Annotated in this window: 35 protein-coding genes (1 of these 35 only partly in view); 16 read left to right on the top strand and 19 right to left on the bottom strand. The window is 69.8% G+C overall.

Annotated features, from left to right (window positions below; translation table 11 throughout):
* The 8 genes from CIB93_RS15935 to CIB93_RS15900 all read left to right on the top strand — a co-directional run.
* Window positions 1-2,209: ALF repeat-containing protein (locus CIB93_RS15935; protein ID WP_179500128.1), on the top strand; the 2,209-nt coding region annotated here is incomplete at its 5' end.
* Window positions 2,209-2,601, top strand: coding sequence for a hypothetical protein (locus CIB93_RS15930; RefSeq protein WP_218839782.1), 393 nt, complete (start codon window positions 2,209-2,211; stop codon window positions 2,599-2,601). The genes CIB93_RS15935 and CIB93_RS15930, both read left to right, overlap by 1 nt.
* 1,349 nt (window positions 2,602-3,950) lie before the next feature.
* Window positions 3,951-5,216 (top strand): sodium:proton antiporter, encoded by a 1,266-nt coding sequence (locus tag CIB93_RS15925; protein WP_096627488.1) that lies wholly within the window; start codon window positions 3,951-3,953, stop codon window positions 5,214-5,216.
* 699 nt (window positions 5,217-5,915) lie between these two features.
* Entirely contained in the window at window positions 5,916-6,650 is a 735-nt protein-coding gene (locus tag CIB93_RS15920; protein WP_096627497.1) for a MerR family transcriptional regulator, read from the top strand.
* Between the two features lie 5 nt (window positions 6,651-6,655).
* The gene (locus tag CIB93_RS15915) at window positions 6,656-7,429 is read left to right on the top strand and encodes a TIGR03084 family metal-binding protein (protein WP_096627496.1); all 774 of its coding nucleotides are present in this window, start codon (window positions 6,656-6,658) and stop codon (window positions 7,427-7,429) included.
* Window positions 7,430-7,520: 91 nt separating this feature from the next.
* Window positions 7,521-8,831: an AarF/ABC1/UbiB kinase family protein gene (locus CIB93_RS15910; RefSeq protein ID WP_096627487.1), complete on the top strand. Its 1,311-nt coding sequence runs from the start codon at window positions 7,521-7,523 to the stop codon at window positions 8,829-8,831.
* Between the two features lie 202 nt (window positions 8,832-9,033).
* Window positions 9,034-10,068, top strand: a complete 1,035-nt coding sequence (locus CIB93_RS15905; RefSeq protein WP_096627486.1) for an SDR family NAD(P)-dependent oxidoreductase — start codon at window positions 9,034-9,036, stop codon at window positions 10,066-10,068.
* Entirely contained in the window at window positions 10,065-10,766 is a 702-nt protein-coding gene (locus CIB93_RS15900; RefSeq protein ID WP_096627485.1) for a maleylpyruvate isomerase family mycothiol-dependent enzyme, read from the top strand. Before CIB93_RS15905 ends, CIB93_RS15900 begins: the two co-directional genes overlap by 4 nt.
* A gap of 128 nt (window positions 10,767-10,894) precedes the next feature.
* Here the strand turns inward: CIB93_RS15900 and CIB93_RS15895 are convergent, their stop codons facing one another.
* The 5 genes from CIB93_RS15895 to CIB93_RS15875 form a co-directional block, all read right to left on the bottom strand.
* On the bottom strand, window positions 10,895-11,692 hold the full coding sequence (locus CIB93_RS15895) for a helix-turn-helix transcriptional regulator (protein WP_096627484.1): 798 nt from the start codon (window positions 11,690-11,692) through the stop codon (window positions 10,895-10,897).
* 355 nt (window positions 11,693-12,047) lie between these two features.
* Window positions 12,048-13,103 (bottom strand): carboxymuconolactone decarboxylase family protein, encoded by a 1,056-nt coding sequence (locus CIB93_RS15890; RefSeq protein ID WP_096627483.1) that lies wholly within the window; start codon window positions 13,101-13,103, stop codon window positions 12,048-12,050.
* 276 nt (window positions 13,104-13,379) lie between these two features.
* Window positions 13,380-14,258 (bottom strand): SDR family NAD(P)-dependent oxidoreductase, encoded by an 879-nt coding sequence (locus CIB93_RS15885; RefSeq protein WP_096627482.1) that lies wholly within the window; start codon window positions 14,256-14,258, stop codon window positions 13,380-13,382.
* Window positions 14,255-14,890 (bottom strand): carboxymuconolactone decarboxylase family protein, encoded by a 636-nt coding sequence (locus tag CIB93_RS15880; protein ID WP_096627481.1) that lies wholly within the window; start codon window positions 14,888-14,890, stop codon window positions 14,255-14,257. Before CIB93_RS15880 ends, CIB93_RS15885 begins: the two co-directional genes overlap by 4 nt.
* Window positions 14,891-15,147: 257 nt before the next feature.
* Window positions 15,148-16,695 carry a GMC family oxidoreductase gene (locus CIB93_RS15875; protein WP_096627480.1) on the bottom strand — a complete coding sequence of 516 codons (1,548 nt, stop codon included), beginning with the start codon at window positions 16,693-16,695 and terminating at the stop codon, window positions 15,148-15,150.
* Between the two features lie 282 nt (window positions 16,696-16,977).
* On the opposite strand from CIB93_RS15875, the gene CIB93_RS15870 reads away from it, so the two are divergent.
* Genes CIB93_RS15870 through CIB93_RS15850 form a run of 5 tightly spaced genes read left to right on the top strand, consistent with a single transcriptional unit; the run spans window position 16,978 to window position 26,903 of the window.
* Window positions 16,978-18,957, top strand: coding sequence for an ASPIC/UnbV domain-containing protein (locus tag CIB93_RS15870; RefSeq protein WP_096627479.1), 1,980 nt, complete (start codon window positions 16,978-16,980; stop codon window positions 18,955-18,957).
* Entirely contained in the window at window positions 18,954-19,973 is a 1,020-nt protein-coding gene (locus CIB93_RS15865; RefSeq protein WP_096627478.1) for an enediyne biosynthesis protein, read from the top strand. The genes CIB93_RS15870 and CIB93_RS15865 overlap by 4 nt, the downstream gene beginning before the upstream one ends.
* Before the next feature lie 20 nt (window positions 19,974-19,993).
* Window positions 19,994-25,855, top strand: a complete 5,862-nt coding sequence (locus CIB93_RS15860; protein WP_096627477.1) for a type I polyketide synthase — start codon at window positions 19,994-19,996, stop codon at window positions 25,853-25,855.
* Window positions 25,852-26,328, top strand: coding sequence for a thioesterase family protein (locus CIB93_RS15855; RefSeq protein ID WP_096627476.1), 477 nt, complete (start codon window positions 25,852-25,854; stop codon window positions 26,326-26,328). The genes CIB93_RS15860 and CIB93_RS15855 overlap by 4 nt, the downstream gene beginning before the upstream one ends.
* A gap of 5 nt (window positions 26,329-26,333) precedes the next feature.
* The gene (locus tag CIB93_RS15850) at window positions 26,334-26,903 is read left to right on the top strand and encodes a flavin reductase family protein (protein WP_373558760.1); all 570 of its coding nucleotides are present in this window, start codon (window positions 26,334-26,336) and stop codon (window positions 26,901-26,903) included.
* 154 nt (window positions 26,904-27,057) lie between these two features.
* Here the strand turns inward: CIB93_RS15850 and CIB93_RS15845 are convergent, their stop codons facing one another.
* Together CIB93_RS15845 and CIB93_RS15840 are read right to left on the bottom strand one after the other, a co-directional pair.
* A complete protein-coding gene (locus CIB93_RS15845; protein ID WP_096627475.1) occupies window positions 27,058-28,455 on the bottom strand; it encodes a cytochrome P450 in 1,398 nt (465 codons plus the stop codon).
* Window positions 28,452-29,435, bottom strand: coding sequence for a DUF1702 family protein (locus tag CIB93_RS15840; protein WP_096627474.1), 984 nt, complete (start codon window positions 29,433-29,435; stop codon window positions 28,452-28,454). The genes CIB93_RS15845 and CIB93_RS15840 overlap by 4 nt, the downstream gene beginning before the upstream one ends.
* A gap of 267 nt (window positions 29,436-29,702) precedes the next feature.
* Here CIB93_RS15840 and CIB93_RS15835 point away from each other — a divergent pair, with 267 nt between their 5' ends.
* Window positions 29,703-30,671, top strand: a complete 969-nt coding sequence (locus tag CIB93_RS15835) for a hypothetical protein (RefSeq protein WP_096627473.1) — start codon at window positions 29,703-29,705, stop codon at window positions 30,669-30,671.
* Window positions 30,672-30,718: 47 nt separating this feature from the next.
* On the opposite strand, the gene CIB93_RS15830 is transcribed toward CIB93_RS15835, so the two are convergent.
* Window positions 30,719-31,369, bottom strand: a complete 651-nt coding sequence (locus CIB93_RS15830; RefSeq protein WP_096627472.1) for a TetR/AcrR family transcriptional regulator — start codon at window positions 31,367-31,369, stop codon at window positions 30,719-30,721.
* A gap of 80 nt (window positions 31,370-31,449) precedes the next feature.
* Here CIB93_RS15830 and CIB93_RS15825 point away from each other — a divergent pair, with 80 nt between their 5' ends.
* Complete coding sequence (locus CIB93_RS15825) at window positions 31,450-32,835, top strand: carotenoid oxygenase family protein (protein ID WP_096627494.1); 1,386 nt, start codon at window positions 31,450-31,452, stop codon at window positions 32,833-32,835.
* A gap of 139 nt (window positions 32,836-32,974) precedes the next feature.
* Here the strand turns inward: CIB93_RS15825 and CIB93_RS15820 are convergent, their stop codons facing one another.
* The 3 genes from CIB93_RS15820 to CIB93_RS15810 form a co-directional block, all read right to left on the bottom strand.
* Window positions 32,975-34,348 (bottom strand): MFS transporter, encoded by a 1,374-nt coding sequence (locus CIB93_RS15820; protein WP_096627471.1) that lies wholly within the window; start codon window positions 34,346-34,348, stop codon window positions 32,975-32,977.
* Between the two features lie 300 nt (window positions 34,349-34,648).
* Window positions 34,649-35,005 (bottom strand): metalloregulator ArsR/SmtB family transcription factor, encoded by a 357-nt coding sequence (locus CIB93_RS15815; RefSeq protein ID WP_096627470.1) that lies wholly within the window; start codon window positions 35,003-35,005, stop codon window positions 34,649-34,651.
* Window positions 35,002-35,448 carry an SRPBCC domain-containing protein gene (locus tag CIB93_RS15810; RefSeq protein ID WP_096627469.1) on the bottom strand — a complete coding sequence of 149 codons (447 nt, stop codon included), beginning with the start codon at window positions 35,446-35,448 and terminating at the stop codon, window positions 35,002-35,004. Before CIB93_RS15810 ends, CIB93_RS15815 begins: the two co-directional genes overlap by 4 nt.
* A 472-nt stretch (window positions 35,449-35,920) precedes the next feature.
* On the opposite strand from CIB93_RS15810, the gene CIB93_RS15805 reads away from it, so the two are divergent.
* Window positions 35,921-36,262: a VOC family protein gene (locus tag CIB93_RS15805; RefSeq protein ID WP_096627468.1), complete on the top strand. Its 342-nt coding sequence runs from the start codon at window positions 35,921-35,923 to the stop codon at window positions 36,260-36,262.
* Between the two features lie 190 nt (window positions 36,263-36,452).
* On the opposite strand, the gene CIB93_RS15800 is transcribed toward CIB93_RS15805, so the two are convergent.
* From CIB93_RS15800 to CIB93_RS15765, 8 genes are all read right to left on the bottom strand, one after another.
* Window positions 36,453-36,956, bottom strand: a complete 504-nt coding sequence (locus tag CIB93_RS15800; protein WP_096627467.1) for a pyridoxamine 5'-phosphate oxidase family protein — start codon at window positions 36,954-36,956, stop codon at window positions 36,453-36,455.
* Between the two features lie 104 nt (window positions 36,957-37,060).
* Window positions 37,061-37,468, bottom strand: a complete 408-nt coding sequence (locus CIB93_RS15795) for a GFA family protein (RefSeq protein ID WP_096627466.1) — start codon at window positions 37,466-37,468, stop codon at window positions 37,061-37,063.
* A 95-nt stretch (window positions 37,469-37,563) separates the two neighbouring features.
* Window positions 37,564-38,280: an NADPH-dependent F420 reductase gene (locus CIB93_RS15790; RefSeq protein ID WP_096627465.1), complete on the bottom strand. Its 717-nt coding sequence runs from the start codon at window positions 38,278-38,280 to the stop codon at window positions 37,564-37,566.
* A gap of 57 nt (window positions 38,281-38,337) precedes the next feature.
* Entirely contained in the window at window positions 38,338-39,522 is a 1,185-nt protein-coding gene (locus CIB93_RS15785; RefSeq protein WP_096627464.1) for an acyl-CoA dehydrogenase family protein, read from the bottom strand.
* A 33-nt stretch (window positions 39,523-39,555) separates the two neighbouring features.
* A complete protein-coding gene (locus CIB93_RS15780; protein WP_096627463.1) occupies window positions 39,556-40,503 on the bottom strand; it encodes an alpha/beta fold hydrolase in 948 nt (315 codons plus the stop codon).
* A 300-nt stretch (window positions 40,504-40,803) separates the two neighbouring features.
* Window positions 40,804-41,541, bottom strand: coding sequence for an SDR family NAD(P)-dependent oxidoreductase (locus tag CIB93_RS15775; protein ID WP_096627462.1), 738 nt, complete (start codon window positions 41,539-41,541; stop codon window positions 40,804-40,806).
* 139 nt (window positions 41,542-41,680) lie between these two features.
* A complete protein-coding gene (locus CIB93_RS15770) occupies window positions 41,681-42,379 on the bottom strand; it encodes a DUF899 domain-containing protein (RefSeq protein WP_096627461.1) in 699 nt (232 codons plus the stop codon).
* A gap of 35 nt (window positions 42,380-42,414) precedes the next feature.
* Window positions 42,415-43,922: the 3' portion of an AMP-binding protein gene (locus CIB93_RS15765; RefSeq protein ID WP_096627460.1), read on the bottom strand. The gene runs 43 nt beyond the window's last position; only the last 1,508 of its 1,551 coding nucleotides appear in the window; the start codon falls outside the window, past its right edge — the gene reads right to left on this strand; its stop codon occupies window positions 42,415-42,417.

Raw genomic sequence — 43,922 nt, 5'->3', positions numbered from 1 at the left:
CGCCGCCGAGGCGGATGCCGCCGCGGCCAGGGCGACCCAGGCGGCGGGCAGGGCGCGGAACCTGGCCGGGCAGGCGGCCGCCGCTGCCCGCACGGCGCGTGACGCGGCCAACAGCGCCGCCGATCACGCCGAGAAGGCCGCGGCCGCGGCCAAGGAAGCGGCCGCCCACGCCGGTGAGGCGGTCGACTACGCCAACCGGTCCACGCTGGCCGCCAACGCCGCTGTCGAGGCGGCGAATGCCGCCGCCGCCGCGGTCGTCAAGGCGCGGGATGTCGAAGCGGCGGCCCGCCAGGCCGAAGCCGAGAGTCTGGCCGAGGAGACCAGCGAGGCGATCGAGCAGGCACGACTCGCGGCGCAAGCGGAGTCGAACGAGCTCGAACGGTTCAACCGGGAGCGGACCCAGGAAGCACGCCTCTCCGAAGAGCTCCAGGCAGCCATCAGCTCTGCGGAATCAGCACTGCAGAACGGAACCATCGAGCAGGCCGCGGCGGCCGGGCGCAAGGCGGCGGTCCGCCTCTTGGACGGCCCGGGGACCTGGACCCGTCAGGCGGCGGAGTACGCGCTGTCCGGTTCGGACCAGGACGTCGTCAACTGGATCTCGACCGACCGCGTCCTCGCGGTGCAGCAGGACAACGTCGAGAACGTCGCGGCGCTCGCCGCAATGTCGACGCAGGCCGTGGCCACGGCGGCCGCGGAGGTTCTGAAGACCGAAGACCACGCCAAGATCAAGGCATTCCTGGAGACCGGAGCGGTCGAGGCAGCCGCTGAGGACAACCGGGTCGAGGTGGCCAGGATCCTGGCCGACCCCAGCAGCGGCACGAGGGTGCGAAGCGAGGCATCGGCCGCACTGGACGCGGGGACCGCCGAGGCCGTGCACACCTTCCTGTGGGTCGGCCGCGAGGCGGCCGTACGCGAGGACGACCAGGTGGCCGCGTCGACGCTCCTCGCAACCGGAGGCCCTTACACCAAGGCGGCGGCGCAGATCGCGCTCGAGGGCGACACCTTCATGCTCCGCCAGTTCATCGCCACCACTCAGTACGACTTCGCGCGGATCGACCAGGATCGCGCCACGCACATCAGCGCGGTCCGTGCGTCGATCGCACGCGCGGCCAAGATCGCGGCGAATGCGCAGGAGGACGCGGCCCGCGCCTCCGAGGCTGCCGCCATTGCACGCCAGGCCGCTGACAAAGCGACTGAGTGGGCCAACCTCGCCAAGGGGTATGCCAAGGATGCGGCGAAGTCTGCACAGGAAGCACGTGACAACGCCGATGCCGCCGAGCGGTCCGCGGCCGAAGCGGCGAAGTCCGCCCAGACCGCGAGCAACGCAGCCGCCGCGGCACTCAAGGCAAGCCGCGTGGCACGCCAGGCCGCGACTCGAGCCGTGCGGTCCGCCGAGACCGCCGCGCGCTACGCCACGGACGCCGCGATCTCGGCAACGACAGCCCGCAAGCAGGCAATCGAAGCCGGCAAGGACGCAGTCTCCGCCGCGCATGCCGCAACCCAGGCCTACGTTCTTGTGATCCAGGCCGCGGTGCGCCAGGCGATCCAGAACGCCATCGACAATGCGAGCGTTCCCGTCGGCGACGACGACGGCGAACTTCCGCCCGGAGCCGAGAGCTGTCTGACGCCGTTCGGCAAGCCCATCCCGTCCGGAAACGGCGCTACACCGTGGGAGCTGGGGTGGAGCTGGCTCACGGGAGGCGGCGATCGGTCCCAGTGTTTCGGCCCGAACGACGAGTTCACCAGCCTCTACCGCGCGCACCCGCATACGCAGGAGACGCTCGAGTACTTTCTCACGGACTGGGTGCGCACCGGGAAGTACGAGCTGGGCCACACGTACATGTACGACTACAGTCTCGGCGGCGTCCAGGGCCTGAAGTGGCTCAGGGACATGGGGGTCACGCAACCAGGAGACGAATGGCTGACCGGGTACACCGGAAACCACGCGTACGCGTTCATGGGCTCACAGAAGATCCGGATGACCCCCATCCGGGAGAACGCGGACGGCAGCGTGGTGTGGCGTTACACGGCGTACAGCGAGCAGAGCGCGGAGTCCGCAACCCGCCCGCCGATCATCGGGTACCAGGACTGGTACAAAGAGTCCGCCGGCAAGGCCATCAATGGCCTGATCGACTGGGTCAGCGGCGATTCAGGACCAGGGTCGACCATGACCGTGCTGGTCGAGTTCAACGTCACGCTGGGGCCGTAGTGCGCAAGCTGACAGGTGGACGTTGGTTCGCCGCCGCGCTGGCCGCTTCCGCAGTACTCACCGCGGGCTGCACGGCTCGGGTCGACGCCGAAGACCTGCCCGGTCTGTACCGCAACGATGAGACCGGCGGTGAGATCCGGCTTGAATCCGACGGCACGTTCACCGCCACTGATCTGTCGACGGCCCCGCACGGCGACCCCGCCGATTTCCACGGCGATTGGAACTTCGTGGACAGAGGCGACTTCCTCAGCGAGGACTTCGTCTATCTGAACATCGCTGAGCGTGGCATCGGTGAGGTCTCCGGTGTTCAGCTCTACGCACGCGGCGGGGGGAAGGTAGCGTTCCGCGAGCCGGATGGGTCGTGGTCCCTGGTGCTCACCAAAAGCACCTAGCGTCGAGCTTTCGTGACGGTCCGTCGGATTCTCCGGCGGGCCGTTTCGGTCGTCCGGGCTGATCACGGGGAGGTCGGTGGCCCGGCTGTCGCGACGGCGCCGGGTTCCACAGTTCCGGTCGGGGCCAGTGCTGCTCGTGGGGACGGGACCCTGCTGGGCAGCCGGGGTTCGGCAGGGCCGCGAGCCGTTGCAGGGCGCCTGTGATCGCATCGGTCCAGGGTCAGTGCCCGGCGAGGCGGAGGATTCGGGTCCGTTCCCAAAGGATCTGGATCGAGGAGGTGTCTCTGAGCTGGGCCTTGTCAGTTCTGCTGACCGCAGCGGAACGGGAGTGGATCACACAGCTGACCGCGCAGATCGAGAAACTCGGCCGACCCGTCGAGGAAGAGGTGCCTGTCAAGATCTGTGTGCCGCGACGCAACCGGCAGGGGGCGCTACGAGGCCGCTTCGGCGACAACGCTCCGTGGAGGCTGATGGCTGCTCAGGTTTTCCTGACGCGCCGTCAATCATTTGGATCATCTTGCACGTGCGTTGTACAACGTACTGAAAACCAACAGTGATCAGTGAAGAGCCTTGAAGGTGAGTATTCGCAGCTCAGATGGCTTGCTGCGGTGTTGTGCCCCCTGGGCTCAAGGGGCACAACACCCCGCCCGTCAGATGTCCCGGAAGGGACCAGCGAGTTCCGTGACCTGCTGTGGTGGGAGTGCGGAGGCTCCTGACCTGCACGAATGGCCTTTCGGCTCTTTCATGCTCGTGCCGGTTGATGGGCCTGAAAGTCCCAGGGGACTTTCACGGCTGAGGGGCGCCTTTCGGCTCTACACGGCAGTGCGGGCTCGTCAGCCGCCTCGCCCCTGACGAGAGCGCTGCAACCTCGATGTCGAACGCCTGGCGCTCAGCAGATGCCTTGCGGGATCGTGAGGTTCTGATGACCGACGACTCTTCGGCCGCCGACGGCAGTGAGCCGACGGGGCCGGTCAGCCCTCGCACGTCCTGTGGTGAGCGGTCCGTCACGCGAGCCCGGCGGGAGCCCAGTCGCTGTCGGCCTGCCCCAGACACACCCCCGCCACCACCCGGGCCGCCGAAGGACTCCGCGACGGGCTCGGTCCGCTCCCAGCCGGTGCGGGACTCGGCGGGGACGCGGATGGCGTCCGGAAGTGCGCAGGGCCTGACCGTCTCCCCGGCGGCACGGCGTGGTGGCGGACAGGGCCCGAGAGCAGGCACGTCCGTACGGGGCCGCACGGGTGACCGGCCTTTCGACGGGCAGACGTCCGAGGTTGGGTTTTCTCGGACCGGGCACAGTGCCCGACCGGCGCCGACGCCGGTTCGTCGATCGACAGCGGGGAGCGCGTCAGGTGGTCTTGGTCATCGTCTTCGGAGTGGCGCTGCTGGTGGCCGTGCTGCTGTCCGGGCTCGCCGCCCGGTCGGTGCTCTCCACATCGCTGCTGTTCCTGGTGGGCGGCGCGCTCGTCAGCGACGGCTTCCTCGGTCTGATCCACATCACCCCGGACAGCGACATCGTCAGGGTCACCGCCGACCTGGCGCTCTTCGCGGTGCTGTTCACCGACGGCATGCACGTCTCCTTCCCCGCGCTGCGACAGGCGTGGCGCAACCCCGCCCGCGCCCTCGGCCTGCCGCTGGCTTTCGTCGGCGTCGCCCTGCTGGCCCACCTCCTCGTCGGCCTCGACTGGACGACCTCCTTCCTCGTCGGCGCCGTGCTGGCGCCGACCGACCCGGTGTTCGCCTCGGCCATCGTGGGCCGGGAAGAGGTCCCCGCCCGGCTACGGCAACTGCTCAACATCGAAAGCGGCGTCAACGACGGGCTGGCCCTGCCGTTCGTCCTCATCCTCATCGCGGCCGCCGTACCCACCGGCCATGCCGAAGACGTCGGCTTCGCCTCGATCGGCGGTGAACTCCTGCTCGGGCTGGTCTTCGGAGTGACCCTGCCGCTGCTGGTGCACTGGCTCGTCCGGTTCCGTGTGCTGGGCGCGGAACCTCGGCTCCAGCCCCTGTTGCCGCTGGCGGTCGCGGTGATTCTGTACGCGGCCTGCCACCTCACCCATGCCAACCCGTATCTGGCCGCCTTCTCCGCGGGCGCGGTGATCGTCACTGTCGCGCCCGAGGCCAAGAGCGCCTTCGAGCCGCTGGGCGAAGCTCTCGCCGAGCTGGCGAAGTTCGCGGCACTCCTGGTCTTCGGAGCTCTGCTGACCCCTCACCTCTTCGGCGAGCTCCCGATCGGCGGCTACGCGGTGGCGGTCCTGGCCATCTTCCTCATTCGTCCGGCCTCGCTGCTGCTGTCCCTGGTGGGCACCGACTTCGACCGCAAGGAGAAGCTCACGGCGGCCTGGTTCGGCCCCAAAGGCTACGCCTCCGTGGTCTACGGGTTGCTGGTGCTCCAGGCCGGTATCCCCCAGGGCGAGGAGGCGTTCACCCTGATCGCTGTCACCGTCGCCTTCTCCATCGTGGCCCACAGCAGCACGGACGTCCCGATCGCCCGCATCTTCGACGTCGAGAAACTCGTCGGTATCCCCGACGACGACAAAGAAACACCTCGCCGCAGGGCCCCCCGCGGTGCCGACCGCAAGAACAACGACAGCGAGTGGAGCGACGGCCACGGTTGACCTGCCGGTAAGCCTGACGAGGTGTCTTCACCCAGCACGACGAAGTACGAAGGTGATGATCCGGCGAAAGGTGTACGCGGAAGTACGCATGAAGAAGCAGTTCATTGACGGCCTGCGCACGAGCAACTGACGGTGGGTCGACCCTGCGCCGGGTCGCTCCGGAAGCATCCGCACTGCGGCAACCTGTGAGTTCAGCACGCTACTCACCGTCACCACCGACTGCCGACCAGAGCCGCTCGTTTGACAGACCCGTTGCAGGTCGCAGCATAGGAATCCCTCAAAGTCGCTGTCCGAGAAACGCAGGGCGCCTCAGCCGTCCGTGCCCCGGAGAGCGCGCTCCTTCGTGACTGCCGGTCGGTTCCGCACCGATGTGGAGATGATCCGCACCGAGCAACGGACGAGAAGACAGATCGCCGGGTCCGGCGACAGACTCGTTCCGCCGCGTCGACCGGCCTGGTCAGGCACGCGTTCTCCGAGGAGGGACCCCCTTTGACGAAACCACTTCACGCATGCGCGGATCCGGTGGCCGAGGGTGAGGGCACCGGACCGCCGCCCGGTCCGGACGACGAGCGGCGGCAGCCGCCCACGCCATCACGCCCGCACCACCTCGCCGAGGAGCCCGGCGGTAGCCGGGGGAGTCTGTACGTGAGGACGGGACCCGGCGCTCCGGCGGCATCGCGGCAGATCGGCGGGGCCCCCATGACGTTGGCGGAACTCAGCAGCCTCAGCGGGGTGCCGGCCGCGACGATCAAGTACTACCTCCGGGAAGGGCTGCTGTCCCCGGGCAGGCGTGTCACCGCGACCCGCGCCGAGTACGGCGAGGCGCACCTTCACCGACTGCGGTTGATTAGGGCGCTGATAGGTGTGCGCCGACTGTCGGTCGTGGCGGCCAAGAGGGTTCTCGGCACCATGGCGCGGCAGCCGGATGCGCACCGGATCCTCGGAACGCCGATCGACGGCGGGCCAGAGTCGCCGGACGGGGACCACGAGCGGGCGAAGGCTCCGGGCGTCGCCGGCGCGCGGAGGCTGATCACCGAGATGGGCTGGGACGTCGACACCGGTACCGCCGCCGCCCGGAGTCTCGGCGAGATTCTGCACGCCCTGTCGGAGCTGGGTACGGGGATCGACTGGCGGACGCTGCTGCCGTACGCGCGATTGGCGGACCGCGCATCGGAGCTGGACATCGAGCAGCTGAACGGCGACTGGGGGCCCGGGGAGGCCGCCGAACGCGCCGTGCTGGTGATTCTCCTGCTGGAACCGGTGCTGCTCGCGCTGCGGCGCCTCGCCGTGGAGGACAAATCAGTCCGTCACTTCCAGGGCGTCGAAGGCGGCGCGGAGAGCACGTGCGAAGAAGCGGCGGTCCGCCCGCGCCCGGAGGATGGACGCGGTTCGCCCGCTGCGTTCTTCGGCGCGTCGAAAGGAATGGCCACGTGACCGCGATGCAGGACGTGTACGCCGATCTGGCTGTGGAGGGCACCGAACTCGGTGATCTCGTGTCAGGACTGAGTCCCGAGGAATGGGCGGCGGAGACCCCCGCCGCCTCCTGGACGGTCCGTCACCAGGTGGCTCACCTGGCGTACGTCTCCCGTCTGGTACGGCTCGCGGTGAGCGACGAGGAAGCCTTCGCGGCCGAGACCGCGCAGGTCCGGGAGGACTTCCAGTCCGGGATGGACGCCGGGCTCGCCGGGTACGTCGCGGAGCCGGTCCCCCGTCTACTGCGTCGCTGGACCGAGGAACGGGCTGCCGCCGAGAAGGGGCTGTACGCACTGGAGCGCCATGACCCGGTGCCGTGGCCGGCCGGGCCGCTGCCGGCCAGTGTGCTCGCTGCGGTCGCGCTGTCGGAGCTGTTCGCGCACGGCCAGGACATCCGCGACGCCCTCGGGCGTCCGCGCGTGCTCACCGACCGGATCGGTCACATCGTCTTCCTCGGGACCCGCACCCGGGACCTGGCCTACCGAGCCCGGGGTCTGCGGCCTCCGGCCGAACCGTTCCGTTTCGAGCTGACGGCCCCGTCCGGGGAGTTGTGGGCCTTCGGCCCGCCGGAGGCCGGGCAGCGGATCGCCGGCCCGGCCCAGGACTTCTGCCTGCTCGTCACCCGGCGCAGACACCGCGACGACCTCGCGCTGACAGGGGTCGGGACGGAGGCCGGCCACTGGCTGGACATCGCACAGTCCTACGTCGGACCGCCTGGCACGGGCCGGGCACCGCAGTGAGCAACTTGACGTACAGCTCACGGCCCGGGGGCTGCTTTCTTAGCTGGCGGGCCTTCTTCGGTCCGCCCGACACGAGGGATCTGGGGTTGCCGTGCGAGAACAACGGATCAGCTGGTGGCTGCTGCCGAAGCGCGCCTGTGCCACCGCCCTGATCGTCACCGGACATCTGATCGCCGCAGTGCCGCACGCGATGACCCGCGGAAGCCGGGCCAGGCTGGCGCACCGCGCTCCCCGGCTGCTGACCGCGCTGGGGCCGTTCTTCGTCAAGGCCGGGCAACTGCTCAGCACGCGCCGTGACCTGGTCCCCGAACGCTGGTGCGACGCGTTGGGCGAACTGGCCGACGAGGTGCGGCAGCCGAGACGGGCGGCGGTGGCACGCACCCTCGCCGAGGCCGGATTCTCCGATGCCTTCGCCGAGTTCGACTGGGAGCCGGTGGCCTGCGGCAGTATCGCCAGTGTTCACCGCGCACGGCTCGCCGACGGCACCGAGGTCGCCGTCAAGGTGCAGCGGCACGGCATCCGCCCGGTGCTGGAGGCCGATCTGCGGCTGGCCCTGCTCGGCGCGCGGGCCGGCCAGCTGCTGCCGAGCATGCGGGACCTGCCCGCCGAGGAGATGATCGGACAGCTCGGCGGCGCCGTCCTGCGCCAGCTCGACTTCACCGCCGAACACGATTCCCTGCTCGCGCTGCGCGGGAACCTCTCCGACCACACCGAACTTCGCATCCCCGCGCCCGTCGAGGGACTGTGCGGACCGACGGTGCTCACCATGGAGTTCGTTTCGGACATCGGCCGGTTCAGGCCCCACGGCATGTCGATGGCCCGCCGCCAGGAGGTGGTCCGAGACGTGCTCCGGGCGGTCTACCGGATGCTCTTCGTGGACGGCGTGGTGCACTGCGACCTGCATCCGGGCAACCTATGCCTGGACGGTGAGGGACGGGTCGTGGTGCTGGACGCCGGCTTCGTGGTGCAGCTGCCCGACGCGGTGCGTCGCTCCTTCGCCGGCTTCTTCCTCAACATGGCCCAGGGCAACGGCCCGAAGTGTGCGGACATCGTGCTCGACAGCGCCGCGCGGCTCCCCGCGGACATGGACCGGGAGGGCTTCCGCAGCGCGGTGACGGAGCTGGTGGACGAGGTGGCCGGGGCGCTGTCGAAGGACTTCGACCTCGGGGCGTTCGCACCGCGGCTGTTCAAGCTCCAGAAGGATTACGGCGTCTTCGCCGCGGCCGAGTTCGCCTTTCCGCTGCTGTCGCTGCTGGTGCTGGAAGGAATGATCAAGGAGTTCGACTCCGAGGTCGACTTCCAGGCCGAGGCGGTTCCCGTACTCATGGCCTCCTTCGCCAAGGACGTCCAAGCGGACTCCGAGCGCCGCGAGAACGGCCCCTCCGGCGGGTGGGCCGCCTGAGAACCGTGCCTGCCCCGCCGCACCCCGCACGGTCAGCGGTCGCCCGTACGCGCCCTCGTGTGGCCCGGGCCGGACGGCAAGAACCGCCGCATGACGGACATCACCCGACAGCTCCTGCCGGACCGACTGTGCACGCCTGCGGACCGGCCGCGCCGGCGGGCGAAGCGGCACGTCGAGCAGGGGACGGAAAAGGAGGAACGACATGTTGGTCTGTGTGACAGGAGGCACCGGCTTCCTCGGCTCGCACACGGTCGCCGCCCTCGCGGCCGGTGGAGCACGGATCCGGCTGCTGGTGCGCGACCCGTCACGGCTGGCGCCCGCGCTCGGTCCGCTCGGCATCGACCCGGACACGGTGGAAACCGTCACCGGCGACGTCGCCGACGAGGCGGCGGCGGCCCGCGCGGTACGCGGCGCCGACGCCGTGATCCACCTGGGATCGGTCTATTCCTTCGACCGCCGGCGCCGTGACGACATCACCCGCACCAATGTGGCGGGCACCGAAGCGGTCCTGAAGGCGGCGGTCCGGGCCGGGACCGGCACGGTGCTGTACGTCTCGACCGTTGGCGCGCTGATTCCCACCACCGAATCCGAACTGCGCGCCGAAAGCCCGGTGGGGGAGCCCGACGAGCCCTACCTGGCGAGCAAGGCGGCCTGCGAGACGCTCGCCCGGCGGCACCAGGACGACGGGGCGCCGGTCCACATCGTCTACCCCCCGGCGCTGCTGGGCCCGGACGACCCGAGGCTCGGTGACCAGACCGGTCGGCTGCGCGACGCGCTGCGCGGCCTGATGCCGCTGTGGCCCACCGGCGGCTTCCCGCTGGGCGACGTGCGTGACACCGCCGCGGTACTCGGGGAACTGACCCTCGGCCCGCCGCCGGACAAGCCGGTACGGGTCTTCGGGCCCAACCGGTACGTGACGACGGCCGACTACCTGACGGAGCTCCGCGCGGCGACCGGCCGCAGGCTCACGACTCTGCGGTTGCCGGGGCGGGCCATGCTTCCCGCCGCCCGGGTCGCCGATGAGGTCCAGCGGTGGTGGCCGTGGCACATACCCGCCGAGTTCGGCGCCGCCTACACCTGCGTGCACGCGGTGCCGGTGGCCCGGGCCGCTACGGCCGACGTCCTCACGGCGCGGCCCGTCGCGACGACGATGGCCGACACCGCTCACTGGCTCCGCCGGGCCGGCCTGCTGACGCGGCGCCAGGCCGGTACCGCGGGCGAGCGGAGCGGGTCATGACGGCGGCGGGGACCGGACACGATCCGGCCGAGCAGTACCACGCCTACCGGCGGACCAGGAGAAACATCACCGGTCTGGTCACCCGGACGCCGGACACGGCCTCCGCCGGTGTGCCCGCGTGCCCCGACTGGACCGTGCGCGACCTGATCGGGCACCTGGTCCACATATGCGAGTCGTTCGTCGCCCTGGAGGACAACCAGATAGATCTGCGCCCGTCGGAGGGCGTTGACCTGCCCGGCCTGCTGGACCGGTGGGACGCCCTGGACAGCGAGTTGCGCGAGGCACTGGACCGCACCCCCGAACTGCGGCGGCGCATCCTGTTGCTCGACGTGTTCTCGCACGAGATGGACCTGCGCGTCGGTCTGGGCGAGACGGTCGAGCCGTCCGGCCATCCGGCGTTCCCCGGCGCGCTGGATCTGGCCACCATGGGCTTCGGCCTGGCGTTGCACGGCGAGAACCTGCCGGCGCTGCGGATCGACACCCCGGAGCGGAACTGGGTGGTGGGAGAGGGGGAGCCCGTCGCCACGGTCCACGGCCCGGCCTTCGACGTGTTCCGGTCGCTGACCGGCCGCCGCACGCGGCACCAGATCGAGGACCTGCGCTGGTCCGGGGACCCGTCGGTGACCTGGATGCCGGCCTTCGTCTGGGGGCCGTTCGCGCCGCCCGCGAACGAAGTGGAGCCGGTCCACGGGTTCTGATCCAGCGGGTCCCGCGAGGGCCACGGCAGGACCGCACCGGCCGGGGCCGGCGTACGGACGGGCCGCACCGCTGGAGAGTGGTGCGGCCCGTCCGTACGCCGGCCTGTGCGTCTCCTTCGCACCTACGGTCAGGTGCCGGTGATGGCGGGCAGTTCGAAGGGAGCGCCGCCCGTCTTCGGCAGACCCGAGAAGTCCAGCTCCGGCAGCGCCAGCAGGATCGGCAGGTCCAGGGGGGTCATCGGACGCCCGATCAGGTTGACCCGGGTGTCCTGGCCCCTCCGCACGTTCAGTACCTGGCTCGAAGCCACCAGCAGCGGGCGCCGCTGACCGAGCGGCGAGGGGGGGGCGTCCACGGCGAGTATGGCCGCCCGGACGTACCAGGCGCCCTCCGGCAGGCGTAGCGAGAACGAGCCGGGCCCGTCCAGGATCGCGCAGGCGGTCGGACGGCCCTGCACGATGGACTCGCGGAACGCACCGACGTAGATCCGTACCGGCTGTGCGATGCCGGGGAGACGAATGGTGCCTTCGAGGTCACCGGTAAGCCGGGCACCGTCGAGGAGCTGCTGCGGCCCCGTGGCGGACCCGCCACTCGGCGCGAGCAGCCCGGCACGGGCCAGTGCCCGGTAGCGGGCCGGGGAGTGGCTCACACTGCGGGTGAAACGACTGGTGAAGGTGCCGAGACTGTTGTAACCGACCCGGTAGGAGATCTCGGTGACGCTGAGATTGGTCTCCAGCAACAGGCTCTTCGCCTGGTGCAAGCGGACCACGGAAAGGAATCGGCCCGGAGAAGTCCCGGTGAGATTGCGGAACACCCGGGAGAAGTAGAACTTGCTGAGAATCGCGGTGTTGGCGATCTCGTCGAGCGAGAGTGGTTCCTCGTATCGGTTCCACATCGTCGCTATCGCGCGCTCAACGGCGACCTGCATGGCAGTGCTCCAAGCTTGTCGATGAATCGAATGCGTCCTGACGGAAATGGCCGAGCAACATCTCAGAACTGACGCTCTGTTGGTGCGATAATGTGTACCGCAGAAATTTGCACGGTATTTCTCCGAGCGTGCCGATAAAGCGAGTGTGTCCGGACCGGACGCGCAGGGCAGCGCCTGCCGACCGCAGGTCGGCGGGGAAAAGGGACCCGCTTTCGGGCGATGAAAGTGTTGGATCCCGCTGCGGTGCATCGGGTATCAACACCTGGAGAATTCAGGGCGCACGGACCTTATATCGGAACACCACCGCGAGGCGGTGGGTGGAACAACTGCTTCCGACCCGAGGGGAGCTGGGTATTCAGTTGTCGCGGAGCAGCTGGCCGCTGCGCCGCTGGGCCGCCCGCTGGGCGGCCCACGACGTGACCGCGAGGATCTCCCGGTCCTCCCCGCCGTTCTGCCGGAAGGCCGCGATGACCTTGCCGTCCACCCGGTAGGAAGCCAGGGCGGTGAGCAGCGCGAGGGTGCCGGCCGGTCGGTTGGCCGGCGGCAGTTCCCGCAGCGGTGCGTCCAGCCAGGCCCGGCCGAGGCCGGGGTCGCCGCCGTCCCAGCGGGCCAGTTCGGCGGCTACCAGGTCCCGGACCGGCTCGGGCACCAGTTCGGTCGCTGTCAGCTCGACGGCCGCCGAACTGCGGGCCAGCGCCGCGGCGATCCGCGGATCGGGCGCCGCCCAGCCCAGGTCCGCCGGCAGCGGTGCGTCGGGCAGTAGGGACAGCGACGCACCCGCTCGGGGCCTGGCCCGGACGGAGCTGCGCATCAGGCCGGTCAGCACCCGCAGCACGGGGCCCACCGCCCGCTCCGGGGCGTGCGGCGGCAGCGGTTGCGCGCCCAGGAAGACGTTGACCATCCGGTTGAGGTACTGGAGGCAGAGCGCCGTACCGGCCAGCTCCGGCATCAGTTCGGGTGCGAACGGAGGCCTGCCCGCCGAGCTGATCCACGCCGTCAACTGGTCCGGCGCCGTCCCCGCGCCGCCGTTCGGTCCTGCCTTCACGCCCCGCCCGGACGAAGTGGGCCGGGCGGCCAGGGAGTTGTGCATCGTGGAGTGCATGGTGGTGCAGAAGGGGCACTGGTTGCCCCGGGACACGGCGGCGGCCACCGCTTCCTTCGCGGCCCGCGGCACCAGCCCGTCGACCAGCATGGTCTCGCGCAGCGTCATCCAGGAAGCAGCGAGCAGTTCCGGCACCGGGGCGTGCAGGGCGATGGGCGGAGCCAGCACCCCAAAGTCCTGTTCGAGCTCCCGGTAGACCTGGGCGGTGTCGCCGGTCGCCTCACCGAACTGCACGGTCGCGATGTGCCGGACCTGGAGCAGGGACAGCCTCCTGAGCGGCGACTGGACGAGTAGTCTCGGGTCTTTCATGCGTCCGCTCCGGGACCCCGACCGGTGACGCCGCGCCGCGGTGGCTCCGCGTGGCCTTCAAACATCGGTGGCACTTCCCTCAGCTCCTCGGCGGATGTCCTTCGGTGCGCCAGTCAATCGTCACACCGATGCGGGGTTCCTCCTTCTTCATTCTTGCGGTCTGACGGCCGGCGCCAAACGAGTTGAAGGCGTGGCCTGCCATCAGGTTCCGCCTTCGTGCGGCCGCACCACCGGGCCCCGCCGACGTTCCGGGCGGAGCCACGGTGACGGCACGCCCTAAGGAATGGGGAAGAACGCCCGGACGAAGCGTTCGAACATCCTGTCCCCGATGGTCCACCGCATCCGCGGCAACAACCGGGACGGCATCCCAATCCGGTACCTGATCTTCGGGTTGTCGCTGGTCACCGCCTTCTCGATGACCTTCGCCACGGTCTCCGCGCGCACCGCCATCCGACCGCGGCCGCTCGGCTTCTCCGTCTCCCGGTAGGCGCCGTGCCAGTCGACGAAGTACCGCCAGAAGTCGTCGTACAGACCGCCACGTTCCTGCCCGGACATCCCGAGGTCGGCGACCGACATCGGTACGAACCCGCCGAGCACCGGCGACGGCTCCACCAGCACCACCTTGATGCCGAACGCGTCCACTTCCAGGCGCAGCGAGTCGCTGATGGCCTCCAACGCGTGCTTGGTGGCCTGGTAGTAGCCGCGGCCCGGGGTGGCGAACTGACCGAATATGGACGACATCATGATCACCCGGCCGTTGCCCCCCGCCCGCATGCCGGGCAGCACGAGCTGGGTGAGCCGGCACAGTCCGAAGAGGTTCGTTTCGAACTGGCTGCGCACCTCGTCCATCGGCGTCTCGCCGATGGTGCCGTTGAGGCTGTAGGCGGCGTTGTTGATCAGAGTGCCGACCGAGCCGTGCTCGGCGGTGATCTTGTCGACGACGGCCGTCATCGAATCCTCGTCGTTGACATCCAGTTGGAGGACCCGGATGCCCTCGGCCTCCAGCTCGGCCAGTGCCTCGGGCCGCCGCGCGGTCGCGTAGACCGGCCAGCCGGCCCGGTGCAGCCGCAGTGCCACGGCCTTTCCGGTGCCGGAGGACATGCCGGTGCTCGACGACGCCCCGGTCAGCAGGATCGCTCGCGAGGGGCTGCTCACCGGGGTTCTGCCAGCCGCTGCTCGGACACCGTGGCGTCCTCCGGCTGCGAGGCGACCCGGCTGCGGGCCACCGAATCGCCCAGGCCCAGGCCATCCACCAGGCGGTTGATGAAGGCGAACAGTGAAGCGGTGAACACCGCTTCCAGCATCTCCGCGTTGGTCCAGCCGGCTGCCTCGGTCCTAGCCCAGTCCTCGTCGGTGACCCGGAACGCACCCGTGCAGATCTGGGTGACCAGGCGCATGAGTTCCTTGGTGCGCTCGTCGATCGGCAGGTCCTCCACCGAGGCGGATTCGGCGATCGCGTCGGTGAGTTCTTGGTCGCCGCCGAACTGAGCCAGGAACCAGTTGTGAGTGCCCACGCAGTACGGGCAGCCGTTGACCTTGGAACTCCAGGCGGAGATCATCTCGCGGGTCGCACGCGGCAGCACGCCGTCGTTGAACACGCCGCCGTAGCCGGCGATCACGACCTCCAGCAGGTCGGGCCGGCTGGACACCAGGCGGAACATGTCCGGCACGAAGGGAATGCCCATCCGGGACTTGATCGCCTCGTACAGCTCGGCGGTCCTGCCCTGGGCTTCGTCCTCCCCCACCAGGGGTACGCGGACCGTGCTCAGCACATTCGGATCGGTCATGGATGATCGCCTCTTCTTCTGATTGCGGGAGCCGCCCCGCGAACCAATTCAGAAGAACGGGAATATATCCGGGTCTGTTGTCCGGCGGGTAATTGCGGCGTTGCTTTCTCTCATGGTGGCAGTAATGGTGACAGCGTTTCGTCTTTCAAATTGCCCTACGTGCGCCCGCCGGCGGGTCCTGGATCTGGACATACGGGCGGCCGTTCCGGCGCGGCAGGTGCCGGAACGGCCGTCGGGGGAGGCCGGGCGGGTTCAGTTCACTCGGCGCGCAGCCAGTCCGCCAGCCGCTCACCGATCATGATTGAGGTGAGGTTGGTGTTGCAGTTGACGATGCTCGGCATCACCGAGGCGTCGGCCACGTACAGGTCCTCCAGCCCGTGCACCCGCAGCTGTTCGTCCACCACGGCGCCCGCGTCGTCAGCGGTGCCCATACGGGCCGTGCCCACCGGGTGGTAGCCGCTGTCCAGGCTCACCTTCACGTACTGCTCGACCATCGCGTCCTTCTCGATGAGCTTGTCGTTCAGCACGATGAAGCCGTCGCCCCGCGACGCGATCCCCGGGTGGTTGGCCAGCTCCCAGCAGGTCCGGACGCCCTGGACCATCTTCTCCAGATCCCGTTCGGTGGAGAGGAAGTCGAGCTGGATGTCCGGCCCCGCCGCCGGGTCGGCCGAGGCCAGCCGCAGCCGGCCGACCGACTCCGGCTGCTGGTCCACCACCATCACGCCGAAGATCATCGAAGCGCCGGCCAGCATCTGAAGCTCGGGGAAGAGCTCCAGGTCGAAGTGGTTGACCATGTAGTACTGCATGTCGTTGAAGTCGGTTGATCCCTTGGCCGTGGTCCGCACCATGGACTGCAGGAACGGCACGTTCTCGTCCAGAGCTCCCTCCTTGGGCCGCATGAACACGCCGGTCCGCGGGTGGTCCATCAGGTGGGCGCCGACCCCGGGCCGGTCCAGCCGGACGTCGATCCCGAGCCTGGTCAGGTCGTCGGCCGGACCGATTCCCGAACGCATCAGCAGCGTCGGGGTGTTGACCGCGCCAGCCGACAGGACAATCTTGTGCGCCCGCAGTTCCTCCGGCTTGCCGGCGCCGGCCGAGACCAGAACGCCGACCGCGCGGTCGCCCTCGAAGAGCACCTCGTGCACCAGCGTCCCGCTCCGGACGGTCAGGTTCTCCCGTGCCCTTACCTCGCCCGTCAGGTACGCCATCGCCGTCGAGACTCGGTAGCGAGGGTCGCGCCGGTTGGACGGGATCGGGCCGATACCGGTCGCATCGGGGTGGTTGTGGTCGGAGACCTCGGGGAATCCGGCCGCCAGGCTCGCTTCGGTGAAGGCGCGCTGCATGGTGGTCATCTCGTCCGGGTGGAACCGGCGGATCGGCACCGGGCCGCCCTTGCCGTGGTATCGGCCCTGGAAGTCCAGGTCGTCCTCCAGGCGTCGGAAGTACGGCAGCACCTGCTCGTACGCCCACGCCGGATTACCCGCCGCCGCCCACTTGTCGTAGTTCTCGGGCACACCGCGCAGCGCGATGGTAGCGCCGACCGCGGACGAGCCACCGGTGATCTTTCCACGGGGGAAGAGGATGCGTCGGCCGTCTATGATCTCCGCGCGGTAGTGCCAGTCGTGCTTGCTCATCGACATGGCATTGCCGTTGGTGATGTCGTGCGGGATGTCGGCGGGATCGGGAAAGTCCGGGCCCGCTTCGATGAGGAGTACCGAACGGGCCGGGTCCTCGCTCAGCCGGGCTGCGAGCGCCGCACCCGCGGAGCCCGACCCGACGATGATCGCGTCATACGTGTGCGTCATGGATTTAAACCTCGCCAGACTGTGATTCGACAGGGTCCGATCTCACCCGAGTTTTTCAGGCCGCCGGCATCCGGTCTTCTCCGAGACTGCTCAATGGTCAGGGCCGTGGATATCCCCCGAACTGAAGGAGGGTACTCACTTCGAACCGTAGCAACGTCAGAGAAGCAACCCTTGCCCGGGTGATAGATCCTCAAGTGCCAGGTGCTGTGACAGTAACTCCAGAATTGCATTCGCAATGGCCTTGGTCAGTCGTTCATTTCTCGTTCACGGGAGGGAATTGGGATGTCGTACCGACAGCGATTCCGCAGGCTCATACCAGGGGTGGTCACGATATTGGTGGCGACCTCACTGTTCTTCGTCGTCCGCACATCGGTATCTGTCGCGGGCGGTGACCAGGCTGCTGCGGCGTACAAGTTCAAGGAGATGCCGATCGCGATGCCGCCCGGCTACGACTCGCAGCCGATGAAGACGATCCGTAAGGTGAACCCGGCCTACGAAAAGATCCGCGCCTGGATCTCCTCGGTCGGCGCCAGCATCGCGATCAACGATGTCACCGGCCACGGAATCGCCAACGGTATGTGCATTGTCGACACCCGTACCGACTCGGTCGTGGTCACCTACACCCCGACCGCTCCTACCGCCGACCGGTTCACCCCGTTCGTGCTGGACGGCAAGCCGCTGCCGATGGACGACGCCATGGCACCCACCGGCTGCACCCCCGGCGACTTCAACGGCGACGGCCGCAACGACTTCCTGGTCACCTACTGGGGACGCACTCCGGTGCTGTTCCTGGCGAAGTCCGACGCCAAGTCCCCGTCCGCGTCCGCGTACGTCCCGCGCGAGGTCGTCGCCTCGCAGAGTCTCGACGGCAAGTACCACGGGCCGCGGTGGAACACCGACGCCGTCTACGTCGCCGACCTCGACGGCAGCGGCCACCCGTCGATGATCGTCGGGAACTACTTCCCGGACTCCGACGTGCTCGACCCGAACGGCCTCAACAACGTCGAGATGAACGACTCGCTGTCCAGCGCGAAGAACGCAGGCGGTGACCGCGTGCTGCGCTGGCACAAGGGCTCGGCCGGCCCCAACCCGGACGTCTCCTTCGTCGAGGAGAAGGACGCCATCCCGTACGCCAACTCCACCGGCTGGACGCTGGCCATCTCCGGCGCCGACCTGACCGGCTCCGGGCTGCCCGATGTCTACATCGCCAACGACTTCGGCCACGGGCACCTGCTGTACAACCGCTCCACTCCCGGCAACATCCGCTTCACGGAGGCCAAGGGCGAGCGCACCGCGACGACCCCGAAGTCGTTCGTGCTCGGCGACGGCTCCTTCAAGGGCATGGGGGTCGACTTCGGTGATGTCGACGGCAACGGCAGCTTCGACATGATGGTCAGCAACATCACTGTCGCCTGGGGCCTGGAGGAGAGCAACTTCCTCTGGGTCAACCAGGCCGACAGCCCGGCCGCCGCGAAGGCCAAGCTGCAGGACGGCATCGCCCCGTTCAAGCAGGAGGCACGGAAGAACGGCGTCGCTTGGAGCGGCTGGGGGTGGGACGCCAAGATGGGCGACTTCCTCAACAACGGCCAGCAGAACATCCTGCAGGCCACCGGCTTCGTCAAGGGCGACATCGACCGCTGGCCGTGGCTCCAGGAATTGGCCATGACCAACGACAACCTGCTCTCCGACCCTAAGATGTGGCCGCACGTCGGCCCCGGTGACGACCTGGCCGGCGACGAGGTGATGGCGTTCTACGCCCGTACCAGCAGCGGCAAGTACGCGAACGTGAGCAAGCAGCTCGGCCTCGACGTCCCGATCCCGACCCGTGCGATCGCCACCGCCGACACGACCGGCAGCGGCGCGCTGGACTTCGCGATAGCCCGCCAGTGGGGCCCTCCGGCCTTCTACGCCAACCAGGCCCCGAAGCTGGGTAACGACCTGACACTGCGGCTGTACCGGCCCGCGCCGGACTCCACCGCCGGAGAGGGGCTGGCCGCGACCGGCTCGCCCGCGTACGGCACCACGGTGAGCATCACCACGCCGCAGGGGAAGCAGATCGCCCAGCTCGACGGCGGCGGCGGGCACGGAGGCTTCCGCAGCTTCGACGTGCGCTTCGGCCTCGACACCTACGCCGGCCCGGTGAAGGCGCACTTCACGTGGCGCGACAGCGGGGGCGGCCTGCACACCAAGACCCAGCAGCTCTCCGCGGGCAGCCACACCCTCATGCTGACCGACGACATCCAGGAGGTGACGAGCCGATGACCGACAACCGTTCCCAGACTGTCGATGCGGCTCCGCACGCCGCTCACCCCCACGCCGAGAAGAAGAAGCCCAACCGGGACCCCCGCTACCTGGCGCTGCGCAACTTCGCCATCTCCATGACCGTGTTCAACATCCTGGGCTACACCCTGCTCGGCTTCGAGCAGCCCTGGCTGTGGCCGATCATCTGCGCGCCGTTCGCCTACGCGGTCGAGATGGTGCTGGAGGTGATCAGCGCCTGGGCCCAGAAGCGCCGGGCCCGCTTCCTGGGTGGCGGGTTCCGCAGGGTGTACGAGTTCCTGCTGCCCGCCCACATCACCGCGCTCGCGGTGAACATGCTGCTCTACGCCAACGACCTGCTGCTGCCCATCCTGCTCGGTGTCTTCATCGGCGTGGCCGGCAAACACGTCCTCCAGGCGCCGATCAACGGCCGCATGCGGCACTACATGAACCCGTCCAACTTCGGAATCACCGTCTCGCTGCTCATGTTCGGCTCCTGGATCAGCATCGCCCCGCCGTACGAGTTCACCGAGAACGCGAACACGTTCTTCCGGGTCGGCATTCCGCTGGTCATCGCCACCGCCGGCACGGTCATCAACGCCATGCTGACCAAGCGGATCCCGCTGATCGTCGGCTGGCTCGGCGCCTTCGTCATCCAAGCGGTGCTGCGCCACTTCATATGGGACGTGGCGATCTGGTCCGCGCTCGGGCCGATGAGCGGTGTCGCCTTCGTGCTCTTCACCAACTACATGATCACCGACCCCGGAACCACCCCCTCGAAGGGTCGCAACCAGTTCATCTTCGGATCCTCGGTCGCCATGGTCTACGGGCTGCTGATGGTCTTCAACGTCGTGTACACCCTCTTCTTCGCCACCACGATCGTGTGTGCCGTCCGCGGTATCGGTTGGTGGGTTGCCCACGGCCTGCAACGGCGCCGGGGCAACGATGCGACCAGCGGCACGGTGGCGCAACCCGCCGAGCCACAGCGCTTGGCCGACAACGAGGCGGTGGCGGCATGACCGTAAGGGAACCGAGGCCCGTGACCACGGCCGAGAACGACGAGCGGGCACCCTCAGGCCGCATCGCGGTGGTCGGCATCGCCTGCCGCTACCCTGACGCCGAGAACCCCGAACAGCTCTGGCAGAACGTGCTGGCGGGCCGCCGTGCCTTCCGGAAACTGCCCGACCAGCGGATGCGCGCCGAGGACTACTACTCACCCGATCCCGCCGCGCCCGACCGCTTCTACAGCGCCAAGGCGGCGGTGATCGAGGGATTCGAGTTCGACCGGGTCCGCTACCGGGTGGCGGGCAGCACCTTCCGCTCCACCGACATGACCCACTGGCTCGCCCTGGACACCGCGGCCCGCGCCCTGGAGGACGCCGGCTTCCCCTTCGGCGAGGGGCTGGCGGACGTCAACACCGGCGTCATCATCGGCAACACCCTCACCGGGGAGTTCAGCCGGGCCAATCTGATGCGGCTGCGCTGGCCGTACGTCCGTCGCACCGTCGGCGCCGCGCTGCGCGAGCAGGGCTGGGACGACGAGGCGCTCACCGCCTTCCTCGACAGCCTCGAACAGCGCTACAAGAGCGCCTTCCCGCCGATCGGCGAGGACACCCTGGCCGGCGGCCTCGCCAACACCATCGCCGGCCGCATCTGCAACCACTTCGACTTCAAGGGCGGCGGTTTCACCGTCGACGGCGCGTGCTCGTCCTCCCTGCTGTCGGTCTCCACCGCGTGCGACGCGCTGGCCCGCGGCACGATGGACGTGGCGGTGGCCGGCGGTGTGGACCTGAGCATCGACCCCTTCGAGGTGATCGGCTTCGCCAAGACCGGCGCGCTGGCCACCGGCGAGATGCGGGTCTACGACAAGGGCGCCAACGGCTTCTGGCCCGGCGAGGGCTGCGGCATGCTGGTCCTGATGCGGGACGAGGACGCCCGCGCGCAGGGCCGTTTCCGCTACGCCACCATCGCCGGCTGGGGCTACTCCTCCGACGGGAAGGGCGGCATCACCCGGCCCGAGGCCAGCGGCCACCGACTCGCCATACGACGCGCTTACCGCACGGCCGGCTTCGGCATGGAGACCATCGGCCTCCTGGAGGGCCACGGCACCGGAACGGCCGTCGGTGACGCCACCGAACTGCGCGCCTTCTCCGAGGCCCGCCGTGCCTCCGGGGCTCTCGCCCCGGCCGCCCTGAGTACCGTCAAGGGCAACTTCGGCCACACCAAGGCGGCGGCCGGGGTCGCCGGGCTCCTCAAGGCGATCCTCGCGGTCCGCCACCAGGTGATCCCGCCCGCCACCAGCCACGTCGACCCGCATCCCGAACTCCTCGGCCCCGAGCCCGCGCTGCGGGTTCCGGACCGTGCCGAGCTGTGGCCCGAGGACATGCCCATCCGGGCCGGGGTCTCCTCCATGGGCTTCGGCGGCATCAACGCCCACGTCGTGGTCGAGCACGCCGACGGCTTGCGGCGCAACGCCGTGCCGAGCGTCACCCGCAAACTGGTCGCCTCCCGGCAGGACGCCGAGCTGTTCCTGCTGGACGGCGCCGACCCGGAGGAACTGCGGGAGAAGGCGACCCGCCTCGCGAAGTTCTGCGCCCAGCTGTCGTACGCCGAACTCGGTGACCTGGCAGCCACGTTGCAGGGCGAGCTGGACGGCCGGCCGTTGCGCGCCGCAGTGCTCGTCGCCTCGCCTGAACAGGCCACCGAGCGGCTCACCGAGCTGGCCGGGCAACTGGCCGCCGGGGCCCGCTCGCTGCTGGACACCCAGGGGGGCGTCTTCCTGGGCAGCGCCGGATCGGCCCCCCGGATCGCCTTCCTCTTCCCCGGCCAGGGCGCCGGAAAGCGCGGCGACGGAGGCGCGCTACGCCGCCGGTTCGCCGCCGTGGACGAGTTGTACGACCGGCTCTCGCTGCCCACCGACGGCGACCTGGTCGCCACCGACGTCGCCCAGCCCCGGATCGTGGCCGCCTCGGTCGCGGGCCTGCGGATCCTGGACATCCTCGGCATCGAGGCGGTCCGGGGCACCGGACACAGCCTCGGGGAACTTACGGCCCTGCACTGGGCGGGCGCGATGGACGAGCCGACTGTGCTGAGCGCGGCCGGCGCCCGTGGCCGGATCATGGCCGCGGCCAGCGACGGCGACGGCACGATGGCCGCGCTCGCGACCACCCCCGAACTCGCCGAGACCCTGACCGCCGGCGAGCCGGTGGTGATCGCCGGATACAACAGCCCGCGGCAGACCGTGGTGTCCGGCCCGGTCGCGGCGGTCGAACGAGTCTGCGCACTGGCGGCCGGACAGGGCGTCGGCACGGCGAGGATCAATGTCTCTCATGCCTTCCACTCACCGGCCGTCGCCCCGGCCGCGGCCGGACTCGCCGAGCACCTGGCAACCGAGCGGTTCGGCCCGGTCGGCGAGGGACTGGTCTCCACCGTCACCGGCGGGCTGCTGCCCGCCGACACCGACGTGGTGGACCTGCTCACCCGCCAGGTACTTCAACCGGTCCGGTTCACCGAGGCGCTCCAGGAGATGGACGGCGAGGTGGACCTGCTGATCGAGGTCGGACCGGGCCACGTACTGAAGTCACTGGCCGCCGAGATCCTGCCGGATGTGCCCGCGGTCGCCACTGAGGCGGACGCCCTGTCACTGACCGGGCTGCTCGGCACGGTCGCCGCCGCCTGGACGATGGGCGCGCCGGTCCGGCACAGCCGGCTCTTCGCCGGGCGCTTCACCCGGCCGCTCCCGCTGGACAAGGAGTTCCTGTTCTTCGCCAGCCCCTGCGAGTCCAACGGCGAGGACTTCGTGCTGGAGCAGTCGATGCCGACCGCGCTGCCCGAGCTCACCGCTCTCGCGGCCACCGCCGGCACCACGGCAGCCGACGGGGAGGACACCTCCAGCCTGGAAGTGCTGCTCCGGCTTGCCGCCGAGCGGGCCGAACTCCCGGTCGAAACGGTCGATCCGGCGGCCAACCCGCTCGACGAACTGCACCTCAGCTCCATCACCGTCGGCCAGATCATGAACCAGGCCGCCCAGGAGCTGGGCATCTCCGCCCCCATGGTCACCACCGCGTTCGCCACCTCCACGCTGGGGCAACTCGCCGAACTCCTCGACGAGCTGTCAGAGCAGTCGCCCGACGACCACCAGCCGTCCGCCGCCCCAGGCGTCGCGAGCTGGGTACGCCCGTTCGTGGTCGATCTGACACCGGTCGAGCTGCCCGGCGGCCCCGCCGCCGGGCCCGGCGGCGACTGGGAGGTCTTCGCCTCCGACCGGCACCCGCTGGCCGGCCCGCTGGCCGGGAAGCTGCGCGCGACCGGGCCCGACGCGGGCGTCCTGCTCGCCCTGCCCCGCGACTGCGGTCAGGAGCACATCGGCCTGATGCTCGACGCCGCCCGAGCCGCACTCGACCCTGAACGGCGGGCCGCCGGAACCCGGCTGGTCGCCGTCGGCGACCGCAGGGGAGCGGCGGGCCTGGCCAAGACGCTGCACCTGGAGGCACCGGACATCCCGGTCACCGTCGTCACCCTGCCGTTGCCCGGGGACATGACGGCCGACGCCGCCGAACGGATCAGCGTCCGGATCACCGCGGACGTCCTGGCCACCACCGGGTTCAGTGAGGTGCACTACGACTCCGAGGGGGTGCGGCGGGAGCCGGTCCTGCGGGCCGTGGAGCTCGCGACGGACTCCACCCACCAGACGCTGGACGACGGCGACGTCCTGCTGATTACCGGCGGCGGCAAGGGCATCACCGCCGAGTGCGCCATCTCGCTGGCCGGGCAGAACGGCGCGGCGATCGGCCTGATGGGCCGCTCCGACCCCGCCGAGGACGCCGAACTCGCCGCCAACCTGGCCCGGATGGAGGCGGCGGGTGTCCGGGTGTACTACGCGCGGGCCGACGTCACCGACGTCGACCAGGTCAAGGCCGCGGTCGGCGAGATCACCAAGGCGCTCGGCCCGGTCACCGGGCTGCTGCACGGTGCGGGCCGCAACCAGCCGCAGGCACTCGCCAACCTGGACGAGGACTCGTTCCGCCGCACACTGGCCACCAAGATCGACGGCGTGGAGGCCGTGCTGGCCGCGATCGACCCGGCGGCGCTGCGGCTCTTCGTGACCTTCGGCAGCATCATCGGCCGGGCGGGACTGCGCGGCGAGGCGGATTACGCCACCGCCAACGACTGGCTCACCGAGTTGACCGTCCAGTTCCAGCGGGACTACCCCGACTGCCGCTGCCTGGCACTGGAGTGGTCGGTCTGGTCCGGTGCTGGCATGGGGGAGCGGCTGGGCGTCCTGGAGGGGCTGGTCCGCGAAGGCATCGAGCCGATCCCCGCCGACCAGGGCGTGGAACTGCTCGGTCGGCTGCTGGCCGACACCGGTGCCCCGCCGGCCCTGGTGGCAATGGGCCGGGCCGGCAGCCTGCCGACGCTCACCCTGGAGCAGCGCGAACCGCCGCTGCTGCGGTTCCTGGAACGCGTCCAGGTCCACTACCCCGGCATCGAACTGGTCGCGGACGCCGAACTCGGCGCCGGCGGCGACCTTTACCTGGCCGACCACCTGCTGGACGGCGACCTGCTCTTCCCCGCCGTCCTCGGCATGGAGGCCATGGCCCAGGTGGCCACCGCGTTGACCGGCCACCGAGACACGCCGGTGCTGGAGGACATGCGGTTCCTGCGGCCCATCGTGGTCCCGGTGGACAGCACGACGACCCTGCGGGTGGCCGCCCTGGTCACCGGAGCCGGCACCGTCGAGGCGGTCGTGCGCAGCAGTGAGACCGGCTTCCAGGCCGACCACTTCCGGGCCACCCTGCGCTTCGGCGTGCCGGAGCCGGTCGGTCACCCGGCGCCGGTCACCGACCAGCTACCGCGGGTGCCGGTGTCCCCCGGTGAGCTGTACGGGCCGGTGCTCTTCCAGGGCGACCGCTTCCAGCGGCTGCTCGGCTACCGGGACCTGGCCGCCAAGCACTGCCTGGCCGAGATCGACGACACTCCCCGGACCGACTGGTTCGCCGCCTACCACCCGGACGAACTGGTACTGGCCGACCCCGGTACCCGCGACGCGCTCATGCACTCCATCCAGGCCTGCGTGCCCGACGCCACGCTGCTGCCGGTGAGCGTGGCACGGCTGCGTCTCGCGGCCCGGTCGGCGCAACACACCGGCCGACTGCTGTTCCTCGACGCTCGCGAGCGGTCCCGGGAGGGCGACAGCTACCTCTACGATCTGGACGTCCGCGACGAGGAGGGCCGGCTGGTCGAGCGCTGGGAGGGCCTGCTGCTGCGGGCGGTGCGCAAGCAGGACGGAGCCGGACCCTGGCTGCCGGCCCTGCTCGGCCCCTTCCTGGAACGGCGTGCCGAGGCGGTACTCGGCCACCCGCTGCGGTGTGTCGTGCTGCCCGGAGGCCCGATGGGCGGGTCCTCGGTTGACGAGCGTCGGCAGCGCACCGCCCAGGCGGTGAGCTGGGCGCTGGGCCGTACCACCGAGGTGTACCACCGGCCCGACGGACGGCCCGAACTGGCCGACATGCGACGGGTGTCCTCCTCGCACGCGGCGGGCGTCACCTTCGCCGTGGTCGCCGCCCAGGCCATCACCTGCGACGTCGAGGTGGCCGCCGAGCGGCCGGCCGAAGCGTGGGCGGCGCTGCTCGGCGCCGACGGCCTGGCGCTGGCACGGCTGCTCGCCGAGGGGCGGGGCGAGGCGCTGAGCCTGGCCGCCACCCGGGTGTGGGGCGCGGTGGAGACACTGCGCAAGGCGGGCCACGCGGTGGCCACGCTGAGCCTGGACGGCGACGCGGGACTGCCGGCCGGCTGGGTGGCCTTCCGCGGCGGCGCACACCGCATCACGTCCTTCGCGACCGCCCTGGAGGGCGTCGCCGATCCGGTGTCGTTCACCGTGCTGACCGAGGGGACCCGATGACGCAACCGGACTACTACGAGTACCGCCACCTGGTCGGCTTCGAGGAGACCAACCTCGTCGGCAATGTCTACTACGTCAACTACCTCCGCTGGCAGGGCCGCTGCCGGGAGATGTTCCTGCGCGACCGGGCTCCCGACGTGCTCGCCGACATCCGGGCCGACCTCAAGCTGTTCACCCTGAAGGTGGACTGCGAGTTCTTCGCCGAGATCACCGCCTTCGACGAACTGTCCATCCGGATGCGGCTGCTGGACCTCACACAGACCCAGGTCGCCTTCACCTTCGACTACGTGCGGCTCGGGCCTGACGGAAGCGAAACCCTGGTCGCGCGCGGGCAGCAGAGGGTCGCCTGCATGCGCGGCCCCAACACCGACACCCGCCCGACCAGGGTCCCCGAGCCGCTGCGGCTCGCCTTGGTTCCTTACAGCGTCTCCGGCACGGCGTCCTCCCGGACGCTCACCACTACTGCGGGGTGATCCACATGTCCATCGTCCCATCCGCCTCTGTTCCGCTGCCCGGTCCGCTCGACCTGCCGCCACTTCCCGCGGAGGCGCCCGAGGCGGACATCCGTGACCGTCGCGCACTGCGCGGGGTGCTGGGGCGTTTCGCCACCGGGGTGACCGTACTGACCGCGGGACGCGACGCGCCGCGCGGCATGACCGCCAACTCCTTCACCTCCGTCTCCCTCGAACCGGCCCAGGTGCTGGTGTGCGTCGTGAAGTCGGCGGCCATCCATCAACTCGTCCTGGCCGAAAAGGCTTTCGCGGTCTCGGTGCTCAGCCGGGACCAGGAATGGGTGGCCCGCCACTTCGCCGACCACTCACGCCCGCGCGGTGCGGCGGAGTTCGCCGGCATCGACCACGAACCCGGCCGGCACACCGGAGCCCCCGTGCTGGGCCACGTCCAGGCATGGCTGGAGTGCCGGCTCAGCGCCATCCACGACGGGGGTGACCACACCATCTTCGTGGGCTCGGTACTGGGCGCTGGCAATGCGTCGGGCGAGGACCCGCTGCTCTTCCTCGGCGGGGCCTTCCGCCGCGTCGCCGCCTGACCCCGGTTCGAACAGAAAGCCCGGCCGACTGCCCCGGCCGGGCTTTCCGCGTCGCCCGCCGCACCTCGCGGCGGACTCCGGAACGCGAACGGCCGCCCCGGGCTACTGCTGCCCGGGGCGGCCATCGGCGTGGCCGATCCTTCCTGGCACGCCGTCAGTTCCGCGACTCCACGGTCATCGGCAGGCCGCCCTTGATCCGCAGGGTCAACATCGGCTCGGCCCGTACCTTGTGGCCCGGGGGGACCGAGAGCCGCAGCCGGCGCAGCAGGACGGCGAGCACCACCGTGGCCTCCATCATTCCCAGGCTGCTGCCGACACAGACCCGCGGTCCCGCACCGAACGGTACGTAGCTGTACCTGTGCCGGCCCGGGGAGCGGCCCTTGGCGAACCGGTCCGGGTCGAACCGGTCCGGATCCTCCCAGAAGTCCGGGTGCCGGTGCAGTGTGTACGGGCACAGCACCACATCGGCGCCGGCCGGCACCCGGTAGCCGCCGATCTCGTCCGCCGCCAGCGCCCTGCGCGGCAGCAGCCACACCGCCGGGTACAGCCGCATCACCTCCTGGAGCACCATTGACGTGTACGTGAGCCGGTGGAAGTCCTCGATGGTCGGCAGCCGGTCGCCCAGCACCTCGTCGACCTCGGCGCGTACCCGGTCGCCCGCTTCGGGGTGCCGGTCCAGTAGATACAGCGTCCAGTTGAGGGTACTGGCGGTGGTGTCGTGCCCGGCGAGCAGCAGGGTGATCAGCTCGTCGCGCATCCGGTTCTGCCGGACCGTCGGATCCCGCTCGTCGGCCGTCGCGTCGATGAGGCGCGAGAGTACGTCGTCGCGGGTGCCGTCGGAAGCCGGATGCTGTTCCCGCTCCTGGGCTAGCGCGGCCACGATGCGGTTCAGTTCGGCCCGCGCCCTGCGGAACCGCAGCTGCAGGGGCAGCGGTACCCAGGTTGGCACCGAACTCAGGCTCATCATCTCGAAGACGGCCTGGTCCTGGACGACTTCGAAGGCCTCGCCGATGGACTCGTACGCGCCCAGGTCCGCGTCCAGCAGCGAGCGGCCGAGCACCCCGAGGGTGAGCCCAGTCATCTCATGCCGGATGTCCACCGTTCCCGCGCCCGCTGACAGCCTCAGCCGGTCGGCCAGCAGCAGCGCCTCCTCGCCAATGGTCCCGATCTGCCGGTTGATCCGGCGCGGCTGGAACACCGGCTGGATCACCTTGCGCTGGGCACGCCACAGCGGGCCCTCACTGGTCAGCAGGCCGTCGCCGAGCGCGCGGCGGGCGTGCACCAGGCCGATGCCCTTGTGGTAGTTGGCGCTGTTGTCGGTCAGCACCCGGCGGATGTGGTCGGGGTGGTTGAAGAAGTACAGGGTCTTGGGGCCGAGCGGCAGCCGTACCGCGTCCCCATAGGTGGCCGCCGCCTCGGTCATCACTGCCAGCCGGTCGGAGGCCATCCGTGCCAGCAGCACCGGGGTGGCGGCCCGCGACGGCCCCGGTGGCCGCCGCGGCCGGCCGCCGCTCGGCAGGGCCGGGGCCGGTACCGAGTCCACGCCGTTCATGCCCGCGCCTCGGGGGCGTCGCTGGAGACCCGCTCGGCGATCTCCCGGCGCCATACCTCGTACGCCGTCAGCCGGCCGTCCACGACGGGATCGGGCCGGGCTCGCGAGCAGACTTCGGTGGCCTGCTGCGGGGTCATACCGCAGAGCAGTCGCGCGGCCATCTCGGTGTGCGGTGTCAGCAGTCCGGACTCCACCCGGGTGGTCGAGGCGAAGGCGATGCCCTGGGCGAGTTGCGGCCGGTAGTGGTCGGCCCGTTCGAGCAGGTACAGCAGCTCGGCCTCGGAGGCACCGCCGGCGTAGCAGGCGGCCAGGCCGACCCCGCTGTAGATGTCGGCACGCCGGTCGGCCGCGAAGCTGTCCACCAGGTCGGAGACCACGGCCGGGTCGGTGCCGCCGATGAACCAGAGCGCCCGCCCGATGCCCTGGTCGACGGCGTGCCCGGCATACCGCCGGGTCTCGTCGCCGGGCCACCGGAGGGACGGGTCCCGGTACTGCTCGCGCACATAGCGCTGGGTACGGAAGTAGGCCTGGTGGAACCCGTATCCGTCCAGTGCCAGCCAGCGCAGCAGCGGGTCGGCGGGCGCGATGGACGCCCACCGGAAGCGGGGCAGCCGGGCCATCGCCCAGCCGACCCCGACGTGCACCATGTAGCGGTGCGGGGCGCCATGGCCCGCCAGGAAGGCGGCCACCCGGCCGTTGCCGGGTACCGGAAGTCCGTCCAGCATGGCCAGTCCCATCGCCGCGCCCTCGTAGGCGAAGCCGCGGAACCGCACCGGGACCTGTTCCAGCCGCTGATGCGTCTCGTCCTGGTCGCGTGCCTCGACGGCGAACGCGTACCCGTCGAGGAAGGTCGCCCCGACCGTTTCGAGCGTCTCCCGCGCCTCGGGGCTCTTCTCGTGGAAGCCTCGGGTGGACAGCTTGGTCTCGTTGTGGCTCGGTGTCATCAGACGGCGCCTGACCGCTCGCCAGCTTGCGCTCATCGTTGCCCTCCCGCCCGCCGCGCGCCCGGACGGCCGCAGCTCTCCGGTTACATGCTCCGGTTCCGCGGACCGCCGTACTACTTCTGCCGTGCCGGCACCGGGCAATTCAGGAGTAGGCACGGAACAAGTCTGGTCCCGACAATCAGTCGCGTCGCCCGCACGTCCCCGGCACCGACGTCTCGCATCCGGCCGTCCCGAACGTGAGCGGCCGCATGCGAGACCTCGTGCACCGGCTCCGATACCGCCCCGCCTCAGAGGAGGCCTCACATGACCGGTACCACCTCCGTTCCGGCACCGACGGCACCGCCGCACGCCACGTCGCTCTTCGTCAACGGCCTGTTCCCGCGCCGTCGGGTCCTGCTCCTCGTGCTCAGCCTGCTCGGCGGCTTACTGATCGCCTACGCATGGTCCTCGAAGCTGGCGGACGACGAGATCGGCTTCCGCACCGCCAGTCAACTCCTCGGTCATGACGCCAAGGACACGCCGCTGACCGGCATCGCCTCCGGGGTTCTCTTCGCCCTGGTGTCCGGGCTGGCAGGCTCCTTCACGGCCTGCAACGTGGCCGTGTTCGGAGCGGTGGGACCGCTGGTCGGGCAGATCAGCCTGACCCGCCGTCAGCGGTTGGCACACGCGCTGCGGCCGCTGGGCTGGATGGCGGCTGGCATGCTGCCGGTCTCGGCCGCCTACGGGGTGCTGGTCGGTCTCGTCGGCACCCACATGCCGCAGTTCTCGACGGCGCAGGCGCACGGCATCTCACCCCGGATCGCCCAGGCCATGATCGTGTACGGGGTGCTCGGCCTGTTCATGCTGGCGCTCGGGCTGGCCGCGGCCGGTCTGATCCCCGACCCGCTGGCGGCAGTCTCGCGTCGGCACCCGAACGCTCCGCTGGTGCTGATCGGCGCCATGGTCGGCGCCTTCCTGATCGGCCGCCCCTACCCGCTGTTCCGTAACCTGTTCCGGCAGGCCGCCGAGGAACACAACCCGCTCTACGGAGCAGTCGCCTTCTCGCTCCAGTCCATCGGCAACTTCGTGGTGATGGCGGTGCTCTTCCTGCTCCTGTCCTACACCCTCGGCCGCCCCGTCCAGCGCTGGCTGGCCACCAAGCCGGGCCGGGTGGCGACGCTGACCGCGTCCGCGTTCCTGGTGGCCGGCGCGTTCACGGTCATCTACTGGGACATCCGGATGCTGGGCAGGCTCGATTACATATGGTTCCCGACGGCTCCCTGGAATGCGTAGCGGGTTTCTCTCCACCCCGGCGGAACCACCAACGGCGGCTCCGGACCCTACTGGGTCTGGAGCCGCCGTTGTGTGGCCCTGGCCAGGGACTCCTGGGCGCGCTGAGGGTCGTCCCCCGCGCCCAGGATCATTGCGCCCACCTGTGCCTCGAAGCAGACGTCCGCGGTGTTGGGCTCGACCAGGTAGCCGCCGAGGTCCAGGGTGACCAGCCCGTGCAGGGCGATCCACAGCTGGTGGGCGACCAGTTCGGGGTCGAAGGGACGGAAGCGGCCGGTCGCGGCGCAGCGCTTGACCGCTCCGACGAGGATGTCCAGGGTGTAGCGGCCGTGCTGCCGGTCGGCGTCGGTGAGGGAGAAGCCGCTGAGGCCCGACCCGCCGAACATCACGTTGTACAGGTGCCAGTGCTCCCGGGCGTTGTCCCGGTACGCCCAGCCGAGTGCGAGCACGTCGGCGACCGGGTCGTCGCTCTCCTCGACCGCCCTCATCCGGTCGCCGAGCAGCCTGAACCCCTCATGGACCATCGCGCGCACCAGGTCGTCCATTCCGCCGAAGTACGTGTAGACGGCCGTGGTCGAGGTGCCCACCATGGCTGCCAGCTTGCGGGTGGACAGTGCGGCCGGTCCCTCCTCGCCGAGCAGCTTCGCCGCGGCGTCGATGAGTCGGGGACGGAGATTCGGGTCAACTGGTCGTGGGCTCACCGTTGACAGTATGGCGGGCGGCTGTGACGCTATTACGTGACAGCGTTACGTAACGATGATACTCAATGGAGGAGGCGGCCATGCCTCGCACCACTGACCCTGCCCGCGGCACACTCCCGTACAGCACGGTGCACCTTCTCGGGCGTGGCTACCAGCCGGTGCCGGCCGAGACCGACCACACCGGACTGACGGTGCGCGGCACGCTGCCGTCTCAGCTCGACGGAACCTTCCTGCGGATCGGGCCCAATACCCGGGGCCCCCACGACCCCGCCGTCGACCACGCCCTGGGGGGTGACGGCATGGTGCACGCGATCCGGTTGGGCGGCGGCCGGGCGCTGTCGTACCGCAACCGCTGGCTGCGGACCGACGCGATCAGCGGTGCGCTCAACGAGCTGCCCACCCCCGGACCCCGTAGCGGACCGGACGACAACGTCAACGCCAACCTGGTTCGGCACGCCGGCCGCACTCTGGCCGTGGCCGCCGCCACCGCCCTGCCGCTCGTCATCGACTCCGGCCTCGCCACCCGTGCCCGCACCGACTTCGACGGCACCCTCCCCGGCGGTTTGTGTGCGCACCCTCTCACCGACCCGATCACCGGCGAACTCCTCGCGGTCGCGACCGACCACGCGAGGGACGAGGCGGTCCTACTCACCCTCGACGCCGCGGGCCGGGTCCGCGAAACACTGCCGGTCCCGGTCAAGGGCCGCCCCTGGATGCACTCCTTCGCCCTCACCGAACGCCACGCGGTCCTCTTCGACCTGCCGGTGACCCACGACCCCGCCGAGGCGCGGGCTGGCTCGCCCGTGCCCTACTCCTGGCAGCACGACCACGGCGCCCGGATCGGGATCGTGGCCCGCGGCGGCACGGAGGCGGCCGTGATCTGGCTCGACGTCGCACCCTGCTTCGTCTTCCACCCGGTCAACGCCCACGAAGAGGGAGACGGCCGGGTCACCGTGGACGTGATCCGCCATGAGCGGGCCTTCGACCGTGACCGGCTGCACGCCAGCGAGTCGGCGCCCACCCTGTGGCGCTGGACCCTCGATCCGCGTGAGAACGTCGTGACGGAGCGGCAACTGGACAGCCGGGTGCAGGAGTTCCCGCTGATCGACGAGCGGTACACGGGGCTGCCGTACCGGTACGCCTTCACCGTCGAACTCGACGCGGGCCAGGGCGCCGCGCTCTGCGGCCCGGCACTGCTGCGGCACGACCTCGTCACCGGCCGTTCGGAACGTCATGTCTTCGCCGGCGGACGGCTGACCGGCGAACCCGTCTTCCTGCCGCGCGAGGCGCGAGCCGCGGAGGCTGACGGCTGGCTGCTGACCCTGGTGTACGACCCCGCGACCGACCGCAGCGAACTGGTGGTCCTGGACACCGCCGAATTCACCGGGCCGCCCGTCGCCGTGGTCCCGCTGCCGGTGCGGGTGCCGCACGGGTTCCACGCGCAGTGGGTGCCGGGGGAGCGGTGAGCGGCGCGGAGGCCCACGAAGACCCCGCCAGGGCCGGCCACCGGGCAATCATCCGGGCCCACCGGTATGAACTCGGCGGATCCGGCCCGAAACGCCACGGAGTCGCACTCGGCCGAGTGCGACTCCGTGGGGCCAGGTGTCAGTCCAGCGGACGGGCCAGCGCCTCGTCGGCCTTCCCTGGAAGAGGTACGACCGCCGCCGGAGCGTCCGCGCCGCGGGCACGCAACCCCAACCAGATCAGGACCACGCTCGCCAGGGTCACCACGACGTTCACGATGAGCGCGCGGTGGAGACCGTCCAGTTCCACCGCCTGGGTCGCGGCGACCGCGCTCAGGATCGGGATGCCGATCGTGACGGCCACCTGCTGGGTCATCGCGGTCATGCCCGTGGCCAGGCCCTGCTCCTCATTGGGCAGGCCCGAGGTTCCGGTCACGGTGTAGGCCACGATGGAGGCCACATGCCCGAAGAACGCGATGAACAGCGCGGGGATCACGATAGCGATCGCCATCCGGTCGGTACCGAGGAAGATCAGCGGAACGATCGCCAGGCCCTGCACGGACATGCCCACGGCCAGCACCTTCCGGCTGCCGTGGCGTCCGATGGAGCGCCCGGCGATGACTCCGGCGACCACGGCCGCCAGGCCCGGGACGCCGAAGACCAGGCCGGTGATCAGCGGGGAGTAGTGCAGGACGTTCTGAAGGTAGAGGGTCATCAGGAAGATCATGGCGGTGCCCATGGAGAAGGTCACGAGACCCCCGTAGTTGCCCCACTTCACCGTCGGCCGCTTGAGGATGCGCACCGGGGCGAGCGGCGCGGGCGAACGCAGCTCGATCATCCAGAACGAGGCCAGCAGAACCACGCCGATGACGGCCGAGTAGATGTTCGTCTCGATGATCGCGTAGATGACGGCGAGCAGACCGCCGGCCGCGGTCACCGCCCCGGGCACGTCCATCTTTACCCGGTCGGGGACGCTGCTCTCCCTGATCAGCGATGGGGTGAACGCCAGGATGACCACCGCCACCGGGACGTTGATGAAGAACGCGGCTCGCCAACTGAGCAGGCTGACCAGGACTCCGCCGACCAGCGCGCCCACCGTGAAACCGCCGGAGAGCAGCGCACCGTTGAGGCCGAGGACCCGGTCTCGCTGCGCGCCTTCCGCGAAGGTGCTGGTGAGCAGGGAAAGTGACGCGGGGATCGCCATCGCGGTGGCGAAGCCCTGCAGTGCGCGGGCGGCCAGCAGTACCTCGGCGTTCTGGGCGAAACCGCCGAGCAGTGAGGCCGCGCCGAGCAGCGCAAGCCCCGTGATGAAGAGCCGGCGGCGGCCGAACAGGTCGCCCATCCGTCCGAAGAGGAGGGCGAAGCCCGCCGCGGGGAGGGCGTAGGCCGAGGTGACCCAGGGCAGCTCGGACAGCCCCAGCCCGACGCCCGCGCCGACCTCGGGCAGCGCGACGTTGAGGATCGAGAAGTCGACGGACAGCATGAATCCGGACCCGAGCAGGAGGAATAGGATCATCCGTTCCCTGCTGGTGAAACGTGGAACTGAGCTCGCTTCGCTCTTGCCTGCATCGGTCGTCATGAGATGGTTCCCTCGATCGAGAGTCCGATTTCGTGAACGGTCACCGCGTCGGCCGACCGTGCCGCCCGGCGGCACGCGTCACCGAGCGCCGGGCCGACGCCTGATAAGCCGTCAGTCCGGTGCCCCTGCCGGGGTGACCTGGAGCTGGGGGAGTGCTGGAAACTGCCGCCCCGTCCCCGTCGTTCGCACGGCGGGCAGGCCGTGCGAACGACGGGGACGGGAACCGGACGACAGGGGCTAAGGGGTGTCTTGCCGTTCCGCTGCCTCGGCGATGTGCTTGATCTTCGCCAGACGCCGATCCCAGTCGGCGGCGAGCATGGTCATCCACCGCGCCGTCGCGTCGAGGGTCGCCGGCTTTACCGCATACCGCACCTCGCGTCCGACCCGGCTGCCGGAGACCAGTCCGGCGGCGTCCAGGACGGCGAGGTGTTTGGCCACCGCCTGTCGTGATATGGGAAGACTCTCGGCAAGCGTCGTCGCCGTGGCCTCGCCCTGTGCGGCGAGCAGTTGCAACAGCTCGCGTCGCGTGTTGTCGGCCAGCGCGACCAGCACGCTGTCCACCACCCCGACGGAGCCCTGGCGTTCGTCCGTCACACGGACGACGCCTCGACGCGCGTCCTGACCGCGTCGAGCACCTGGGGCCAGCCGTCGGCGTTGTCGCTGTGCGCCTTGGCGCGCAGATCCTCGGATCCGGCCAGCGCCGCAAACCCGCTCTCGACGACGCGCAGCCGCGTCTTGTCGCCCTCGGCGGTGAGCGTGAACTCCACCAGAGTGCTGTTGTTGTCGCTCAGCTCCTCACCGGGGAACGCGCTGGCCCAGCGGTACGCGACGTAGGTCTGCGGCTCCACCTTCTCCACCCGCACGGGGAAGCTGCCGTGCTCGGGGTTCTCGGCCACCGTCGATTCGCCCTCGACGGCCACAGTGCCGGACGCACTGGCCGGGTCGGCGACCCAGAACCCCGGCTCGGTCACCAGTGACCACACCCGGCCGACGGGGGCTGCGATCAGAGTTTCGCGTTCGATCAGCCGTTCGCTCATGAGGGACTCCTTCATTGGTGCTCTTGCCAGCAACCCGATGGTTGCACATCGGATCGTCAGGCGCAATCGAGAGGTTGCTTTCAGCGGGCGGGGCGCGGTACTGCCGCGGAGGGGGGTGCTTCGTCAGGTCTGGGTACGCGTGCTGCCGCGCTTTCGGCGGCGGTGGCGCGTCGCGCAAGAGTTGGGTTGCGTAAGGGTCGCTCCACGTGCAACACTTTGGTTGCGGAATCCGGCGGACCAGCCGCCGGGCAGGTCGGCTGGTCCTCGGCGACGGGTCGGGCGCGCGGTGAGGCAACCTGCGGCTTCCCGGCCGGACGGCACCTTACGGTGGAGGTCTCCGTGGCCGGCCGGTGCCATCGGGCGGTGGGCGTCGAGCGCGCCGCCGAGGCGGACGACTTCACACAGCACCGAGAGGCGTGGCGTGGCGACAGCCGCTGCCGTGACCTCGGATCACACATCAAGGAGATTCGACATGGCGACACTGAAGCCCGGAAGCATGCTGGTCGGCTCGACTCGTCCCGAGGAACTGCGGGCCTGGTACATCAAGGCGCTGGCTCCGGGGTTCACCGGCGAAGGCCCGATCGACCTGGGCGGCTTCCACCTGGTCGTCTGCGAGCGCGACGACATCGACGCGAAGAACGACCAGCCGGGTCGCTCCATCGTCAACTTCCATGTCGACGACTTCGACGCGGTGGAGGCCCAGCTGAGCGCGGCCGGCGCGGAGTGGATCTCGGTCGATGACCGGGAGCCGGGCAAGTTCGGTACCTTCTCCGACCCCGACGGGAATTACCTTCAGATCATCCAGTGGAAGTAGGACGCCCGAGGCCGGGTGTTCTCGCAGCCCCTCTTCCGGTCCGTGTCGGACCGGAAGAGGGGCTGCCCCGTGTGCGCCGCTCCCCACGCCGCGTCCGTGCGAAGACGGCGGCGCTTCCCTCGGAGCCGTGCGGCGCCGGTTCGTGCCGACGGCGGTGGAGGCCGCCGGGGCGTTCGGTTTCCGGCCGACCTCAGTCCTGCTCCGCGCCGTAGGCGTGGGCGTAGTCCACAGTCCGCGGTGGCGGGAAGCGGGTGACGAAGTCGCACACGACGACATGAGTGGGGACGATGGTGATCACGGCCATCTCGCTGGTGCTCTCCCGTTTCACCCGCATCCACTCCTCCATCCGCGCCTCGTCGCCGATGTTCCGGCGGGACGCGTCGATGTGCTCCTGGGGGATCCCCTGCCGGATCTCGATCGAGGCTGTTCCGCGTACGTTCATGATCAGCGGTGTGTAGGTGGTGGTGTCGACCGTGAAGGCGACCTGCGGGTGCGCCGTGAGAGCCTTCACCTTGTACGCTCCGGTCGGGGTGGCCAAGACGAAGGCCTTGCCGTTCCAGATGTAGGAGACCGGCACCGCCCTTGGGTGGCCGTCCAGCCCCACGTAACCGAGCCGCATCGGGATCGGTGCCTCGATCAGCGTCCGGATCACCGGGTCAGTTTCCATCAGGTGCAGGATCTCGGCGTAGTTCATGGATACCGCTCCTTCTCGCCGGGCGGAACTCTCGGTCCTGTCTCTTGGGCGTCGTGGACGCCCGCTGTTGTCATCGTGCCCGGCCACAAGGGGGCGGGCCGCGGTCACACGGCGGCTGTGGGCTCCGGTACCTGCGGGAGCCAGGACACGGCGTCGTCGCGGAAGTGCTGGTTCCGCGGAACGAACACAGCGTCGTCGTCCAGGCTCATGATGGTCACGAAGACGGCGTCCGAGCCGTCGTCGAGCGCGCACACCCGGGAGCCGCAGTCGCCGCAGAACCCGCGCCCGGCGCCCGGCGAGGTCGCGTACCAGGTGGGCTCGCCGCCCGGACCGTCCCAGGCGAAGCCGGACAGAGGGAGGCCCACAAAGGCCATCATCGGGCCGCCCGAGAGCTTCCTGCAATGCGAGCAGCTGCACACATGGGGGTAGAACGGCTGGCTCTTCGCGCTGTACCGGATCTTCCCGCACAAGCAGCCGCCGGTACGGGTCTGCTGCTGGTCGATCTCGCTCATCGTGGTGTCCCCAGGCTCTCGGTCCGTCGGTTGTGCTGCGGGAAGCCCGCCGTCGTCGGCGGGCTTCCCTGTTCTCTCCGGGCGTCGGGCAGGGGTCAGAAGGTGCGCTCCGCCACCCGGACCCTCTCGACGTTCTCCAGTGCCGCCCGCAGCGCGGCGGCCGGCAGGGGAGCCCCGAGGGCTTCGGTCCGGTCCTCGAAGGCGGTGTTCTTGTCGGCCATGTAGAGCCAGGTGTAGGCGGAGGTCTCCGGTTCGATGCGCCAGCTGTCCGCCAGCGAGCCCACGTCGACGGTGTCGAAGCCGATCGTGTGGATCAGCGCCGACGCTCCGGACTTCACGGAGGCGTCGTTGCCGGCGATGGCCACGGCGCTGCGCTCCGGATGGCCAGAGGGACGGGCGAGCTGGGTGATGTGGTGGGCCAGGATGCCGCTGAACGCCTTGACCAGGTGGACCCCGTCGAAGTGCTGCTGGATCAGTTCGCTGGTGGTCAGCTTCTCCGAGTCCAGCTCTTCGATGCGGCCGTCGCGGATCGGGTAGTAGTTGCTGGTGTCCAGCAGGGTCCGACCCCGCAACGGCGCCGCCGGGATGGACCGGTAGTCGGTGACCGGCAGGGCCATCACGACGAAGTCACCGGCTCGTGAGGCCTGTTCGACGGTACCGGCCGTGGCCAGCGGGCCCAGGTCTGCGACGAGGCCGGCGAGGCTCTCGGGGCCGCGGGAGTTGGACATCACGACCGGAATGCCGTTCCCGACGGCGAGCCGGGCGATCACTGTGCCCATGACTCCGCTGCCGATGATTCCAAGGGTGGACATGACGACTCCTCAGGTTTTTTGGTGGACTCTCTCGTGCCGGGGGCGGCTCGGCACCGGTCAGATGTAGTAGGTGTTGGGCTCCAGGCCGCAGAGAATCCGGCCGTAGGTCTCGGCGTTGACATCCGGATTCATCATCGCGTGCAGGCCGAAGGTCTGGAGGTCGTTGGCTATCTGCTGCACCGGCACCTTGGTGTAGGCGGCGGAGCCGCCGCTGGACGAGGCGAGGATCTCCACCGCTTCCCGGGTCAGCCGCACGGCCGAGCCCTCGTCCGCGCGGCTGCGGCCGCGATCCGACATCTCCCAGGGCTCGGCCGAGGCGCACTTGGCGTCCAGCTGGGCGGCCAGCCGGGTCGCGTGGAAATCCGCCTCGTCGAGCTTCATCGCCGCTTCGGCGACCCGCAGATGGGTCACCGGGGCCTCGCTCTGGCTCGGGTACTCGGTGTAGGTGATCTTGCGGCCGGGGAGCCGCTCGAAGAAGAGGTCCCGCACCGCCTTGCCCATGCCGACGGCGACCCCGACCGTGGACGCCGCCCCCACCATGATCAGCGGAGCGCGGTACATCGGCGAGTCGGCGTTCAGCTTGGAGACCGACTGGCCACCGAGCACCATGGGTGCCGGCAGAATGCGTTCCTGCGGGATGAACAGGTCCTTCGCGGTCGTGGTGACGCTCCCGGTTCCGCGCAGGCCGCCGGTGTGCCAGTCGTCGACGATCTCGAGCTCCGACACCGGGACCGGGCCCATCACCGGGTACGGCTGCCCGTCCGGGTCCAGGAATATCGCCGCGACCTGCTGCCAGGTGCTGCTGAGAGCGCCGCTGATGAACGGCCACGAGCCGTTGACCAGGACGCCGCCGGGAACGGGGACGGCCGTCGCGGTCCCGGGGCCGATGGTGGCGCAGAGCCCTGTGCCGGACTCCGCGAACACCTCGTCCTGGACCTCGTCCGGGTACAGACCCACGCTCCAGCCGGCGACCCAGGAGCTGGCCACCACCCATGCGGCGGACCCGTCGGCCTTGGCTATCTCCTCGGCCACCGCCACCATGGTCTGCGCGTCGCTCTCGTACCCGCCGTAGCGCAGCGGGATACGCATCCGGAAGACACCCGCGTCGCGCAGGGCGTCTACCGAGTCAGAGTGCAGTCGGCGGTTCTCCGCCGACCACGCGGTGTTGGCCCGCAGCACGGGCGCGATCGCGGACACCTGCCGCACCAGCTGTTCCCGGTTCGGGATGACGGGAGTTGACATGACTTCTCCTTAACGGGCTTGTGGGATCAGAGATCAGACGAAGAAGGCGTTGAACGCGTCGATGACGGCCTGCGGTGCCTCCTCGACGAAGTAGTGGCCCGCGTCCGGCACCAGCACGACCCGCACGTCGCTCCCCTGGGTGGGCAGCGTCGCCTCCATCTGCTTGGCGAACATGCCGTCGGCGAGGTTGGAGACCAGGCCGAGCATGGGCGCGTTCACCTGCCCGTAGGTGCCGAGGTCGGCGATGTCCTGGCCGAACGTCTGGTACCAGCCGTTGCCGCCGCGGATCCCGTCCGCCGTGTCGTAGGCCCGGGTGTAGACGGCCCGGTCCGCCGGGGTCACCGCGCCCGGGTCCAGCAGGAAGTTGTCGAAGACCCAGGCGATGAGGAAGTGGGCGCGTCCGGCCAGCAGTTGTTCGGGCAGGCCGACGACCTGGTTGAAGGCGAACCACCACGGGAAGAAGGGCAGGCCCGGGGCAGGCAGCACGGGGATCTGGTACATCGACGCGTCCGGGTGGAGCACATCGAGCAGGGCGACCCTGCGGGTGGCCTCCGGGTGGTTGACCGCGAAGCTGAAGGCGACCTGTGCGCCGACGTCGTGGCCCGCGATGTCCACCTGGTCGTAGCCGAGGGCGCGGACGAATCCATGGACTACCCCGGCCATCGTCTTCTTGTCGTATCCGGTGGCGGGCTTGTCCGAGCCGCCCATGCCGGGGAGGTCGAGCACGATGACCCTGCGGCCGGCCGCGGCGAGGGCGGGCATCACCTTGCGGAATTCCCACCAGGTCTCCGGCCAGCCGGGCAGCAGGACCAGCGGAGTGCCCTCGCCGCCGGCGACGTAGTGGAGGCGGAGACCGTTCACGGTGGCGTATTCGCTGCTGAAGCCGCCGTCCAGGGAGCTCGCGAGTTCGGCATCGGTCGGGACGCCCGGGGCTTCCCCGCCGGTGTCCGGTGTGCTCGTACTACTGCTGTTCGTCGTCACTGTTCCCACTCCTCGTCGTCGTGGCCGAAACAGGTGTGCGAAGGACCGGCCCACGGGCTCGGTGCTGCTCAGCCATCATCGAAGATGGGAATCCCCCCGGCCTCTTCCTACGTGCCCTCCCTCGTTCCCGGGTGGGCGGACGTCGGGTTCGGGGCATGCGTGCTCAACGGCTCGGCAGGCCTGTTCTCCCTGCCCTGCCCTGCCCTGCCCTGCCCTGCCCTGCCGTATCCGGGAGGCGCGACGACGTACGGGGCAGGGCCGATCAGCGGCCCTGCCCCGTACCCATGGCGTGGAACCGAGTCAGGGCAGCTTCTTCAGACCGGCCCCGGTCAGGAGGTAGCCGGGCGCGACCGCGGTCGCCTCCGTCCGGACCAGCTCGACCATCGCTGAGCCGGCGATCTCCGGGGTGAGGAGCGGCCCCATCTGCTTCAGGTACTCCTCCTCGGACCGGCCGTCGCGAGCCGCGTACGCGCGGGCCGCCGACCTGCCCAGCTCGGTCACCGGGGTGATCCGGGGAAGCACCGCGGAGAACGTGATGTCCAGTCCGGCGCGCTTCGCCTCGTCCTGGGCGTATCCGGTGATGAAGCGCTGGGTGGCCTTGGCGCCGGCGTAGCCCCCGGAGAGCGGCGAACCCGCCATCGCGGCACCGCTGCTGACCACGATCACCCTGCTGCCGGGCCGCAGCGGAGTGAGCAGGGCCTCGCGCAGCCAGTGGAACGCGATTCTGACATCGGTCTGCCAGTTGACCGAGAAGGTCTCCCAGGTCTGGTGTTGCAGCGGACGCATGTGCGGGCTCGCGCCGGCCGCCAGGACGACGACCTCGGGCCGGTATCGGTCGAGGAGGCTGCCTGCCACTGTGGGGTCGCCGGCGTCGGCGAGTTCGGGAACGGTGCTGCCGGCCGGATCGGCGATCGGCGCCGCCGTGCGCGAGACGGCGACCACTCGGGAACCGGCCTCGGCGAAGGCCGTGGCGATCCCGTGGCCCAGGCCGCGGCTCGCGCCGACGACGATGGTGGTCTTGCCGGACAGGTCGCTCATGATGTCCTCCAGGTGATGGGCGTGTCCGGTCGCGGACGGTCGAGAACTCCGGACCGGGACCTGTCGCGGGGAGGCAGCAGGTCCCGGAGCCGGAGTCACGGGCCCTCCCGGCTCTCGCCGGAAGGGGGTAGTCGACGAGCTACGACTTGAAGCGTGTCCCGTTCCACCAGTTGTTGCCGGGCACGGCTGCGTCCTTGCTGTCGTAGCTGTCCTTGTAGCGCCACCAGTCCCAGGGGTGCTCGAGCTCGTCCTCCTGCCGGCCCAGGGCGGTGATGTCCAGGTAGTTGTAGAAGTTCTTGAAAATGTCCCCGCCCCGGTCGAAGACCGAGTAGGTGTGGAAGACGTCGTCGCCGTCACGGATGAACGCGCTCACCCCGGGCGACTCGCCCATCTCGGTGGCGGCCTCGAAGTCGTAGTTGAAGTCGTTGCCGAACGACGAGTACCAGGGGTACTTCCAGCCCATCCGGGCCTTGAAGGGTGCGAACTTCGCCAGCGGCGCCCGGGAGACCAGGGTGAAGCTGGTGTCCCGGGCCCACATGTGGGCGAGTTCGCCGACGCTGTCCGTCTGCATGGAGCAGCCGATGCAGCCCTCGTCATCGTCCGGGCCGAACATGAAGTGCCGGACGATGAGCTGGCGGCGGCCCTCGAACAGGTCGAGCAGCGTCGCTGTGCCGTCCGGCCCTTCGAAGAGGTACTCCTTCTCCACCTTGACCATCGGCAGCTTCCGGCGCTCCGCGGCGATCATGTCGCGGGCGTTGGTGACCTCCTTCTCCTTCTCCAGGAGCGCCCTGCGGGCCTCCAGCCACTCCGATCGGGAAACTATCTTCGGAAGGTTCATCGGTTCTCCCTGGGTGGTCTGCTTCAGAGTTGCGATTACCGGCCGGTCCGCTCGCGGGCCAGAAGACTGCGGCGCTCGATCTTGCCGACCGGTGTGCGGGGGATCTGATCGATGAACTCGATCCGCCGGATCTTCTTGTAGGGGGCGACCCGTTCGGCGACGAAGGCCATGATTTCCTTCGGCGTGACCGGCTCGCCGGTCACCACGAATCCCTTGGGGATCTCGCTGGCCTCCTCGTCGGGCACGCCGATCACCGCCGCGTCCGTGACCTTCGGGTGCGACATCAGGACCGCTTCGAGTTCGACAGGGGACACCTGCTGGCCCTTGTACTTGATGAGTTCCTTGATACGGTCGACGAGGAAGAGCTCTCCGTTCTCGTCCACATGGCCGAGGTCGCCGGTGTGCAGGAAACCGTCCGGTTCGAGCACCTTGGCGGTGGCCTCCGGGGCGTTGAGGTAGCCCTTCATCACATGCGGGCCGCGGATGAGGACCTCGCCATCCTGGTTGTGCCCGAGTTCGTTGCCGGTGGTGATGTCGACGATCTTGCACTCGATGTTGGGGGAGTTGGGGCCGACCGACCCAGATGCCACCGGGTCTGCGAGCTGCATGAACGAGACCAGTGCCTCGGTGAGGCCGTATCCCTGGCCGATGCTCACGCCCAGGCGCCGCCGGCAGAGCTCGGCCGTCCCGGGGTCGAGCGCGGCGCCACCGGAGACGATCGAGCGGAGCGAGGAGAGGTCGTACCGGTCCACCAGCGGGCTCTTTGCGAGGAGGACGGCGATGGTCGGCACGACGTAGAGGCGTGTGACGCGGTGGTCCTGGATCGCGTTGAGGTAGGCCTCGGGGTCGAAGCGCGGCATCGTCACGAGTGTCGCGCCCTGGAGCAGACTGGCGTTCATCGTCATGATCAGGCCGAACGCGTGGTGAAAGGGCGGGACGGCGAGCACCGTCTCGCGCTCATCGAGGGGCGCGACCAGACTGGTCTGGAGCACGTTGGCGATCATGTTCCGATGGGTCAGCAGCACCCCCTTGGGGTAGCCGGTGCTACCGCTGGAGTGGAGCACGGCCACCACGTCGTGCGCCGGGTCGACGGCCGGCTCGGGCGGCACACCGTCGGTGAGCAGCGCGGAGAACGACGTGGCGCCCTCCGCCTCACCGAACACGATGATCTCTTCGACCTTCGTTCGCGCGGTCACCGCCGCGGCCTTGACCACCTCGGACGGCATGGTCACCAGCAGGCGCGCGCCGGTGTCGTTCAGGTGGGCGGTGAGATCGTCCGCCGTGTCGAGGGGATTGAGCACCACCACCGTGCCGCCCGCCAGGGCGGCGGCGTGGAACGCGATCGGATACGCGGGCACGTTCGGTGCGAGGAGGGCCAACACGTCGCCCTTGCCGAAGCCGCGGGCATGAAGCCCGGTGGCTGCGCGGCGCACCGCCGATGCGAGCTGGCCGTAGGTGTGACCGTTCTCCCCGTCGATGTCGACCGCCGCCAGGCGGTCCGGGTACTGCTCCGCCTGTCGCAGTATGTAGGCGGTGAACGTGG

The organism is Streptomyces sp. WZ.A104, from assembly GCF_002382885.1.
GTDB lineage: Bacteria > Actinomycetota > Actinomycetes > Streptomycetales > Streptomycetaceae > Streptomyces.
The sequence above is the reverse complement of the archived record's forward strand: the minus strand, read 5'-3'. Positions and strand labels throughout refer to the sequence as shown.

Coding starts and splice junctions, on each gene's coding strand:
- CIB93_RS15920 (WP_096627497.1), top strand. CDS start 5,916: ATGACGTTGGCGGAACTCAGCAGCCTCAGCGGGGTGCCGGCCGCGACG.
- CIB93_RS15915 (WP_096627496.1), top strand. CDS start 6,656: ATGCAGGACGTGTACGCCGATCTGGCTGTGGAGGGCACCGAACTCGGT.
- CIB93_RS15905 (WP_096627486.1), top strand. CDS start 9,034: ATGTTGGTCTGTGTGACAGGAGGCACCGGCTTCCTCGGCTCGCACACG.
- CIB93_RS15900 (WP_096627485.1), top strand. CDS start 10,065: ATGACGGCGGCGGGGACCGGACACGATCCGGCCGAGCAGTACCACGCC.
- CIB93_RS15895 (WP_096627484.1), bottom strand. CDS start 11,692: ATGCAGGTCGCCGTTGAGCGCGCGATAGCGACGATGTGGAACCGATAC.
- CIB93_RS15890 (WP_096627483.1), bottom strand. CDS start 13,103: ATGAAAGACCCGAGACTACTCGTCCAGTCGCCGCTCAGGAGGCTGTCC.
- CIB93_RS15880 (WP_096627481.1), bottom strand. CDS start 14,890: ATGACCGATCCGAATGTGCTGAGCACGGTCCGCGTACCCCTGGTGGGG.
- CIB93_RS15875 (WP_096627480.1), bottom strand. CDS start 16,695: ATGACGCACACGTATGACGCGATCATCGTCGGGTCGGGCTCCGCGGGT.
- CIB93_RS15870 (WP_096627479.1), top strand. CDS start 16,978: ATGTCGTACCGACAGCGATTCCGCAGGCTCATACCAGGGGTGGTCACG.
- CIB93_RS15865 (WP_096627478.1), top strand. CDS start 18,954: ATGACCGACAACCGTTCCCAGACTGTCGATGCGGCTCCGCACGCCGCT.
- CIB93_RS15855 (WP_096627476.1), top strand. CDS start 25,852: ATGACGCAACCGGACTACTACGAGTACCGCCACCTGGTCGGCTTCGAG.
- CIB93_RS15850 (WP_373558760.1), top strand. CDS start 26,334: ATGTCCATCGTCCCATCCGCCTCTGTTCCGCTGCCCGGTCCGCTCGAC.
- CIB93_RS15845 (WP_096627475.1), bottom strand. CDS start 28,455: ATGAACGGCGTGGACTCGGTACCGGCCCCGGCCCTGCCGAGCGGCGGC.
- CIB93_RS15840 (WP_096627474.1), bottom strand. CDS start 29,435: ATGAGCGCAAGCTGGCGAGCGGTCAGGCGCCGTCTGATGACACCGAGC.
- CIB93_RS15835 (WP_096627473.1), top strand. CDS start 29,703: ATGACCGGTACCACCTCCGTTCCGGCACCGACGGCACCGCCGCACGCC.
- CIB93_RS15825 (WP_096627494.1), top strand. CDS start 31,450: ATGCCTCGCACCACTGACCCTGCCCGCGGCACACTCCCGTACAGCACG.
- CIB93_RS15820 (WP_096627471.1), bottom strand. CDS start 34,348: ATGATCCTATTCCTCCTGCTCGGGTCCGGATTCATGCTGTCCGTCGAC.
- CIB93_RS15810 (WP_096627469.1), bottom strand. CDS start 35,448: ATGAGCGAACGGCTGATCGAACGCGAAACTCTGATCGCAGCCCCCGTC.
- CIB93_RS15805 (WP_096627468.1), top strand. CDS start 35,921: ATGGCGACACTGAAGCCCGGAAGCATGCTGGTCGGCTCGACTCGTCCC.
- CIB93_RS15800 (WP_096627467.1), bottom strand. CDS start 36,956: ATGAACTACGCCGAGATCCTGCACCTGATGGAAACTGACCCGGTGATC.
- CIB93_RS15795 (WP_096627466.1), bottom strand. CDS start 37,468: ATGAGCGAGATCGACCAGCAGCAGACCCGTACCGGCGGCTGCTTGTGC.
- CIB93_RS15790 (WP_096627465.1), bottom strand. CDS start 38,280: ATGTCCACCCTTGGAATCATCGGCAGCGGAGTCATGGGCACAGTGATC.
- CIB93_RS15785 (WP_096627464.1), bottom strand. CDS start 39,522: ATGTCAACTCCCGTCATCCCGAACCGGGAACAGCTGGTGCGGCAGGTG.
- CIB93_RS15775 (WP_096627462.1), bottom strand. CDS start 41,541: ATGAGCGACCTGTCCGGCAAGACCACCATCGTCGTCGGCGCGAGCCGC.
- CIB93_RS15770 (WP_096627461.1), bottom strand. CDS start 42,379: ATGAACCTTCCGAAGATAGTTTCCCGATCGGAGTGGCTGGAGGCCCGC.